Source organism: Sphingobacteriales bacterium, from assembly GCA_016711285.1.
GTDB lineage: Bacteria > Bacteroidota > Bacteroidia > Chitinophagales > UBA2359 > JADJTG01.
In genome coordinates, this window is sequence record JADJTG010000003.1 from 1 (window position 1) to 41,659 (window position 41,659).

36 protein-coding genes and 4 pseudogenes are annotated in these 41,659 nt (G+C 41.1%); 24 read left to right on the forward strand and 16 right to left on the reverse strand.

The features are described 5' to 3' along the window. Positions 1-27 precede the first annotated feature (27 nt). The 9 genes and pseudogenes from IPL35_04250 to IPL35_04290 all read left to right on the forward strand — a co-directional run bounded on the left by IPL35_04250 (position 28) and on the right by IPL35_04290 (position 4,207). Entirely contained in the window at positions 28-294 is a 267-nt protein-coding gene (locus IPL35_04250) for a hypothetical protein (protein ID MBK8442667.1), read from the forward strand. 131 nt (positions 295-425) lie between these two features. After that, a complete protein-coding gene (locus IPL35_04255) occupies positions 426-743 on the forward strand; it encodes a hypothetical protein (protein MBK8442668.1) in 318 nt (105 codons plus the stop codon). A gap of 4 nt (positions 744-747) precedes the next feature. After that, positions 748-975 (forward strand): hypothetical protein, encoded by a 228-nt coding sequence (locus IPL35_04260; protein ID MBK8442669.1) that lies wholly within the window; start codon positions 748-750, stop codon positions 973-975. A 2-nt stretch (positions 976-977) separates the two neighbouring features. Continuing rightward, complete coding sequence (locus IPL35_04265; GenBank protein MBK8442670.1) at positions 978-1,142, forward strand: hypothetical protein; 165 nt, start codon at positions 978-980, stop codon at positions 1,140-1,142. A 106-nt stretch (positions 1,143-1,248) separates the two neighbouring features. Next, on the forward strand, positions 1,249-1,527 hold the full coding sequence (locus IPL35_04270; protein ID MBK8442671.1) for a hypothetical protein: 279 nt from the start codon (positions 1,249-1,251) through the stop codon (positions 1,525-1,527). Between the two features lie 123 nt (positions 1,528-1,650). Then, positions 1,651-2,694 (forward strand): annotated as a pseudogene (locus tag IPL35_04275) (acyl-CoA dehydrogenase family protein). Between the two features lie 88 nt (positions 2,695-2,782). Beyond that, positions 2,783-2,980 carry a 30S ribosomal protein S21 gene (locus IPL35_04280; protein MBK8442672.1) on the forward strand — a complete coding sequence of 66 codons (198 nt, stop codon included), beginning with the start codon at positions 2,783-2,785 and terminating at the stop codon, positions 2,978-2,980. A 262-nt stretch (positions 2,981-3,242) separates the two neighbouring features. Then, the gene (locus tag IPL35_04285; protein MBK8442673.1) at positions 3,243-3,467 is read left to right on the forward strand and encodes a hypothetical protein; all 225 of its coding nucleotides are present in this window, start codon (positions 3,243-3,245) and stop codon (positions 3,465-3,467) included. A 159-nt stretch (positions 3,468-3,626) separates the two neighbouring features. After that, positions 3,627-4,207 (forward strand): annotated as a pseudogene (locus IPL35_04290) (radical SAM protein). Positions 4,208-4,449: 242 nt separating this feature from the next. Here IPL35_04290 and IPL35_04295 read toward each other — a convergent pair. The 5 genes and pseudogenes from IPL35_04295 to IPL35_04315 form a co-directional block, all read right to left on the reverse strand. Continuing rightward, positions 4,450-7,555: pseudogene (locus IPL35_04295) on the reverse strand (type I restriction endonuclease subunit R). Beyond that, positions 7,552-8,184 carry a transposase gene (locus IPL35_04300; GenBank protein ID MBK8442674.1) on the reverse strand — a complete coding sequence of 211 codons (633 nt, stop codon included), beginning with the start codon at positions 8,182-8,184 and terminating at the stop codon, positions 7,552-7,554. Before IPL35_04300 ends, IPL35_04295 begins: the two are co-directional and overlap by 4 nt. A 137-nt stretch (positions 8,185-8,321) precedes the next feature. Further along, positions 8,322-8,912: a restriction endonuclease subunit S gene (locus IPL35_04305; protein ID MBK8442675.1), complete on the reverse strand. Its 591-nt coding sequence runs from the start codon at positions 8,910-8,912 to the stop codon at positions 8,322-8,324. Beyond that, on the reverse strand, positions 8,879-9,520 hold the full coding sequence (locus tag IPL35_04310; GenBank protein ID MBK8442676.1) for a restriction endonuclease subunit S: 642 nt from the start codon (positions 9,518-9,520) through the stop codon (positions 8,879-8,881). Before IPL35_04310 ends, IPL35_04305 begins: the two co-directional genes overlap by 34 nt. Next, positions 9,510-11,089: pseudogene (locus IPL35_04315) on the reverse strand (SAM-dependent DNA methyltransferase). The gene IPL35_04310 and the pseudogene IPL35_04315 overlap by 11 nt, the downstream one beginning before the upstream one ends. A 252-nt stretch (positions 11,090-11,341) precedes the next feature. Between IPL35_04315 and IPL35_04320 the strand changes: the two are divergent. Continuing rightward, entirely contained in the window at positions 11,342-12,688 is a 1,347-nt protein-coding gene (locus IPL35_04320; protein ID MBK8442677.1) for a GIY-YIG nuclease family protein, read from the forward strand. A gap of 145 nt (positions 12,689-12,833) precedes the next feature. Here IPL35_04320 and IPL35_04325 read toward each other — a convergent pair whose 3' ends face one another. From IPL35_04325 to IPL35_04340, 4 genes are all read right to left on the reverse strand, one after another. Continuing rightward, the gene (locus IPL35_04325) at positions 12,834-13,400 is read right to left on the reverse strand and encodes a YdeI/OmpD-associated family protein (GenBank protein ID MBK8442678.1); all 567 of its coding nucleotides are present in this window, start codon (positions 13,398-13,400) and stop codon (positions 12,834-12,836) included. A gap of 66 nt (positions 13,401-13,466) precedes the next feature. Beyond that, complete coding sequence (locus tag IPL35_04330) at positions 13,467-13,943, reverse strand: acetyl-CoA carboxylase biotin carboxyl carrier protein subunit (protein MBK8442679.1); 477 nt, start codon at positions 13,941-13,943, stop codon at positions 13,467-13,469. Between the two features lie 125 nt (positions 13,944-14,068). Continuing rightward, positions 14,069-14,638: an elongation factor P gene (gene efp / locus IPL35_04335; protein MBK8442680.1), complete on the reverse strand. Its 570-nt coding sequence runs from the start codon at positions 14,636-14,638 to the stop codon at positions 14,069-14,071. A 184-nt stretch (positions 14,639-14,822) separates the two neighbouring features. Then, positions 14,823-15,161, reverse strand: a complete 339-nt coding sequence (locus IPL35_04340; protein MBK8442681.1) for a DUF2853 family protein — start codon at positions 15,159-15,161, stop codon at positions 14,823-14,825. 261 nt (positions 15,162-15,422) lie between these two features. Between IPL35_04340 and IPL35_04345 the strand changes: the two genes are divergently transcribed. Continuing rightward, positions 15,423-17,837: a CotH kinase family protein gene (locus IPL35_04345; protein MBK8442682.1), complete on the forward strand. Its 2,415-nt coding sequence runs from the start codon at positions 15,423-15,425 to the stop codon at positions 17,835-17,837. A gap of 12 nt (positions 17,838-17,849) precedes the next feature. Here the strand turns inward: IPL35_04345 and IPL35_04350 are convergent, their stop codons facing one another. Next, the gene (locus tag IPL35_04350; protein ID MBK8442683.1) at positions 17,850-18,374 is read right to left on the reverse strand and encodes a hypothetical protein; all 525 of its coding nucleotides are present in this window, start codon (positions 18,372-18,374) and stop codon (positions 17,850-17,852) included. 809 nt (positions 18,375-19,183) lie between these two features. Between IPL35_04350 and IPL35_04355 the strand changes: the two genes are divergently transcribed. Continuing rightward, positions 19,184-20,347, forward strand: coding sequence for a T9SS type A sorting domain-containing protein (locus tag IPL35_04355; GenBank protein ID MBK8442684.1), 1,164 nt, complete (start codon positions 19,184-19,186; stop codon positions 20,345-20,347). A gap of 220 nt (positions 20,348-20,567) precedes the next feature. After that, the gene (gene dacB / locus IPL35_04360; protein ID MBK8442685.1) at positions 20,568-22,079 is read left to right on the forward strand and encodes a D-alanyl-D-alanine carboxypeptidase/D-alanyl-D-alanine-endopeptidase; all 1,512 of its coding nucleotides are present in this window, start codon (positions 20,568-20,570) and stop codon (positions 22,077-22,079) included. A gap of 182 nt (positions 22,080-22,261) precedes the next feature. Here dacB and IPL35_04365 read toward each other — a convergent pair whose 3' ends face one another. From IPL35_04365 to IPL35_04375, 3 genes are all read right to left on the reverse strand, one after another. Continuing rightward, positions 22,262-22,576 (reverse strand): DUF59 domain-containing protein, encoded by a 315-nt coding sequence (locus IPL35_04365; GenBank protein ID MBK8442686.1) that lies wholly within the window; start codon positions 22,574-22,576, stop codon positions 22,262-22,264. A gap of 235 nt (positions 22,577-22,811) precedes the next feature. Then, positions 22,812-25,631, reverse strand: a complete 2,820-nt coding sequence (locus IPL35_04370; protein ID MBK8442687.1) for a TonB-dependent receptor — start codon at positions 25,629-25,631, stop codon at positions 22,812-22,814. Positions 25,632-25,808: 177 nt separating this feature from the next. Continuing rightward, entirely contained in the window at positions 25,809-27,242 is a 1,434-nt protein-coding gene (locus IPL35_04375; protein MBK8442688.1) for a hypothetical protein, read from the reverse strand. 286 nt (positions 27,243-27,528) lie between these two features. Here IPL35_04375 and IPL35_04380 point away from each other — a divergent pair, with 286 nt between their 5' ends. Beyond that, the gene (locus IPL35_04380) at positions 27,529-29,352 is read left to right on the forward strand and encodes an ABC transporter ATP-binding protein (protein MBK8442689.1); all 1,824 of its coding nucleotides are present in this window, start codon (positions 27,529-27,531) and stop codon (positions 29,350-29,352) included. Positions 29,353-29,535: 183 nt separating this feature from the next. On the opposite strand, the gene IPL35_04385 is transcribed toward IPL35_04380, so the two are convergent. Both IPL35_04385 and IPL35_04390 read right to left on the reverse strand, forming a co-directional pair. Then, entirely contained in the window at positions 29,536-30,066 is a 531-nt protein-coding gene (locus IPL35_04385; protein MBK8442690.1) for a hypothetical protein, read from the reverse strand. Positions 30,067-30,147: 81 nt separating this feature from the next. Beyond that, a complete protein-coding gene (locus tag IPL35_04390; protein MBK8442691.1) occupies positions 30,148-32,331 on the reverse strand; it encodes a S9 family peptidase in 2,184 nt (727 codons plus the stop codon). A 278-nt stretch (positions 32,332-32,609) separates the two neighbouring features. Between IPL35_04390 and IPL35_04395 the strand changes: the two genes are divergently transcribed. The 10 genes from IPL35_04395 (at position 32,610) to IPL35_04440 (ending at position 40,740) form a co-directional block, all read left to right on the forward strand. Then, entirely contained in the window at positions 32,610-33,371 is a 762-nt protein-coding gene (locus IPL35_04395; GenBank protein ID MBK8442692.1) for a hypothetical protein, read from the forward strand. A 27-nt stretch (positions 33,372-33,398) separates the two neighbouring features. Further along, positions 33,399-34,274 (forward strand): lipoyl synthase, encoded by an 876-nt coding sequence (gene lipA / locus IPL35_04400; protein MBK8442693.1) that lies wholly within the window; start codon positions 33,399-33,401, stop codon positions 34,272-34,274. Between the two features lie 224 nt (positions 34,275-34,498). Next, positions 34,499-35,740, forward strand: a complete 1,242-nt coding sequence (locus IPL35_04405) for a hypothetical protein (protein MBK8442694.1) — start codon at positions 34,499-34,501, stop codon at positions 35,738-35,740. A 124-nt stretch (positions 35,741-35,864) separates the two neighbouring features. After that, positions 35,865-36,872: a hypothetical protein gene (locus IPL35_04410; protein MBK8442695.1), complete on the forward strand. Its 1,008-nt coding sequence runs from the start codon at positions 35,865-35,867 to the stop codon at positions 36,870-36,872. Next, the gene (locus IPL35_04415) at positions 36,866-37,468 is read left to right on the forward strand and encodes a T9SS type A sorting domain-containing protein (GenBank protein MBK8442696.1); all 603 of its coding nucleotides are present in this window, start codon (positions 36,866-36,868) and stop codon (positions 37,466-37,468) included. Before IPL35_04410 ends, IPL35_04415 begins: the two co-directional genes overlap by 7 nt. Positions 37,469-37,695: 227 nt before the next feature. Then, positions 37,696-38,727 (forward strand): hypothetical protein, encoded by a 1,032-nt coding sequence (locus tag IPL35_04420; GenBank protein ID MBK8442697.1) that lies wholly within the window; start codon positions 37,696-37,698, stop codon positions 38,725-38,727. A 340-nt stretch (positions 38,728-39,067) separates the two neighbouring features. After that, complete coding sequence (locus IPL35_04425) at positions 39,068-39,367, forward strand: hypothetical protein (GenBank protein ID MBK8442698.1); 300 nt, start codon at positions 39,068-39,070, stop codon at positions 39,365-39,367. Between the two features lie 10 nt (positions 39,368-39,377). Then, on the forward strand, positions 39,378-39,665 hold the full coding sequence (locus IPL35_04430) for a hypothetical protein (GenBank protein MBK8442699.1): 288 nt from the start codon (positions 39,378-39,380) through the stop codon (positions 39,663-39,665). 433 nt (positions 39,666-40,098) lie between these two features. Then, on the forward strand, positions 40,099-40,299 hold the full coding sequence (locus IPL35_04435) for a hypothetical protein (protein ID MBK8442700.1): 201 nt from the start codon (positions 40,099-40,101) through the stop codon (positions 40,297-40,299). A 90-nt stretch (positions 40,300-40,389) separates the two neighbouring features. Next, positions 40,390-40,740: a TatD family hydrolase gene (locus IPL35_04440; GenBank protein ID MBK8442701.1), complete on the forward strand. Its 351-nt coding sequence runs from the start codon at positions 40,390-40,392 to the stop codon at positions 40,738-40,740. Here IPL35_04440 and IPL35_04445 read toward each other — a convergent pair. Further along, entirely contained in the window at positions 40,729-40,905 is a 177-nt protein-coding gene (locus IPL35_04445; GenBank protein MBK8442702.1) for a hypothetical protein, read from the reverse strand. The two genes, IPL35_04440 and IPL35_04445, sit on opposite strands and share 12 nt — an antisense overlap. Positions 40,906-41,659: the final 754 nt, after the last annotated feature.

Below are 41,659 nucleotides of genomic sequence, written 5' to 3' on the forward strand. Positions count from 1 at the left end.
AATGATAGAACAACCTTTAACAGTAGTATGCAGGGTATATATGGCATTGAGCTGTCTTCTGATATTAATACAGATAATTCTTTTCAAAAAAACGAATGTTTGGATTTATTTACACTGATAAAAGAATATGATTTAGTATCAAAAGCAAGCAAAGAGTATAAAGATAATTTCAGGATAAAGAAATTAAATAATGAAAACGTAGAAATATTTAAAATTACAGACAGCAATGAGTATATATTGACAGATAAAATTACAAGGATTCTATTTTTCGGATTCAGCTTACTTATTCATTAATAAACCAGCAAAGTGGTTGTATTATGCAGAAAATTATTTAGTGGAAAATTGCCTGTAATATCAGACTTACTATTTATGATTTTGACCTGAACAAAGCCAAAGAAAAAACCTCTATTATCGGTAAAGCGGAATTGGAAGAAAACGGTGAAAATTTGGCTTTGGTACTGAAAAGGATTTTGGATGATGAGGAAAAAGCAGGAGTTTTTTCTAATCTTATGCGAGATGTATTGCCTTTTATTGACAAAATCAGTATTGACAAATCTTTTGACAAATCGCTCTTATTTAAAGTAAAAGAAACTTTTCACAACGATTCATTTATCCCCGGTTTTTTGCTGTCAGACGGTACAATTTCTGTTACAGCCATTTTAATCGCATTATTTTTTGAAAAAAAACCTGTTATTGCTTTTGAAGAACACTGGAGCAGGAGTACATCCTTCGCTTATTGCTAAAATAATGCAATATTTTTATGAGGCTTCGCAGAAAAAACAAATATTTATCACTACCCACAGCCCCGAAGTTTTAAAACATCTGCAACATATTTCCGACTTGGTTTTAGTATCGCGCAATAAAAAGGGCTTCGCCGAACTCGTCAAACCCGCCGACAAAGAAATGGTGAAAGCCTTTTTGGATAATGATTTGGGAATAGACGAACTTTTTATTCAAAACCTTTTAGATATGTAAATATGATGCCATACAACGGTTTGTATGTATTTGTAGAAGGTGATGATGACGAGCGTTTTTTTAATGCAATCATTCGCCCTTTAATTGTTTCGGCTTTTTCTTTTATAAAAATCATCAAATATGCACAACTCAACAAAAAGATACAGAGGCTTTTATCAAAACTTTAGATAAAAATGGAAATGATTATATCTTTATAGCTGATTTTGATTCTGGGGTGATGCTTCTTTTTGTGTCAGTAAAAGGAAGCAAAAAGAATATGAAAAATACGCCAATTTGTTGGCAAAAGAACGGATTTTTGTAGTAAAAGAAGTAATAGAAAGCTGGTATTTAGCAGGCATTAGTGAAGAACAAAAAGAAAAATTTAAGATAGAAAATTTTACCGATACCCAATGCTTAAACAAACATTATTTTGATGCTTTGAGTAATGCACCTGATTTCAGAATTGAAATTTTAAAAGGTTATTCATTAGAAAAAGCCGTATTTTGCAATGCTTCTTTGTGTTATTTTAATGATAAGTTTTTAAAAAAATATGCCATAATCAACAACACATAAATACACATAATGATACAAACAGACACAACAACAAGTGCGGACTTGATTTTTCTTTGAATGAAAATGTGGCGATGATTCGCGAAAGTGTGCGCAGCTTTGCCGAAAGAAATACGCCCCTACCTGATGGAATGGGACGAAAGCCAATATTTTCCCGTAGAATTGTTCAAAAAAATGGGCGAACTCGGTTTTATGGGCGTAGTAGTGCCGCACGAATACGGCGGCGCAGGCTTCGGATATATTGAATATGTGACGGTGGTGAGCGAAATTGCCAGTGTATGCGGCTCGGTGGGTTTGTCGGTGGCGGCGCACATCCGCTGTGTGCGGACATATCCTCGCTTTCGGCAACGAAGCCCAAAAACAAAAATACCTACCCAAATTAGCCACTGCCCAACATATCGGGGCTTGGGCACTCACCGAACCCAACACCGCAGCGATGCCATCGTATGAAATGCACCGCCCGCAAAGAGGCAACGAGTGGGTACTCAACGGTGACAAATGCTGGATTACGCACGGTGCTACGGGCGATGTGGTAGTGGTGATTGCACGAACCGGCGAACTCCTAGATAGCCACGGCATGACGGCTTTTGTGGTGGAACGCGGCACTCCGGGGCTTAAAGCAGGCAAAAAGAAAACAAACTCGGTATGCGCTGCTCGAAACCGCCGAAGTGATTTTTGAAGATTGCCGTATTCCCGAAGAAAACGTACTCGGTCAGGTGGGCGAAGGTTTTCAACAGGCAATGAAAATTTTGGACGGCGGGCGCATCTCTATCGCCGCACTCGGCTTGGGCATCGGCAAAGGGGCTTATCAAGCAGCCCTCAAATATGCCAAAGAACGCGAACAATTCCAGGAGCTGATTGCGAATTTTCAGGGTATTGCCTTCAAAATTGCGGATATGGCAACAAAGTGGAAGTGGGCGAACTCCCTACCCTGCAAGCCGCCTATGAAAAAATAAAGGACTGAAAATGACCAAAGAGTCGGCAATGGCAAAATACTATACTTCCGAAGCTGTACAGATCGCCACCGATGCCGTTCAGATTTTTTGGCGGTTACGGCTATACCAAAGATTTCCGGTAGAAAAATTTTACCGCGACTCCAAACTCAGCACTATCGGCGAAGGCACGAGCGAAATTCAAAAATTGGTTATCTCACGCGAAATTTTAAAATAATTTTATCATCAGGATTTTGGATTATTAAAAAATAAAACCTATTTTGCCGTCCGAAATTTCATTAAAACATTTAAGATATTTACTATTTATGTTGATTATTGATTGTAGAGAAAGCGATACTATTGATAAGGCTTTACGCAAATACAAAAAGAAATTTGAAAAAGCAGGTATTTTGCGCCAGTTGCGCAAACGCAAGCAATTTACAAAGCCCTCTATTGAAAATCGCCAACAGAAATTAAAGGCTATTTATAAAGAAGAAATGTACGGTCCGAACAGCCAAGAGTAAAAATTATAGGTTGTTGCTTTGCGGTGAGCAAAGAAGTATTTTTTCTTCTGAATTTTTATAAAAAATCGGCTCGCTTGTAGGATAATTCTTACAAGCGGCTTTGTTTTTTGTATAAAGTATCCGGCTTTTTTTTCAAACCGCACAGAATATGCTCTATCGAGCCGCTAAAAACATCGTAAATATTTGTGCTTTGGAAACTAATCTAACTTTGTAGGACAAAATATTATTGGTATTTTTATACATTGTAACCATCTTAATTTTTATGAAATACAATCTCAGTTTCAAAGATATTTTAGTGCGTTATGTGATAATGGTAGTGATTTTAATGGCAGGTGCATTGACACAACAAGTGTGGCTGATGTTTTTAGCTTGCCGTTTTATTACGGCGTTGTTGGAATGTGTCCTATATATACAGCTATGGGTATCAATAACAACCCCGAAGCTGCTCCGAAGACGACGACCATTAATCGCGCTAATGCGGATTTAGATATTTTATTTTAATAAAAACATAAACCCGAAAGCATACTATCATGGTCTTTCGGGTTTTTCTGTGATAATTCTGTCGCCTCCGCCCCGCCGCGGCTGCCCAACAGCCTGTTGCAGCCGTAAAATTGCCGCACCGCGCCGCTACGGATATGCTGCGGTGATGGAGCATTTTTATACTTTGCAGGGCGAGGGGTTTCATCAGGGCAAAGCCGCTTATTTCATTCGTTTGGGTGGTTGTGATGTAGGCTGCGTGTGGTGCGATGTAAAAGCCTCCTGGAATGCCGCAGACCACCCGCGCCTTTCGGTGGAAGATGTAGTAGCCGCTGCCGCCCAACAGCCCGCCCGCATCGCCGTTGTTACGGCGGCGAGCCGCTGATGTACGACCTCGCCCCACTGACTGCCGCCCTCCGGCAAGCGGGCTTCAAAACGCACTTGGAAACCTCCGCCGCCTATCCGGTTTCGGGTACTTGGGACTGGATTTGTGTATCGCCGAAAAAATTTAAAGCCCCCCTGCCCGAAGTGTTGGCACTGGCACACGAGTTGAAGGTGGTGGTATATCACGAAAGCGACTGGAAATGGGCACAAAGTTTTGTTCCTGCCCTTAACACCTCTACTGCGCTGCTGCTGCAACCCGAATGGAGTCGCCGCGAGCGCATCACTCCTTTTTTGGTGGACTTGGTGAAGCAACACCCGCAATGGCGTATTTCACTGCAAACACACAAATATTTAGATATTCCTTAATTGTGTTTTTTTAAGCGGGGTAGTATTGAATTTTTGTTTTTTGTGGGGTAGTAGCGATGAATTTAGTGAGTACTACATATTTAAATTGAACAAGATCATATAAAAGTATTCAACTTCAATTTTGTGTGTCGCCGCTAATAACAACAAGTTGTTACCTTAGTTTTCCTATTTATTGTATCAGCAAACTATTTCTTTTGCCATATTAATTACTTGACAATATGTGTGACTGCTGTGGTGACACATTAGTTCTGATTTTTTTTAAAGTTTTCTGCTTGTTCAAATATTTCAACATACACTTCGTCTCTCTCTACTGGTGGATAGCCAAACTCGTCTAGCAAAAGAATTAGTCCAACTTTTAAAGCTGATTTTATATCTTCTCTTTTGTTCCAATCGGGAAATCTAGCTTGGCCCGTCCACTAAATCTTTCACGGCTTTTGCAAGTTCAATCATTTTGTCATCGGGATATTTGAAGTCGTATTTTATACAAAGTTCTTTCAAAATATCGTAAAATGCTTTTTCTTCAAAGTTGATTCCTAAAACATCACCTGCCGAAAATTCTTTGTGTACATCCCAAATTAATTCTGTCAAAGCGTTTGCCATTTCTTCATAGACTTCACTTCTTAGAATATCTTTTTCTTCTCTTTCGTTATAGCGTTCTACCAAGTATTGCATTTTCTTTGAAAAGTCAATTCCTTTTACTTTATTAACTTTTTTTAGTTCGCTTATTACTTTGGCTAAGAGCTGCTGAAGTAATTTTATTTTAGTGTTAGGTAATTTTATTTTGTCAATTTTTGCTAAATAATCTTTATCAAAAATATCTTGTTCCGATTCTTCCTCATTCCCCAATTTAAAAATTTCCTCAACGCCATCGCTTTCTAATGCGTTTTTAATCATTTCTCTTACTTTGACATTCATTTGTGCCGTATCGGGTGCATTGCCTTTCGTCAGTTTAAATACTATAGAACGAACTGCTAAATAAAAATGCGTATAGTCTTTTTCAATTTGTGTGATTTGTTCACTTCCTGCACAAATGTCGTAGGCTGCTTTAAGACGTTTTACAAAACCCATAAAACGAGTTTCAATATCTTTGGTTCGTTGAACATATTCAGCAGCTAAATTCAAAGTGTTTAATTGCTCCAATGCCGAACCCTTAAAATATTTTGTAGCATCAAAACTGTGAAACAATTTGGCTAATAAATCTAAATGGTTTCTTACAATTATTAACGATTCTGCAATGTCTTCAAAATTGTCTTCATCACCTTTGTTGTATCTCGCCAAGGCAAGATTCATTTGCTTTTTGATGCCGATATAATCGACTACTAAACCTTTGTGCTTACCTTCAAACTTGCGGTTTACACGTGAAATGGTTTGAATTAAATTGTGTTGTTGAATTGGTTTATCAATGTAAATGGTATCTAAAAATGGCACATCAAAACCTGTGAGCCACATATCTACAACGATGGCAATTTTAAAATTGGACTTCTCATTTTTAAATTGTCTATCTAATTCTTTGCGTTGGTCTTTTGTGCCTAATAAATTATAAAGCGTTTCTTCATCATCTTGCCCCTCTGGTCATTATCATTTTTAGGCGTTCCATAGGCTTTAATTCTCGTTTGTCTTTTTTCGGATAATTTTTCTTCATCTTTAGGGTCAGCCACTAGGGCAGCCCTTACCCATTCAGGTTTTATTTCAATAATATTTTTATACAATTCATAAGCAATTTCTCGACTACTGCATACAAACATCGCTTTGCCTTTTACGGTTGCGCCTTCTGCAATTCTTTTTCGTAGTGCGTTACAAAATCTTCTGCTACTGCTTTTAGTCTTTTCCATTTTTCAAAGCCACTTTTGCTGCTCTGCCTTCATACACAATCCTCACAGTGATTTCATCTTTCACTGATTCTGTCATGGTATAAGCATCCACCACTTTACCAAATACATCAAGCGTTGCATCTATTGGCGTTCCTGTAAAACCTACAAAGGTGGCATTGGGCAAACTATCGTGTAGGTATTTTGCAAAGCCAAAAGTTTTGCTAACGCCTTTGTTGGTTATTTTTACTTTTTGGTCTAAATTTACTTGGCTTCGGTGTGCTTCATCGCTTATGAAAATAATATTGGTACGGTCAGAGAGTAGTTTGGTATCTTCTGTAAATTTGTGAATGGTAGTAAGAAAAACGCCTCCACTTTGTCTGCCTTGTATCAGTTCTCGTAAATTGTTTCGGCTTTCTACACTTACAATGGTATTGTCGCCAATAAAATTTTTGGCATTGGTAAATTGTCCCGAAAGTTGGTCATCTAAGTCGGTTCTGTCGGTAATTAATACAATGGTTGGGCTTTCAAAATATTCGCTTTTCATTAATAACCTAGCGAGGTAAAGCATTGTAAAACTTTTGCCACAACCCGTTGCACCAAAGTAAGTGCCTCCTTTTCCATCGCCTTTGGGCTTTTGAGCAAGTTTTATATTGTGATACAATGTTCTGGCTGCATAGTATTGCGGATAACGACAAACTATTTTTTCGTTTTTCTTTGAGCTGTCAGGAATGTAAATGAAGTTGCGAATAATATCTCTCAATCTGTTTTTGTCAAACATCCCTTGAATGAGGGTAAACATACTATCAATACCATCTACATCTTTTGCTAAACCTGCCACTCTACGCCAAGCATAATAAAAGTCGTAAGGGGCAAAAAACGAACCTGCTTTGTTGTTTACGCCATCGCTGATTACACAAAAAGCATTGTATTTAAATAGTTCTGGAATATCTCTTTTGTATCTTTCTGTAAGTTGTCTATATGCTGCAAAACAATCAGCCTCTTCCCGAATAGGACTTTTAAATTCAAATACCACCAATGGCAAACCATTTATGTAAATGATAGCATCAGGAATTCGTTTTTCATTACCTATAATTTCGAGTTGGGTTACAAATTTATAAATGTTATTGTCGTCTCCGTATTCTGCTTCGGGTTCTGCTGCTATTGAAATTATTTCATCTTCACTAGGTTGGCGGTGTTTGTTTAAGCCTACATAATTGATAAGTTGAATGTAAATGTCTTTTTGGTTGCGGTCTTCTCGTTTGAGAATGAAACCGTCTGAAAGCATTTTTAAGAAGGTTTTATTGCTTTCATACAAATCGGAAGCGGAAAGCGATTTGAGTTGAAGAATGATGGATTTTACTTCCTTTGTAGTAATGCCATTACTGGCATATTGATTTAATAAATAGGCTTGCAAATCGGCTTCTATCAACACATCATCAGGTTTACGCACTAGGGTATTGCCCAATTGGTGAGTAAAGCCTTGCTGCTGCAATAGCTCTACAAAGGTTTGTTCTAATTTTGCTTCGGTAAATTTCATAGTTTATAAAATTTATCTTCTGTCCATTTGGTAGGATTGTTAATGATGTAGTCAGAAATTCGTTGGTACGATTGTTCATTGCGGATGATGTGTTCGTGATAATTGCGTTGCCACAATTTTCCGTTAAATGGTGCCCAACCCCAATTTTTTACCCCCCGAATATATTCCACCGTAACAATGGATTTAAACGCCCCAACCATATCACCAACGGTTTTGTTTTTTTGCGTAGGGGCAACCCCTTGTGGTTGCCCCTTTTCCGTTTCGCCGTTGGGGGCGACCGTTTCGCCGTTGGGGGACACCGTTTCGCCGTTGGGGGACACCGTTTCGCCGTTGGGGGCGGCGACCACGAGGGTCGCCCCTACGATTTCCAATATGGCGTGGAAATGGTTGGGCATCACAATATATTCGTGTAATTGGATATTTGTAAAACGTTCGTGTAATTGGTTCCATTCGTTTTCAACCATCATACCCGCATCATTCAATATCATTTCGCCTTTCACCACGCCCCCAAATAAACACGCCCTATCCTGACAACATATTGTTATAAAATACAAACCTGCTTGGCTGTAATCGTATCCTTTTAATCGGATAGAACGGCGATGGTGAATGTTTGGGTTATATTGACTCATACTGTTTTCGTTTTTATCGTTGGGGCAACCGTTGGGGCAACCGTTGGGGCAACCCTTGCGGTAACCGTTGGGGCAACCGTTGGGGCAACCCTTGCGGTTGCCCTCATACACGAATGGGCGACCGCAAGGGTACACCCTTACACTACTGTCGCTAACCTCGAAAGCAATAATTCTTTCAGTTCCGTTAGCTTTTGGTTTTCTAATGACTTTAAACCCTTTTCAAGGAATAATTTCTTCATCAAGTTTTCAAACTGTTCTAATAAATCACTTTTAGGAACTATAATTTCAAAATCTTCAATTTCAGTTTTAGTAATAGCTTCTCTTGTAGAACCCGATTGACTAATTCCCAACAATGCATTTTTACTGCCTGTTGAACATAAATTTAAAAGTAAGTAGAATGAGATATTCAATTTGTTATCAGGTCTAATAATCATTACATGTTGGTTCACTCTTGCGGGCAAAACATTACTAGGCACCATACAGCAACGAGCGACAGAAACGCCAGTGATATTGAAAAGAATATCGTTTTCTTTTACTCTAACATTTTTGAGTTTGTTGGCTTGGTCATCATTAATAAAAGCTAAATCTTCAAATGAGAAATTATAGTCAAAAACGTTGGTACTTCTTATAAGAGATATGCCAGAATTAAAGTAACTTTCTTTACCACCTGTCGGAGTTGAGCCACTTCCAATTTTTAAGCATATATTTTTAGCGTATCGGTCTTCCACCCTTCCGGCAAATTCTCTAAATCAATTCCCTCCACAAACAACTGCTTATAAATAGCCTGTGCTGTTTCTTCGAGTTTTTGAATCAGTTGTTGGTTCAGGGCTATGCGGTTTTGGATAACGTTGTATTCTTTTACGATTTCTTTTTGTTTATCAATATGGGGGATGGGAAGTTGTAAATTTTCAAAATCTTCCCATTCTAAACTTCCTCTTACACCTCCAACTGCGTGAAAACAAGCCTCACGGTCAAATTCAGAACGTGAAAACCACATCATTAAATATTCGGGTAAAAGTTCTTTTTCGTTCTTTACTTCAAAAATGGGATAGGCTTGCGAAATAATCGCTTCGTCCACTTCTTGCAACAAAGCCACAGGCATTTTTTTATCCCGTCTGACCTGCATGGTGCTACAAGCAAATTGATTTTTGCGAATGATTTTATAATTCTCCATATCCGTTCCAATAATATTGGCAACAGAAGGAATAAACTGTTTAGAAATGCTTAAACCCAAAAGCTGTTTTACTTGCAGCCCTTTGTTTCGTTCATCAACAAGCTTTATATGTTCGCCAATTCGTTTATAATTTGATTTGGCTTCGCCGATTTTACAATTCATAACCTAATTCTTTAAATACGGTTAGTAAATCATTTTTGCTTTGTGCTTCGGCTTTCAATAAGTCGGCAAATTCACCTTGAAGTTTCTTCATTTTTTCATCAAAGTCTATATTTTCATCACGGTTTACAAACTCAATGTATTTGCTCGGCACCAACGAAAAATCCTTTTTGGCTACTTCGTCAAATGAAGCGGAATAGCAGAACTCAGGAATATTTTGATATGGCAACCACAAGGGATTGCCTGTACTTTCTGATTGCCATTGGTGATAAGTGCTTGTAATTTTTTAAAATATCTTCTTCTGAAAACTGAATGTATTTTTTCTCAAACGGAATACCTATTTGCCGCAAATCCATAAACAGAATTTCTTTTTCTCGGTTGCGATAATGGCGTTCTTCATCACCAATGTTTCTGTTATGTGCTTTTTTATTTTTATTCAAAATCCAAAGCGTAACACTTATGTTGGTGGTGTAAAACATATCTTGGCAAAACCAAAATCGCTTCTACCAAATTATTTTCAATGAGCTTTCTACGGATTTTATATTCTTCACCACCACCACTCAAAGCACCATTCGCCAATATAAAACCTGCTACACCATTGTCGCTTAGTTTGCTCACCATATTCAAAATCCAAGCATAGTTGGCGTTGCTTTTGGGTGGCACATCATAACCGCGCCAACGTGGGTCGTCTATCAACTCGTTTTCGCCTCTCCAATCTTTTTGGTTAAAAGGCGGGTTTGCCATTATGTAATCAGCTTTCAGGTCTTTGTGTTGGTCGTCTGCAAAAGTGTCGGCAGCTTTTTCGCCAAGGTTTCCGCTAATGCCTCGTATGGCAAGGTTCATTTTTGCCAGTTTGTAGGTGGTGTTGGTATATTCCTGTCCGTAAATAGAAATTTCTTTTTTATTGCCGTGGTGTGCTTCTATGAACTTAATAGATTGCACAAACATACCGCCCGAACCACAAGCAGGGTCGTAGATAATGCCTTTGTATGGTTCTATCATTTCGGCAATCAGGTTTACAATGCTTTTGGGCGTGTAAAATTCTCCTTTGCCTTTCCCTTCTGCCAATGCAAATTTTGAAAGAAAGTATTCATACACTTTGCCTACCACATCTTGTTTGGGGTCTTTGGTGGTATCAATATCGTTGATGGTATCCAGCAAAGAAGCCAATTTGGTAACATCTAATCCCAAACGAGAAAAATAATTGTCGGGCAAAGCACCTTTCAGGGCTTTGTTATTTTTTTCAATGGTGTGCAAAGCGGTGTCAATAAGCAGGGCAATATCACTTTGTTTTGATTTTTTTATAATGTAGCTCCATCGGCTGGTTTCTTCTAAAAAAAACACATTGTTCATATTGTAGAACTCCGGTATTTCAATGTATTTCCCTTTGCCTTCGGCTATGAGTTTGGCTCGGTGGTCTTCAAACTTATCGCTGGCAAATTTTAAGAAAATCAGTCCTAATACCACGTGTTTGTATTCGGCTGGCTCTACGCTGCCTCTCAATTTATTGGCTGCTTCCCAAAGGGTCACTTCTATTGCTTTTTCTTTTTGTTCTTTCTTCTGTTTCGCCATATATTTATTGGTCTGTCAGTTTTGTATTGATGTCATTTTAATCTTGTTGTCTGCCATTGTCCAACCCCGCATATCCGCAAAAATAATATAATTGCCCGCACTCACGGATATTTTATAATTATTTTTCTTAACACCGCAGGGTACAAAATTTTTTTGAAAAAAAACATCACCCCCACATTCTATATATTCATTTTTCAGGGGCAACTCATTTCCTAGTGTATCAAAATATCGTTTTCTTTGTGCTGCTTTTTTATGGAAGCCATCTATATTTATTTGGAAACCGGCGGCAATGGCGCAGACGACAACATCGTGTCGCTGGCACTGTATCAGGCGGCAACGCACTGGGAGTGGGCGAGTTTGGTGCACCCCGAACAAAAACTTTCGTACCGACAGCAAAGTTATTTGGCTCTCAGTAGGGAGCAGTTGCAGCAAGCTCCGCCTTTTTATGCCATCGCCAAAGATTTTCTGAACTTCATCGAAGGCAAAACGCTCATCGCTCACGATGCACAATTTGTATATAAAGTGTTGCGGCGTGCCTTTAAGCAGTTGGGATTTGTCTTTAAGCACGATTTTATATGCACACTCAAGGCTGCCCGCAGCCGCTATCCGCATTTGCCCTCTTATCAGTTGGAAGAACTGTGTACGCATTTCAAAATTCGTATTGAGCATAAAAGCCGCTTGCTGCGCTATACGCACCAGATAGCCGCTTTGCACGAATACATAAAAATACCGCCGCCCCCTGCTGCTCCCGAATTAGCCGTACAGCCCGAAACTTTTCAGACCACACAACTTACCGCGCATTTGCCCGAAGCGGCGGGGGTGTATTATTTGCTCAATAGCCGCAAAAAAATTATTTATGTGGGTAAAAGTTTAAATATCAAAACGCGGGTACAAACGCATCTGAATAATTGCGATACGGCTAAGGCTTTGCGTATGAAAGCCGAAATTGCAGCAGTGCGCTACGAAATAACGGGCAGCGAGTTGGCGGCTTTGCTGCTGGAATCGCACGAAATAAAATGCCTCAAACCGCTCTACAACCGCGCTCAAAGGCGCACCCGTTTTCCGTATTGCGTGGAGCATTTTATAAACGGCGAAAGCTACCATTGCCTGCGCGTTGTCCACAGCAGTCGCGCTGCACAAATGGTAGTGGCTACTTTTCAGTCGGTGGCGGCGGCAAAAGCGACTTTGGAGCAGTGGACGCGCACCTATCAATTGTGCCAAAAACTAAACGGTTTGTTTGATACCAAAGGGGCGTGTTTTTATTATCAGATTAAGGAGTGCGCCGGTGCTTGTGTGGGCGAAGAGCCGACGGCGGATTATAATGTGCGGGTGGAGCAGCTATTGGAAAAGTTGCAGTTTCGCGAGCCGCATTTTTTGCTCTTTGATGTGGGTAGGCAGGTGGGCGAATATGCGGTGATATGGGTAAAAAACGGTGCGTATCAGGGTATCGGTTATTGTAGCCTGCCGCCACAACGCCGCTATATCAAGCGGATTTTGGAGCATATTGTGCATTATCCCACCAACCGCGACACGCAAGGTATTATCCGTTCTTTTGTGGAGCGCAAAAAGTATTTAAAAATGCTGGTGTTGGATATGTAAGTAATTGTGCATTACTGTTTAGTATAAAGCACCTGATTATCAATTATTTTTATTACTTTAAAATATAAAATAATTTCTAACGAAATACTTAACAGAAAAAATATACTTGCACTTTTTTTAATACAAATTAAAAAAAACAAAATTTTCAACGCAAACGCTGTTGTTGCGCACTCTGCTCAATAAGTTTATCAAGGCGCGAGCGGCGTGTGCTTTCCTGTTTGGCACTCATCACCCAATACAAAATTGTTTTTTTATAGCTTGCAGCTTGTTTTTCAAAAAACTCCCAAGCGGCGGTATGCTTCCGAAATTCGGTTTCCAAATGTGGGTCGATGACTGGAATTTCTTTTTTTTCGTAGGCGTAAATTTTTGATTTTTCTTCTTTTCTTTTTTCAAAAGCAGCCCAGCCCGCAGTTTGCATTTTATCGGCGGCGGCAAGGGTTTCTATTTTGGCAATGTTTACGGCACTCCATATACTGTGTGGGCGGCGCGGCGTAAAACGAATACAATAACGCTGTGCATCAATGGATTTTCGTACCCCATCTATCCAGCCCCAGCACAAAGCAGCATCTACCGACTCCGACCAATTGATGCCTTTTTTACCTGCGCTTATTTTATAATACCCTACCAATATTTCTTTTTGGGTGTGATGGTGCGCTTGCAGCCAAAGATAAAAATCATCAAAGGTTTCAAAAAATTGGGGAATGAGCGACATAAGCAGAAGGATTTATTGTAAATACTTTTTTGTATAATAATGTTGCCACCATTCTTGTCAGCCGTTTTATTCCAGCACAATTAGCACCTGATTTTTTTCTACGGCAGCTCCTTTTTGTACGGATATGCTTTTTACTATACCCTCTCCTACTGCTTTGATATTGTTTTCCATTTTCATCGCTTCGAGTACCAATACCGTGTCTCCTTTGGCAATGGTATCGCCTACTTGCACTTTTATCGCCAGCACCAAACCGGGCATCGGAGCTTTTATTTCATTGATAATAAGGGCGCGTTGTTTGCCCATACCCAACTGCTCCAGCAACAAATCCATTTTATCTTTAATTTCTACATCATAGTCTTTGCCTTTGATGCGTACCGTCACCGTTTTGCTATCGGTGTTTATGGCTACAATTTCGGCATTATACGAACGATGGTTTAATAAAATATGATAATGGCGGTCGCTGCTTGCCTGCATATCCCACTGCCGGAGGTCGGCGGGATTGACGGTGAGTTCGGTGTTTTGGTTGATTTTTACCTGATACATAGGTGCTGTTGAGTGAAATACTGCGATGATTGGGCGAAAGGTAATGAAAAGCGACCGTTTAAAAAAACGAAAAAGTCATTTTTTTAAGCGGTCGCTCAAAACAGTTTATCTGATGATTGTTTTTTTTATTTCACGCGCTCTACATAGCGGCGTTCGCGGGTATCTACTTTTATTTTTTCGCCTTCATTCACAAACAAAGGCACTTGAATTACCGCTCCTGTTTCGAGGGTGGCGGGTTTGGAGGCGTTGGTGGCAGTATCGCCGCGCACACCCGGCTCGGAGTAAGTGATGAGCATCACCACAAAAGGCGGCAACTCGCAGCCGAGTACGGTTTCTTTTTCGGCATGAAAAATTACTTCTACTTCTTGCCCTTCTTTCAAAAAGTCGGGGTTGCTGATAAGGTTTTCGGGGATACCGATTTGCTCAAAGGTTTCGTTGTTCATAAAGTTGTAGTTATCGCCATCGTTGTACAAAAACTGATAGGGGCGGCGTTCTACACGTGCCGATTCGAGGCGGGTGCCGGAAGGAAAAGTATTTTCCAATACTCTGCCGGTGCTGAAACTTTTGAGGCGGGTGCGCACAAAAGCTGCACCTTTTCCGGGCTTAACGTGTTGAAATTCAGTAATTTGCCACAAGTCGTTATTAAACTCTATGCACAATCCGTTTTTAAAATCTGCTGTTGAAATTTGAGCCATATTAAAAATAAAATAATTATTGATGTATGAAAAATCGCCACAAAGGTAATATTTTTTTATAAAAAATGCAGCTGCCCGCCCTATATGTCGTTTTTTTGCTACTCGTTTTTCAATACAAAAACAGCCGATTTCTTTTATCCAGAAATCGGCTGTTTAAAAAATGCTTTATTAAGTAAAGAGAGTATTATTTAAACATATCCTCTTTTTTAAATTTTTTCGCCAACAAAGCATATACAATAGCTCTGTGTTTGCTGCGGTTTCCTTTGCCCATAGCATTTACGGCTTCTTCTACGGCTGCATCTAATTCAGGGCTATCAGCCAAACCCAACTTGCCAATGAGGAATTTGTTTTTAACACGGTCTAACTCTGCTTTATCGCTGCCGGATACCATAGAAGCATCGCCCAAATAAATAGAGGGACCTAAGCTTTTGGCAACTCCTCTCAGCAAATCGTCACCGATAGAAAGTTTCAATTCGGCTACGGCATCTTTGTAAATCTGCATTTTTTCATCAAACTTGCTCATAAATGATGTTGTGTTGTTTTGGGTTATAAATTGAGTAAAATAAAGTAAATACGGCTGCTCAACGGCAACTCCTATCTACGCAAAGATAGGGAATTTTTAAATCACTACACAGTATTTGCTTTTTTATTTGATTTTGAAGTTTTTAAAAAGTCACATTTTTACTTATGTTTTTATTAATTTGTGCAATTCGCTGCTTTTGTATAGCTTTGTTTTTTTAGTGTTTTTATTAATCGCACAACATATATATTTTATTTTAAAGTTATGTTTAAAAAACTAAGTACCATTATTTTATTAATGAGTGTACAATTAAGTGCACAAGTATATATCAATGAGTATTCTTGCTCTAATTTAAAGAATTTTAATGATATATACCAAAAAACGGAAGATTGGATAGAATTATACAATGCTTCGGAAAATGAAGCAGATATTTCGGGTTATTCCTTGAGCGACCGCGCCGATAAGCCTCAAAAATGGCAATTTCCGGCGGGTAGTGTCATTGCGGGCAAAGGTTTTTTGCTGATATGGGCTTCGGGCAGAGATACGCTCACAGAAGGCGAGTATCATACCAATTTCAGATTGAGCCAAACCGGAGATGACGCATTGCTCCTGAGTGATGCGCAAGGCAATATCCTCGAACAGCATGCGCTGTTTGTTACACAAACTGAACATTCTTACGGCAGACAACAAGACGGCAGCAATGCTTGGGGCATTTTTACTGCGCCCACGTTCCAAAGCAGCAACAACGACACGCCTTTTTTTATTACCTACGCTCCAAAAGTCGTTTTCAGTGCAGCCGCCGGTCGCTATACCGATTCGGTGACGGTAGCGATGAGTACTTCCGTTGAAAATATCACCATTCGCTACACCACCGACGGCAGCCTGCCCGACAGCAATGCCGCCATTTACAGCGAGCCGCTCCTTATCAGCAGCAATACCGTACTCAAAGCAGCTGCCTTTGTTGATTTTCCTACTATACTGCCCGGATTTGTGGAATATGCCACCTATTTTATCAACGAAAGCCATCATTTGCCGATTATTTCCATTAGCGGCAGCTATATGCTGAATTTGGTAAACGGCGACAACACCTTGCATCCGGTGGGTGCTTTTGAATATTTTGATAAAGATTTTAACCTAATTACCCGCGCCTACGGCGAATTTAATTCGCACGGCAATGATTCTTGGGTTTGCGACCAAAGAGGCGTGGACTTTATCAGCCGTGACGAAATGGGCTACTCCGCCGCTTTGCAACACAAAATTTTTGCCACCAGCGACCGCGATGAATTTCAGCGCATTATCATCAGGGCTTCGGGCGATGATAACTATCCTTGCGGCAACAATGACTACAACAAAGGCAGTGCCCACATGCGCGATGGTTATATTCATAATTTGGCGGAGCGCGGCGATATGCACTTAGACCTGCGCCGCAGCGAAAGAATTATTTTGTATGTAAACGGACAATATTGGGGCGTGTATGAATTGCGTGAAATACCCGACGAGCACGACTATACCGATTATTATTACCAACAAGACAAATACGATTTGCAGTATATCCTCACATGGGGAGATACTTGGGCAGAGTACGGCGGCGATCAGGCTTTGTCGGATTTTTCTGATTTGCGCTATTTTATCCTCAACAAAGATATGAACGACAGCAGCGATTTTAATCATGTGGATTCACTGCTCAATATCAAAAGTTTGATAGATTATGTGCTGGTCAATTCTTTTACGGTATGCTCCGATTGGCTCAATTACAATACAGGCGTATGGCGCGGCTTAAATCCAAAGGGTGACCATAAAAAATGGGGCTATATTTTGTGGGATAATGATGCTACTTTCGGTTTTTATCTCAATTATACCGGCATTCCCGACACCGGAGCTTTGGCTGCCGTGTGCAATACAGAAATACTCACCGCCGATTGGCAAGACCCTGAGCAGCATATTTCCATACTGAACAAATTGCTCGAAAACCCCAGCGTGCGTACTTATTACATTAATCGCCAAAACGACCTGCTCAATACCGTTTTCAGTTGTGATAATATGCTCAATTATTTAAACACCTACACCGCCCTCATCAAACCCGAAATGGAACGCCACGCACAGCGTTGGTACGGCACTTATGAGGGCTGGACTGCCAATGTTGCCAAACTCCAACATTTTATTGAAAATCGCTGCGAAGCATTGCACCAAAGCCTCAACGACTGCTATGATTTGACAGGACCTTTTGCGGTTACTTTTGATCAAAACCCGCGCGATGTGGGAGAAATTCAGGTAAACAGCCTTAAAAGCGAATTTACCGATTTTTTGCCCACAGATACGAGCCGAACGGTGCGCGTAAATTTTTTGCAAGATGATATGATTACGGCTCAATATACCAACATTGCCGGCGTGCCACAAGAAGAGTGGCTCACTGCCGAAGAAGGCGGGGTCGCTATTTATCCCACGCTCACCAACGATAAAGTACAAGTAGATTATTTTTTGGCAACACAGACAGCAGCAGTGACCATACAACTATTGTCGGCAGACGGAAAAGAAGTGGCGGTTTTTCGTGTGCCTTCGCAACAAGGAGCTAACCGTACCACAATTGATTTTCCGAAAAATTTACCGCAGGGTATGTATTTATTGCGCTACACCCATCAACAGAGTAGCAAAACGGCAAATATTTTTTATTTTAAATAAGAAAAATATTCTTTACTCCGCCACACTCGCTGTTTTTTCCCAATTGATGCGTTTGGCTAACCACGAATGGCGAAGCGGCTGTAAAAAATGCGCTTCCGCTTCGGCTTTGGTGTGTACGGTAATGTTGTAAATGAGTGTATCGGGGGTGAGTGTACCGTCTTGCAACAAATGTTGGGCATCGTTGAAATGAAAATCGGCGATGCTGCCGTCGGCTTGGCGATAGGCTACCTGCGTGCGCTGAAATACAGCAATATCAAAGGTTTGCTCTATATCCTGCAAAAAGCGTGTCATACCGTCAATGGAGCAGCCTCCGGCTTTATTGTTTTGCTCATCGGCGGCAATGACGATAAAACGCTCTTGCAACACTGTGGCGGCGGCATTCAGAGGTTTTCCGTGCGATTGCCAGGCGGCAGCAAAATTTTGCACCAGATTTTGAATAGGGGCTATTTCGTGCGCCGATAAATTGCGGTGGATTTGAAAAATCCATACACGCGCCTCTGAAGATAATTGTGGAAAACCAAAAGAAGAAGTATTCATAAGTTGATGCTATTGTTCAATAAAGATGTAAAATTAAAAAGAGGGCACTATGTAAAAACATAAACAATTATAATGTTGGGTGTTTTTATCCTTTTTTCTAAACAAAAGTATTTTAAAAACTATAAACGCCTAAATACTGCCTTTATTTTAAGACTTTTTACGCATTTTTTATAAAACTGATATAGTTAAAAATCTTAATTATTTAAACACTAAATATTTGTATTAGTTTTGTATTGGTTTTAAAATTCATTTTTTGTTGTTTAGGTTTATTTTTTTGACCATCGTAATAGCAGGGAAAGTGAAGTCCTTCGGGAGGAGGTTTCACTAAAGGGCTTAAAACGCCGTTTGCGTGTTCATACCCTATTTTATAAAGTTGTTCATCAAAATGTGCGTTCCGTCTTGATAGGGTTCTGCGGTTTGTTAGCCCGTTGCGCGGGTTGGGTGGGCGGCAAAGATGCCTTCTTGTTGAATAAAAAGAATAACGCCATTGTGTGAAACAATGTTTGTAGGCTGATGCTGTATATTATTTTTTTGCTTTAAAATTTTTAAAAAATCATATTAAATATATATTTTTTTATAATATTAAAAACAGGTAAAATATACATACATCTTCTTCATAAGAACATTAAAATATATGTTTATTCATACAATAAATATGCAGCTATTCATTTGTTTTAGTATAAATATTCACTGTCATATTTTACAAATACTACATAAAAACATAAATTTACAACCTTAGTTGTTTAAACATTAAATATTTATATTAAATTTGTAGGTTTTTTAGTATTTTTAAACAAAAATGTATTGATATGCAACAGAAAAAGTTCTCCCCCTTAGCTATTTTAAAAAAAGCACACGGCGCAGCTGGTATTTTTGTATTGGTATTGTGTTATATAGTTTTTAGTGCTAAAGAAAGCGGCTTGGCATCTGCCAACAGTGATGGCGGTGTAGGTGCGCCCGGCGACGGCTCTACCTGTGTCAGTTGTCACAGCTCCACTGGCAGCTACAACACAGCTATCAGTTTCAACATTTACCAAGCCGGCACTACTACCCCTGTTACTGCTTATACCGCAGGTACTACTTACGACATTACATTTGCGGCAACTGCCGGTGCAGGTACGCCCGGGGCTTACGGTTTTCAGTTGCTCGCCCTCATCAACAGCAGCAACACACAGGCAGGCACTTGGGCAAATTGGAGCAGCAATGTAAAAGAAACTACCACCGGCTCAGGCGGCACTTTGCGTCGCTACATAGAGCACGGTGTGGGCGGTGTTCCGAGTGCCTTGAACAACTACACCGTACAATGGACAGCTCCGGCGGCTGGTAGCGGTGCTGTGAAATTTTATTATGGCGGTGTATGTACAAACAACAACGGTAGCAACTCCGGCGATGATGCACAATTAGGCTCGACCACCATTACCGAAAATGTAAATACTTGCCAAAGTAATGTAACTGTTACGAGCAATATCACCAATACCAACACCACCGTTGAAGCTTCTAATAGTATTACCGCTACCAACACGGTATCTTTTACGAGTACTTTCAATGTGCTCTACGATGCCGCCGCTTGGATTGATTTGCTGCCCGGCTTTTGGGCAAACTCGGCAGCGGCTTCCTCTTTTGTGGCTACTATCGGCGGAGGCTGTAGTCCGGTTGCCAAAAACAGTATAGCCACTTTGAGTGACTTGGGTACTGATTTTTCGTTGGAGCAAGCCGTCATCAGTCCTAATCCCGCTTGCAGCAACATCCACGCTACATTGATGTTTGCTGCCTCCGAAAATGGTACGGTAGAAGTAGCTATATACGATATGCAGGGCAAATATTTGGGTACTTTGCTCAATAATGAAACCATACAAGCCAACCAACTGCACCAATTAAATATAGAAACAAGCAATTTGAGTAAGGGCACTTATTTAATCCGCCTTACTCAAAATGGCACGATGCAAAAAACCTTAAAAATGGTAGTTTTATAATTATTTTACTCCGATATTTTATAATAAAAAAAACTTCGTGCAGTCCAAACCTGCACGAAGTTTTTTTTATTATCTTCTGTGCTGTGCACTTTTTTTATGTGCCGTATTTTTTTTAATTAACATATTCGGCGTACTTTTGTCCAAATCGCCATTTCAACTTTTGATATTTGTTGATATGATTCTATTTTTTTAAAAATTTATTTTTAGCCATTCATCATTAATGCCGCCTCGTTTTTTTGCCGCTTCGTTTTTTTATTCCTTTTTATTCTTAATTTTTGGGCTGAAAAATATTGCCCTCATAGCCAATAATCCCGACACCGCGCGGGTGTGGGCGGCAATGCGGCAATTGCAAAAAGACCCTGTAATGAAGCACGCCGCCTGGAGTTTGACGCTCTACAACATAGACTCTGATGAAAGTGTGCTTGAATACAACAGCGATATGGGGCTGATGCCTGCTTCTACGCTCAAAATTGTCACCACTGCCACCGCATTGGCGACACTCGGCAGCGATTTTCGTTTTGAAACACGCCTGCAATACGAAGGCAATATTGACGACAAAGGCACACTGCACGGCAATCTCTATATCAAAGGCGGCGGCGACCCCACATTGGGCTTCGAACGAAATGGTTTCGGCTCGCGGCTGGAGGAGGTGATGCAACAGTGGGTGCAAGCTGCCAAAGATGCCGGTATCCGACACATAGACGGGGCGATTATCGGCGATGCCGAAATTTTTGAAACCGCTACGGTATCGGCAAAATGGCTCTGGGAGGACATCGGCAACTACTATGGTGCAGGTGCCTGCGGACTGAGCATACACGAAAATCAATACAATCTTTGTATGAAACCCGCTGCCCAAATCGGTGGCTTGGCAAGTATTGTGAATGCTGACCCGCCCGTACCGGGAGCTACTTTTGTGAATGAAGTGCGTACCGACAAAATCGGCGGCAGCGAAGGCGTTTTTATTTATGCTGCCCCCTACTCCGAGCTTATCTATGTGCGTGGCTACATCAACAACCGCGACCCCGACACCTATTGTATGGGAACACTCCCCGACCCGCCGCTTTTTGCCGCCATTACTTTACAAAAACATTTAGAAAAAAACGGTATTAAAGCTACCGAAGCTGCCACCACCCTCCGCGCCCTTCGGCAATTCGCCGATGACGACCACCGCACTACCATTCATAGCCTGCTGTCGCCGCCATTGAGAGATATTGTGTATTGGGCAAATAAACGTAGCCACAACTTGTATTGCGAGCACCTCCTCAAAATGATAGGGCATCAAGTGTATGGACACGGAACGGCTGATGTGGGATTACGCGCCATTAAAAATTATTGGCAACGCAAAAAAGTGGACTGGAGGGGTTTTGAAATGCAGGACGGCTGCGGCTTGTCGCCGATGAACAGCGTGAGTACCCGTCATTTGTCGCAAATTTTGAAAACCATTTATTTTGAACCCTACTATAACGATTTCAACCGCAGCCTCTCGTGGGCAGGTACAGTGGGCGACCACGGTCCACTCGGCGGGCATTTGGTGGGTACGCACTCACAGCGCAACCTGCGTGCCAAAAGCGGTACTTTTAAAAATGTGCGCAGCTATTCGGGTTATGTGGAAAATTTGTGCGGCGATACCATTGCTTTTTCTTTTATCATCAACAACGGCGATTGCGACACTAATTGTATGCGAAACCGCATGCTCACGGTGATGAAAACCTTTGCCGAAATGAAGGAGTAAGCAGTCGTTTCTTTTTAGTTCCAAATTTTCTTCTTCTTTCTATCCTTTTGCACCATACTCCTCTTATAAGTGGATAAAATATTTAATTGGTTTTTTAATAAAAACAAAATGTTTTATCCAACCTCAAGGCTCTTTTGGAACTTGAATGATTTACTATTGTGTCCTTATTTAAAATGGAATTTTTACCACATATCCAACTCCATACGCGCCACCTCCGACATAAAATCTTTGCTCCAGGGCGGATTAAAAACCAATTCCACCTGTACATCACCTACATTTTCTATTTGCTCTACGGCTACCTGTACTTCGGCAGGCAAAGAGTCGGCAACCGGACAATTAGGAGATGTAACCGTCATTTTGATATAAACATTATTCAAAGGCGGATATACCTGCACCTCGTAAATCAAACCCAAATCGTAAATATTTACCGGAATTTCGGGATCAAATACGGTTTTGAGTTGCTCTATTACCTGTTGTTCAAATGCTTGCTTGTCCATATATTTTCAAAACAATATACACAAAATTAAGTTGCAGCAGCCGAATAAATTGTTTTTTTTGTAATTTTAAATAAAAAATCCACCTCTTATGATAAGGGGCGGATTTTTTATTTCTGTTAAGTCTTTATTTGAATTTAACTTATGAAATAATTTTGGACACAATCAGGTTTCAATTATTTATGGCAACTAATTACTAAAAAATTACTCATACTTTGTATTTTATATTATGTGATGACTAATAAAACTGATAATTGAGTCCCAAAGCAAAGGCACTGCCGATACGAAACTTGCTATATATCTGCTCCTGCGCCTGATAGGAATGGTACACCATCACGCGCTCGGAATTGAGAATATTGGAAGCCGTAAAACTGATTTTAGTGCGGCGTTGGCTGCCGATTTTTTTTACCACTTTTATATTTACCAAATCAAAGGATTTTTCATATACATCAGGGATAATACCAATACCTGCAATGACTAAACGGTCGCCTTGTACGTTGTAGTTTACATTGAATTCCCAAACATTTTTCATATCAACAAAACCCACCGAAGCATTGATGATATACGGCGACTGCCCCAACATGGCGCGTTCTTTTTTGATGACCTCCCCCGGACGTGCTTTGCTTTGGCGCGATAAAAACTCTGCTTCACTCATGGTCGTTTGTGCATCTACCAATGTTATATTAAAAGCGGTAGTTATTTTTTTGTCGGCACTTGTATTGAGGGCAAAACTGCGGTTTATTTCAAATTCCGCTCCCAAAATACGGGCAGCATCTACATTTTTAGCCTGAATATTATCGGGGCTGTTTTCGTTGTAAGCCACAATTTCTATGGGGTCTTGAATGGATTTGTAAAAACCGCTCAACGATACAAAATCAGCACCTTTAAAAAAATATTCACTGCGCAAATCAAGGTTATGAATCAGGCTTCTTTTCAGGTCAATATTACCTAAAAATGTTCTGCCGGAAATAAAATCCTGAACCTGAACCAGCGATTTTTCTTTAAAAGTAGGGCGTGCCACCGTGCGCGAGTAGGCAAAGCGAATGTTCCAATTTTCCTTTATATTGCTCAATATATTCACCGAAGGCAATACATCTAAGGTGTTCAAGATGTTTTCATCTTTTTTTATGATGGTTCCCAAATTATTTTGCCCGCTAAAAACAATATCTGTTTTTTCGGCACGCACCCCATAAGTAATTTTGAACAGGCGGTGTAAAGGCAATTCATTCATCATATAAGCACCTCCTATATTTTGAGCAGCCTCGTAGCGGTTGGCGGGTTCTTGTTGTCCTTCTGCATACACACCTTTACCTGAATTTACTGTCCAAATATTTTCGGGAGCAAACAACTCATCAGGGTTTCCCGAAAAATTGAAAGAAGCAGCATTTTGTACCGGAAATACATAATTAACAATAGAAAAATTGCGCATTTTGAAGATGTTAAATAAGCCGCCTTTCAGTTTAGTCATTTCGCCGTTGCGCCATTTAAAGCGTTTTTCTACGTCAATTTTTGCACTGACATTATTTTCGTCGAGATAGCGAAAACTGCGCGTAGGTACTGCACCGATGCTGCGGTCAATGATATAATTGCCTTCGTTGGTGATTTCAAAAGGGGTGCTGCGCAGGTCGGGTTCGGCAATACCGGAACGGATATAAGAAACTTTCCAGTCTGCCGTCAGGGTTTCGTTCAGGCTGTGCTTGCCTAAAACATTAAAACTGCTGATGGCGCGCTGGCTGTATTCCAAATTTTGGCGCAATATAGTTGCAGGGTTATCTTCAAACTCCTTTACGAGCAGGTCGGCACTTTTGGCAATACCGTTCTGAAAGTGCAGCACATTAAAACTATATTTATGTGCTTTATATTTTAAAGAAGTACCGAGCAAGGCACTCCACAATACGTTTTCTTCTGCCATAGCTCCCGCCGAACTGCGGTTGATGGTTAATTCGGTGCTGGTCAAATCGTTGCGATTTTTGGTGTATTCGTTAAACTCTGCCGTTTCATAAAACTTGTTTTCCTTGCCGTAATTGATTGCAAAAACATATCCCCAAGTGGCACGCTCGCGGTTCATTTGATTTCCGACAGAGAAAGAGGCATTAAAATCGGGTGTAAGGGTTTTGTTGTGTACACTCATGTTCGGCGAAAAGCCACTCGTAAGTGCCGTAAGCAAGGGTTTGTTGGCGGCAGGGTTGGGCGGAATAATACTGTGAGAAAAAGGGCTTTTCCGCGTGCCATCATCAAAGCCGAGAAAGTCGTAATTGCCGCCTTTATAGCCGATGGCATTGCCGTGCAGGTGCATCAAAGGGCTGTATGAGATACTTAAAGCGGCGTTGGCTGATTTTTGGTCAGGAAAATCTTTAGTAACAATATCTACCATACCTCCTGTAAAATCGCCGGGCAGGTCGGGCGAAAAAGTTTTATGAACAATGATATTATCTATCAAAGCGGCGGGGAACATATCCATTTGCACCGAATTTTTGTCGGGGTCTAACGCCGGAATGTCCATATTATTGAGTAAAGTGCGGGTGTAGCGGTCGCCCAAACCGCGAATAAACACATTTTTACCGCCTTCTACTGATACTCCCGTGATGCGTTTTACGGCAGCACCGGCATCGCCATCGCCGTAAATGGTAAAACTTTCGGCACTGATACCGTCAATCATACCACTCGCATTCTTTTTTATTTTAGAAATAACTGCCATATTGCTGCGCGATTGTTTGGCTACTACCACTACCTCTTCCAAATTTTGGGTGGTTTCTTTTAATTGTACATCTATTAATTGTATGGCAGTTGATTTTACTTGTACTGCCTTCAAAGTATCGCTTTGATAGCTCAACAGCGAAAATATAAGTGTATATGTTCCTTCAGGTAATGACAACATATAATTACCGTCTAAATCGCCCGTAGTGCCGCCGCCGGTTTCTTTTATATATATCGTAGCAAAAGGCAATATTTCTCCGCTACTTTCATCACGCACTATACCACGCACTGTTCCGTTGTTTGGCGCACGAATGCCCGAAAGCATCAATATTGCATATAATAAACAAATGATTTTTTTCATAAATAAAGAATTAAATTAACCCACATAAACATTTAATAATTAATATTTTATATAAAAATTATTTTTCTTTTTTTTAAAATATGATATAAATCTATTTTTTACTGACAAAAGCAATACACCGCTGGATTGGGTGTATTGCTTTCAATAAATACGATTTATGGTAATTTTTTTCTTTCCTTATTGCAAACGATTGGCTGCTGCTGCCCAAGTCCAGGTATTAAATACACTTTTATCCGCTCCTACCGTAGGTGTGCCACTCACGGTATTTGATTTGGAGGTGATATAATCGTCTAATTGTGTTTGTAAAGCGGCAGTAACTGCACTTCCACAGCCCGAAGTTTCGGTATATGCAGTAACTAAATCTGCCAAATTGATGCCCACGGCATTGAACTGGCAATTTTGAACGGTTAATTGATTGTCGGTAAATAAATTGGAATAAGCATCTGCTTTGCTGCTGCAATCGGCGGTATTGAAAGAGGCACGAATGTACAAAGCCTCATCAAAGCTGCCCGTAAACAGGCAATTGAGTAATGTGCCTTGTGTACCCGATTTCAATACGCCGCGTTTGTCTTTGGCGTTGTCGCCATCTGCGCCAACAAAGGTGCTGTTGCTAATGGTAAATTTGCCGTTTTTGTGGGTGCTGCCTTCGGGTCCATCGAGTTCCAAAGCTGTGTCGGAGTCGCTGCCTTGATATACCAAAACATTCGTGATAGTACCTGAGTAGTTTTGGTCTATATCAAGGGCATCATCGCCCTGCCCTAATACCAATATATGCTGCAACGATACCGTACCTCCAAAACATTCTATACCATCATCTAAATTACCTATAACTTCAATATGGTCAATCGTAGTGCCGCTACCCACACCGCCGAGTGTTAAGCCGTTGATTTCGTTGCCTTCGCCGATAAGTGCGCCACCATGCCGAATAGATACATATTGTAAAACGCCGCTATTGTCGCCGGTATCGCTGCCGCCATAAGTGCCGTAGCTTTCATCGGCAGGAATACCCTCTATTTGCGATTCGGTGTCGCCGGCAGCAGCCGAAACGGGAGCTTTGCCCAAAATAATTACACCGCCCCACAATCCTTTTTTGTCTTCGGTGGAGTTGCTGCCTTTGTTTTGTCCGGGAACGATTTCGTCTAAAACCGAAGTAAAGATAATCGGTTGGCTCGCTGTACCTTGTGCCATTATTTTTCCGCCGCGTGCCACTATCAGCGCGGAAGCCAAAGAGCCGCTACCTTCTTTTCCTTTAATAATAGTACCTGCTTGTATGGTGAGTGTAATGCCATCGGGTACTACTACTTTTCCTTCTAAAGTATAAACTTTGCCACTTTGCCATGTTTCGCTGGCACTCAGCAAGCCACTTTTATTAATGGTTTCATAAGATGTTACACAACTGCCATTTACACAAGTTTCGCCTGCATCGCAAGTAATACCGGTGCAGGGGTCATCTTGTACGCATTTGTCATTGACACAAGTATAACCACTGGGGCAGCCGCCGTCGCAATCATCTTTACCGCAACTTTGCAGCAGCAAGACAATAGAAAAACCGCATAACAACAAAAATAATTGTTTGCTAAAATTTAGAGAAAATTTGGAAAAAATTTGCATAAAAAATCAATTTTTGATGCTACAAAGTTCTATGTTGTATGTAAAGCAGTTATTCCGTAAAAATTAAGTTTGTATTAGTTTTTTTTAAGAAAATCCGCTTATTTTGACGAGATATTAACATATCATCATATAATGTTAATTCTTTATTAGCGAATAAATTTTAATACACGAATAGAGCCTCTTTACGATAAATTCCATATTTTTTTATACAGAGCTGTTGCAGGTATTTTTATTTTTGTTGTCCGAAATAAAGTATCTTTGAAGCCTTAAATTCTTTTTTCATTCAATGAATTATTTAAAGCGCATTTTTGCGTATTTGCGCCCTTATCAATCCCTTGTTTTTTTAGGAATAATATGCAATGTACTCACGGCTGTATTTTCTTTGTTGTCGGTGTTGATGACACAGCCTTTTTTAAATATTTTATTCAATACTGCCACACCTGCCGCTGCCGCTCCTGCTGCCGTTTCTTTGGATAAAAATTCGCTGTCTCAATTATTCAATAATTATTTTGGAAATTTTATTGCTCAAAGCAGTAAAACAGAAGCTTTGGGACTTATTTGTATTGCCATCATTATCGCTTTTTTTCTCAAAAACCTCACGCGCTATCTGGCTCTTTATTTTTTGGCTCCGGTGCGCAATGGCGTGGTGCGCGATATACGCCGCCATATTTACGAAAAAATTATGCGGCTGCCTTTGGGCTATTTTACCGATACCCGCAAAGGCGATTTGCTCACACGCATCACGTCTGATGCGCAAGAAATTGAGTGGAGTGCCTTGAGTACTTTAGAAGTGATTTTTCGTGAGCCTTTGATGATTATTCTGTCGTTGGCGGCAATGCTCTTCATCAGCCCCACACTCACACTGTCGGTGTTGGGCGCATTGGTGGTAGCGGCGTTTTTAATCGGCAATATCGGGCGCAATTTGCGCAAAGTGTCGGCATTGGCACAGGAACGACTCAGCGAAGTGCTTTCTATTGTAGAAGAAAGTATCGGCGGCTTGCGCATCATCAAAGCATTTAATGCCGAAGCCACGCAGAGTAGAAAATTCAACCATATCAACGACCAGCACGCCGCTACGATGACGCGCCTGTTTCGCCGCCGCGATTTGTCGTCTCCTTTGTCGGAGTTTTTGGGGGTTTGCGTTTTTGTAGCGATTTTGTATTTCGGCGGCAAGCAGGTATTGGCGGGCAACAGTATGGACGCAGCTACTTTTCTCACCTTTTTGGGTATTTTCTTTCAGGTCATTTCGCCCGCCAAAGCCTTCACCGGAGCTTATTACAACATTCAGAAGGGTTTGGCTTCGATGAACCGCATTGATGCCATACTCCAAGAACCGGAACGGATTAGCGAAGCCGCCGATGCACAGTCGCTTCAAACTTTTAAGCAGCAGGTGGAATTTAAAAATGTGAGTTTTTCTTATGGCGATAAGGCGGTATTGCACAATATTTCTTTTACGCTGCCCAAAGGGAAAGTAGTGGCATTGGTGGGGCAGTCGGGAGCCGGAAAATCTACTATTGCCGACCTATTGCCGCGTTTTTATGAAGTGCCGGAAGGAGAAATTTTAATAGATGGTATTGATATTAAAAAACTAAAAATCAAAGATTTACGCGCTTTGATGGGCGTAGTGAGTCAGGAAGCGATTTTGTTCAATGACAGTATTGCGAATAATATCGTTTTTGGAAAAGAAGCCGAAAATGTAGCACACGAAGCCGTAGCAGAAGCAGCAAAAATAGCCAATGCCGCCGAATTTATTGAGCTGCTGGAACAAAATTATGACGCAAATATCGGGGAGCGGGGCAGCAAACTCAGTGGCGGACAACGCCAACGGCTCACTATTGCGCGGGCGGTGCTTAAAAATCCTCCGATTTTGATTTTAGACGAGGCTACTTCGGCTTTGGATACCGAATCGGAAAAGTTGGTGCAGGCGGCACTGCATCAGTTGATGCAAGAACGTACTGTACTCGTTATTGCGCACCGACTTTCTACCATTCAGGCGGCAGATGAAATTTTGGTGATGAAACAAGGCAGCATCATTGAGCGCGGCAAACACGAAGAACTGTTGGCACGCGGCGGCGAATACAGCCGTTTGGTGGCGATGCAGGGGTTTTAAATAGATTTTTTTTCAAAATATTTAAAAAAAAGAAACTGTTTAAAGTTTGTATAAAATCAGAACAGATTTCACACCCCCAAAAAAAATCTTATTTTAAGATAAGGATTCGTTTGAAAGAACTTCTTTTATCTGAAATACAAAACTTTAAACAGCTTCATAGTATTCAAACTATAACTCTGATTTTTATTGCCTTTTTACCTGCTTATCTAATTCCGTCAAAAACTCAAACGATAATTGATTTACTTTTTTAGAATGTTTGAGTTTTACTTCGTTATCCACATAATGTAAAGAACTGATATAAGTTCTTACCGCCCGAATGGTAGTAGTGGATAATCTTTTCACATCTTTGTAATTAATATAATATTCATGGCAATAATAGCCGTTAAACTTATTGAAATGATAACCCTGTATGCCTTTGGATTTTATTTTTACTGTTGTATTATCTTCCAAAAGCAACAAAAGAATATCATCATTTGATAATACACCGCAGGAATTACCGCCTCCATAAACCTGAAAAAATATGGTCGTATCTATACTTCTGTAAGAAATTTTCATCCAGTCATTCAATTTCCACAAAAGTTTAGCATCATTTGTCAATATTCTATATTGATTGGTAAACCGATCTTTTTCCGATACTTTTATTTGGCTGTATGCAACAATCCAAGGTATCAGTGCCGCAACAATGGTACTTAAAAATTTTACTGTTTTCATCATCAATCTTAAAGGCAAGTACTTACTATATAAATCTTTTCTATTCTATTGTTTTGTATTTTAAATCTATTGAGTATTTAAAACCTATAACTTCTCTTTGATAAATTTCGTCATCAATTCGTATAAATGATAGCGCGTGTTGCCGCCATAAATACCGTGATTTTTGTCGGGATATATCATTAAGTCAAATTGTTTTCCTGCTTTTTGCAGCGCACTCACCATTTCTACCGTATTTTGAAAATGCACATTATCATCTGCCGTTCCGTGAATGAGTAAATAATTGCCTTTGAGTCTGTCCACAAAATTAATGGGTGAGTTTTCGTCGTAGCCTGTGTTTTCCTGCGGAGTGCGCATATAGCGTTCGGTGTAGATGCTGTCGTAGTATTTCCAGTTAGTTACCGGAGCTACGGCAATAGCGGTTTTAAACACATCGTTACCTTTCAAAATACACAAACTCGACATATATCCTCCATAGCTCCAGCCCCATATTCCAATGCGCGAAGCATCTACATAATTTTGTTTGCCGAGCCATTGTGCGGCTTCTATCTGGTCTTCGGTTTCAAGTTTGCCGAGTTGCAAATAAGTGGCTTTTTGAAATTCGCTGCCGCGTGCGCCCGTACCGCGATTGTCCACCGATACCACAATATAGCCCTGCTGTGCCAACATCTGATGCCACATCTGATTAAAACCCTCCCAAGCATCTTCTACCGTTTGCACACCGGGACCGCCATATACGTGCATCAGCACCGGATATTTTTTAGAAGGGTCAAATTGTGGAGGTTTTATCATCCAGCCGTTGAGCGTTTGTCCGTAGGAGGTCGTAAACTGAAAAAACTCCTGTTTGCCCAAACGATAGTCGGCGAGGCGTTTTTTGAGGTCGGCGTTATCCACCAAAGTACGAATGGCTTTGCCTTCGGAGTTGTGGAGCGACACAAAAGGAGGTGCGTGGAGGTCGCTGTGGGTGTTGATAAAATATTTCATACCGGAACTGAAAGCCGCTTCGTTCATACCTGCGGTGGCGGTTAATAGCATCGGTTTGCCGCCTTTGAGTGTAAGGCGATAGATTTCGCGCTGCATAGGTTGTTGCATTGCCGCCTGAAAATAGAGGTTTTTATCGCTGTCGATACCATAAAATTTGGTTATATCCCAATTACCTTTGGTGAGCTGGCGCGAAGTGCCGCCGTTGAAATCGTAATAATACAAATGGCGAAATCCATCGCGGTCGCTGCTCCATATAAATCCTTCATTATCAGGCAAAAAAGTAAGGTCATCGCTTATATCAATATAAGTATTGCTTTTTTCCTGCAAAAGCGTTTTAATACTGCCGTCAGAGGTTTTTACCAACAATAAATCCAATTCATCTTGGTGGCGGTTCATTTTGATAACAGTTAGGTATTCGCTGCTTTGAGTCCATTTTATACGCGGAATATATTCGTAATCGCCCAATTGCAGGTTGCTGGTTTTTCCGCTTTTCAAATCATAAATATGGATACTCACTTTGGCATTGTCTTCGCCGGCTTTGGGATATTTAAAGCGATAATCGCTGGGATACAGCGAATCGTATTTGGGCATGTTAAATTCGCGCACTTGGCTCTCGTCAAAGCGGTAATAAGCGATTTTACTGCCGTCAGGACTCCAAAAGAAAGCCACATCAAAGCTAAATTCTTCTTCATACACCCAGTCGGTAGCACCATTAATCACTTCATTCACTTTGCCGTCAGTGGTGATGGCAAAGGTTTTTATCATATCCAAATCTGTAATAAATAGGTTGTTGTTGCGCACAAAAGCAACGCGATTGCCCTGTGGAGCAAGGGTAGCAAAACGCTGTTTTCCTCCTTTTTCATTTCCCACCAACGATTGCAGTTTTCTGTTGCGTATATCATATACATAGTTGTTTTCTTGCGTAGAGTGACGATAAATCGGCTCTACATCAGTGGCAATGAGGAGTTTATTTTCATCGGCAGAAAATTTATAATCTTCTATTTTCAGGGCTTTTCCATCTACCTTTAAGTCGGCAGCTTTTACCAAAGTGGTAGTTTTTTCGCCGCTTGCATAAGCATACTGATTAATCTCTACACCTTGTTCGCCTTCATCTAACAACGTATAGTGCAGCCCGTCTTTCATAGAGTTAAGCCCCTGCACCGACTCAGGATAGAAAAGATAATTTTTCCAAATATCTTCTATCGTTATATCTTTGTTTTGGGCTGTCAGCGTAAAACCAGCCAGTAAACAGCCTGACCATAATAAAAAAACAAAATTGCGTATCATCATTTTTATAAATAAAAAAATTAAATAGATAAAAAATTAAGACCGCCAAAGTTCGTTAAAAGTTTTGTGTTGAGCAAATGCAGTAGCTTATGCGAGTTATTGTTTTTATAGTATAGTTAAAATTTTTGACACTTCGTAACAACAATAACAGAATAATGACTTATTATTAAACAATTTAGTAATAATTTTATTTTGTAAAAAAAACGATTATAATATAATTTTTGTATGTACCTTGCAGTTATAGCACTATTTTATTACAGCCTTATTCCCAAAAATTCATGAAATTTTATCCATTATACTTATGGCTGCTACTGACAGGCACAATAAATGTGCTTGCTCAAAACACTGACAAATACACCGATGCCGAAATTGTGTATTATAAAGAAAAGTACGGTGGGCTTAAAATTCATACGCGTGGGTGGGGGATTAATTATAATACAGCCAAAATTCAAAATATTTATAAAAAGAAAATCTGGCAATTTGAATTACAAGAACTGAAACACCCGAAAGAAAATCGCCGCGCTTCGGTGATGAGTACGGCGGGGGCGAGTTTGCAGCAGCGATACATCTACGGCAAACAGAACAATTTTTATAACATCAATGTATTGTACGGCAAAGAGCGCGTACTCAGCCAGCGCGGGCGCAAAAATCCGGTTACTATCAGCTACCGCTATTTGGGAGGAGTTTCGCTCGGACTCCTCAAACCCTACTACCTGCGCTTATATTATCAAAACGAAACAGAAAACTTTCGCGATGAACCCTACAACGAACAAAATGCACTCCGTTTTTTAGACCCCAACTCTATTTATAGTGCTTCGGGGTTTTATTATGGGTTTAATGCGCTTAAATTACGACCGGGTATTATTGGAAAAGCAGCGATGGTATTCGAATGGTCGCGCAATGAATCCAGCATTAAAGGTGTTGAAATAGGTGCTATGCTCAACATCTATCCGCAAAATATACCGATAATGGTAGTACAAGAAAATAATAAAATATTCTCAAATTTGTACCTGCAATTCCTGTTTGGAAGCAGAAAATAATATTTTTTTCATCTAAATACGTTGTTCATGATAGAACTTCCGGTTGTTTCGTCTCCTACTCCACCGCGCCCCCGAAAACCCGAATGGCTGCGTGTGAAATTACCTATTGGCGAAGAATATAAAAAAGTACGCCAATTAGTGGATACCCACCGCCTGCACACGATATGCGAAAGCGGCAACTGCCCAAATATGGGCGAATGTTGGGGTGCCGGAACTGCTACTTTTATGATTTTGGGCAATGTATGCACGCGCAGTTGCTCCTTTTGCGCCGTAGCCACCGGACGGCCTCCCGTACTCGACGAACAAGAGCCGCAACGTGTAGCCCAAGCCGTACAGCTGATGGGCGTAAAACATTGTGTTATCACTTCCGTCAACAGAGACGAACTCCCCGACGGCGGCGCAAAAATATGGGCTGCTACCATTCGCGAAATCAAACGCAGCAGCCCGCACACCACCCTCGAAACCCTCATTCCCGATTTCAAAGCCAAATGGCAAGCCCTCTACACCGTACTTGACGAACGCCCCGAAGTAGTGAGCCACAACATGGAAACCGTAGCGCGGCTCTATCGCTTGGTGCGCCCGCAAGCACGCTATGAGCGAAGTTTGGAGCAAATACGCCGCACCAAAGATTATGGCTGTCGCACTAAGTCGGGCATTATGCTGGGTATCGGCGAAACCTACGAAGAAGTATTGCAGGCAATGGACGACCTGCTGGAACACGGCTGCGATGTTCTCACATTAGGGCAATACCTGCAACCAACAGCACAGCATTTGCCTATCAAAGAGTTTATTCACCCCGACTTATTTGCACAATACAAAACAGTTGGTTTGGAAAAAGGATTCAATTTTGTGGAAAGCGGACCTTTAGTACGTTCTTCCTATCATGCCGAGCGTCACTTGTAATTTCTACATCAAGCAAACAAATTTATTTGTCTGATTATCAGTATTTTAATCAATAACAAACAACAATAACAGGGGCGTTTTTCTATCATAAAAACGCCCCTGTTACTGTCATAGTATTGTTATATTTTACTTGAAAGTTCTCATACTATATTTTTTTGCTTATTTTTGTAAAAGTTTCAATGCAAAAACAATAATTATACAATAACACGAAAAATTTTTTAAACATGAAAAAGTTTTTATCACTCTTGTTAATAGGTTCTGTTTCGTTGGGAGCAGCCTTGTTGTATCAGGGTAGCACCGAAGCAACAGCACCCGCCGCAACACAAAAGAAATTTTCGCGCGGCATTAAAGGATATTATGAGTATTGGCATTCTTTGCAAGCCAATCAAACAACCGGCAAAGTGGATATGAAAGATGTGTTGCAGGCACGCCAGCAAGCCAATGCTATTTATGCGCAAAAAAGCGGCTCTTTATTACAATGGGACTTTATGGGACCGGATAATGTAGGCGGTCGTACTCGCGCTTTGATTGTGGATAAAGATAATGCCAACAAACTCGTAGCCGGCGGTGTGTCGGGTGGTTTGTGGCGTTCGGATAATGCAGGTGCTAACTGGACACAAATTACCTACGACCCCAATATGCAAATTATTGCTTGCATTGCTCAAGATGCCAGCGGTGATTATTATGCAGGTACGGGCGAAGGTTTTTATAATGGGTTTTATCCAGGTGACGGTACGATGGGATTTCTTGGAAACGGGATTTTAAAATCAACTGACGGTGCAAACAGTTTTTCGCAGGTGATTTCTACTTATCCTTCTGATGAGAACAATTCAAGTGAAGCTTGGGGTGATGTACGTGCCATAGCCGCCCACCCTACTATTGACAATAAAATTTATGCAGTATTGAGTACAGGTTTACGTATGAGCAGTGATGGCGGCTCTACTTGGACAAATGTGCAAAATGGTGCAGGATATGATGTAGTTGCCGGCAGCGATGGTGTGATACACGCCATTATTGGCAATGCCTACTATCGTTCCGACAGCAACGGCGATAATTTCCAATCTGTTGCCAATTTTTCAGGTGCTCGCAAGCGTTTGGCAGTGTGCGAAAGCCAACCCAATATGGTATATATGGTATCTGTTTCGGGCGGCGGCGGTTGCCTGAATGAAGTACAACGCTCCACTGACGGAGGCTCTACTTGGACTAAAATTGGCGAAGGAACTGAGAGTTTTGAACCGATGGCGAATGGCGCACAATGTCAGGGCGATTATGATTTGGCTTTTGCCGCTCACCCTACCGATGGCAACCGTATTTTCTTGGCGGGTGTTACGCTGTGGAGCTACTCTACGTCTGACGGCTGGAGACAAATTGATAATTTGGATGAAGACCCCTCTAACCCCGCTATATACATGCCGACAAGCATCATATTACCTTCCCGAAAGGAAACGGCAAAATTATGTATGTAGCCAGCGATGGAGGTATCAGCAAAACTACCCACGCCGACGAAATTTATCCCGATTTTTATAATGTAAATAAAGGGTATAATATCACACAATTTTACTCCGTAGCTGCGGACACGATGGTAAAGTAATGGGAGGCACGCAAGACAACGGTACTAACCTCACTACTTTTGGAGTAAATTCCATCAAATCTACTACCGAAGTGAATGGCGGTGATGGAGGTTATGCTGAAGTATCCAACATTAAACCCAATATCTTATTTGCAGGAAATCCCGAAGGAGCTTTGTATCGCAGCAGCAATGGCGGCGATGGTTTTGCTAAGTTTTTTGATGAAAACATAGACTGTAAACCGCTCAATGCTGATGGCGGTTGCTCTGGAGACGGCGTAATGGATAATGGCGGAGGTTTCGTAACACCTTTTGTATTGTGGGAAGACGAAATGCTGTATTACACCATTGCCAATTATCAGCCTAATGCCGATAACCCGCTTCCTCACAGTATTACTTATAACAATCAAACTTTCACCATTACTTCCAACAAAGAACTCGCCGACCAGCAATTGGTAGATTTTAAAGCTGCTGCCGCCGCCGAATCATCAACCGACAAACCCAACGAAGAAGATGCAAAATACTTCAAGCGTATTTATGAAGCTACGCAATTGTATGTTTATTACGATTTATCCGTAGGACAAGTAATTCCCGATTATCGTTTTGCTCGCTCCAAATTCTTTACCGGCGACAATGCAGGCAATGTTTGGCTTTTGGAAGATGCTATCAATGCTTCTTATTCCACTTGGCGAAATGTAGGAAAAGTTGCCTCAGGTGCTATCTACGAATTAGCCGTTAATAATAGCGGAACAACCGTGTGGGCTGGCAGTACAATTGGTAATGTGGTGCGTATCAGTAATTTGAATGCCGCACCTGCCGTAAAACAAATTTCGTCAAGTGCTTTATTCAATGGTTCGCGTGTAATTACAGGTTTGGCAATAGACCCCCAAAATGATGCGCGTGTGGCAGTTACTGCGGGTAATTATGGCAATAATAAATATGTAATTCTTTCTACCAATGCCACCTCTACCAATCCTACTTTTGCCAGTGTTCAATCTAATTTACCGTTTATGCGGTATATGATGTGGTGATAGATCACGGAACTTCAGGGCAAAATGCACTCATCGTGGCTTCGGAATTGGGAGTGTGGTACTACGACCCTGCTGCTCAAAACTGGTCGCCGCAAACCGAAGAACTCGGTATCGGTCCGGTGGTGCGGATACGTCAGGAAAGTATGGCTCGTTGCAATGCGGGCTACCTCGCCGACTTACAGTTGAAATGTAAAGTTATCTACATCGGTACGCACGGACGCGGTATGTATCGCAGTACATCTTTGGCAAATCCTTTCTGCACGCAAGCGGCAGGATCTTGCGTATTTGATTTACCTTCTTTCAACCCAACAACCGGTATTGAAGAAGATACTCAATCTGTAGCTGCTATTCAATTATTCCCCAATCCGGTACGCGATATGGCTACACTGAAATTTACTTTGCAGGAAAACAACCGCGTGCGTGTCAATATTTACGACATCAACGGAAAATTGGTGCAACAAGTGAGCAATGCGATGACAGCAGCAGGTACACATCAGGTAGAAATTCCTGCTTCTCATTTGTCGGCGGGTAATTATTTTGTGCAACTCCAAACAGATAATTCTGCATCTACTCTTAAAATGACCGTAGTACGTTAATTTTTTTTGAGTCTTATTGTTATCTTATAAAAGAACGCACTTACCAATGATGTAAGTGCGTTCTTTTTTTTATCGGATAAAAAATAATTATTAAAATCATCATAAGGAACTGATTATTTGACAAATAATCCGGCAAAAGGCTTTTTTACGCATATTTAAGGAATAAAATATGTTCATTATTAAAAAATAAGTTTACTTTGTACTTCCTGAATTTAATTATAAAAAATATGAACCGAATTTTATTTGCAATTTTGGCAATGGGTATTACATCTTTTGCCACCCAAGCGCAGCAGAGTACGGCTATGCGTGTATATGAAATAGTGCAGGCAAAATGTACTAATGCAGGCTGTCACAATACAACAGATAAGGCGGGCAATTTGGATTTGCAGGGCGACTCGCCGACCGCAGTGTACAACAATGTTTATAATAAAGACCCTGATAATTACACCGCAAAAAGTAATCACAACAAACTTGTTTATCCGGGCGACCCCTATCGCAGCTATTTGTTTCGCAAAGTAGCTGCCGGCACTGAATCCACCATTCAACTACAAGCAAATGAAGGCTCGGCAATGCCGATGGGCTATCCGAGTGCAGCACTCACAGCTGTTGAGCGCGAAATTATTCGCCAGTGGATATTGTTCGGTGCACCCGCCGAAGGCACTGTCGTTGATGAAACTTTATTAGAGAATTTCTATAGTGGTGGCGGCTATTGGGCAAATGACCCTCAAAACCCACCACCTGCTCCAGACCCTTCCGAAGGTTTTCAGGTGCGCCTCGGTCCTATCTTTTTACCACCCAGCACCAGTACACAGGTATCCGAAACAGAGTATTTTTCTAAATATCAATTAGATATACCGGCTACTGAAGTCAATCGTATTGATTATAATATCGGCAGTTCGCACCATTACATTATCTACAAATTTGACCAGCCCTCCGATGCTGACGATGTACCCTACGGATTTCGTAAAGGCAGTGGCGGCTTGGGAGGTTTTGTACTTACTTCACAATCGTCAGGCAGCACCAAACTTCCCGAAGGAACGGCTTTTCCCTGGTACGATAATATGTGGCTCGATTTAAACACACACGTTGTAAATTATTCTCAAAGTCTCTCAATGGCTACCGATGTATATATGAATATTTATACACAAACTACCGGCACATCGGCGCAGGAAATGTACTCTCAATTATTACCCAATCCTTTGTTGTTTATTCCCTCCAGCGGACAGGAGCATGTGGTCGAAACACCTTTTTTCATATAATATAAATCAACAGTTGTATTTGTGGGCAATCAGCAGCCATACCCACAAACGCGGCAAAGGATTTGAAATTTGGCTGCGCAATGCCGACGGCAGCAAAGGAGATAAAATATTTGATGCAAAAAATACAACGGTGTTCCCGAATGTGAAGATATAGAGTACGATTATCAACACCCGCCTGTTCGTATTTTCAGCCCGTTTTTACCGATGACCATCAAAAATGGTATTATCCATAAAGCTACTTACTTAAATGATTCGGGTAGCACCATCCCGGGAGATACTACCGAAGATGAAATGATGATTACCTCTGTTTTATTTACTTTGGGTACTTCCGGGTATTACTATGCCGCAAGCCAGTGTCTGTTTGTCGGACGAAGAACAAGTCGGCTTTGAAGACCAAAATCCGATAACAACTGCTTTGCAGGCACAAGTATCGCCCAATCCGTTAAAAGAACGCTCTTTACTGAATTTTCACCCTTGGCTCTTTTCGGGAGCTATTGCCAAAATTATCGGCACAGCCGAAGAAGGAGCAATAGCACAGGTCTTTGATGCTCAACAACAGCCGCTCGCCATCGGACATTTTTATCCGAAGGCAGCATTGCGGTGCGTCTGTTTCATTTCGGCAGCGATGTTCCCCGCTTAGATACCGATTTTTGGGCGCAAAAAATCCGGCAGGCTTTGAGTTGCGCCGCACTTTGGCTTGGCAGATAGCAGCCACACCACCGCCTACCGCCTCATTCATGCGAAGGCGACAATTTGCCGGCTTGATTGTGGACATCTACGGCGATACTGCTGTACTACAGATTCAGACTTCGGGTATGGAACGCATCAAAACGAAATTGCAGCGGCTTTGGTGCTGGTGTTGGATACTCGCTTGCAGCGTATCTACGACAAAGAAAATGGTATTTATCTTTGGCAGCGCGACCCCAGACACACGATGAAGGTATTGTTACGGAAAACAACCTGCGTTTTTATGCCCACTGGGAAAGAAGGACAAAAGCATGGGTTTTTTTTTAGACCAACGCGATAACCGCCGTTTGTTACAATCGTATTGCGCCCGGAAAAACGGTGTTGAATGCTTTTTCGTATTCGGGTGGATTTCGGTGTATGCGCTGGCAGCGGGGCAGCGCGGGTGGATTCGGTAGATGTATCGCAAGAAAGCAATAACATGGGCAAATCAGAATGTAGCACTCAATGGCGGCAGTGAACGACATCGCGGTATTGTAGCTGATTGTTTTGAGTATTTGCGCCAAATTCATGATGAATATGAAGTAATTGTTTTAGACCCGCCCGCTTTTGCCAAGCACAAAAGCGCGGAAAGCAAAGCCGCACAGGGTTATAAACAAATCAATTTGCAGGCATTTCGCCATATTCGTGCGGAGGTTTTTATTCACTTTCTCCTGCTCGCAAGTGATTACCCGCGATTTATTTCGCAAAATTGTGTTTGCCGCCGCCGCCGACTCCAAGCGCAAGGTGCGTATTGTGCAACAATTAGGGCAAAGCAACGACCACCCTATCAACATCTATCACCCCGAAGGCGATTATCTGAAAGGATTGGTATTGCAGGTAGAATAATAATAATGGTGCAGCAATACACAACTTATCATCATCTTTATTTAGATGCCCACACACCGACTACCCAGAAACTGACGGTGATGCTTTTCGTTGGTGCGCCTTGTCATTTGCAGCAAACACGGTGCTTTCTGTGCGGATTTGCAAGGAGCTTTTGTGTGGGTCTGCACCTGGTATATAAAAAATGAGTTATTGGAGCAGCAACTTCATCAACTTTCTCACCTGCTCGCCCACCATCGTGTGTGGGCAGTGGGCGAATGTGGGCTTGACCGTTTATGTGCTACATATGGAATTTGCAGCTACAAGCATTTGAGGCACAGATTCGGCTTTCGGAGCAGCACCCGCAAGCCTTTGGTAATACATTGTGTAAGGGCTTTTGATACGCTTTTACAATTTAAAAAAACACTGCGCCCCCGCCAAAAAATGGCTCATTCACGGATTTAATAAAAAGAAATCATTGCACAGCAACTCCTGCAAGCGGGATTTTTTTTTGTCGTTGGAGTGCTGCTGCTTTATTGCCATCAATGCCTGCTCATCACACGGCTGCCACCCTGCCTCTGGAATACATTTTTTTTTAGAAAGTGATGACAATACCGAACTTAGCATCAAAATCTGTATCAAACAGTATCGCAAATACGCAACATTTCACCCGGAAATATTAAGAGCCGCTATTTGGGATAATTTTGAAACATTATTAAAAACTAATACTGAAACAATTTATTTGCTGCGTATTCATTATATAAAATTAAGCTAAGGCTCGCACGCCTAAAAAGTACCCTTTTTTGTCGATTTTAGTATTAATTCCATTCTGTGCGAAATTTTTTCACAAAAAAATAGAAAAACTAAGTACCTACCAAAAGATGGAGGTGCAGCTAACCATCAGTTAAATTACACCTATCAAAAAGCAAGGTAATACCTACCAAAAGGTAGGTGCAGCTACCAAAGCTAGAAGATCTTCCTACCTAAAAGCAAGGTAGTACCTACCAAAAGGTGGGGTGCAGCTACCAAAAGGTAAGTCTTCCTACCTAAAGCAAGGTTGGTACCACCAAAAAGGTAGGTGCGGCTACCAAAAAACTAAGTCTTCCTACCTAAAAGGTAGGTGCGGCTACTAAAAAGCTAAGTGAGGCTACCTAAACGCAATAGCTAATACTAAATCGCCTTAAAATATGCTTATATAAGTCTCATAAATAAGGCAAATAACTTATTATGTTGGCGTTGCTGATGCTTAAATATCGTTTCTGAACACGGGTTTGACGGATTGAACGGTTTTTACGGATAAAAATCTGTGCTTATCTGCTCCATCTGTTTCATCTGTATTCCCTCATTTATAAAATAAAAAGCTAGGCGAACCTTAGCATATATG

What these genes read in the sequence shown, in the direction of transcription:
- IPL35_04405 (MBK8442694.1), top strand. Translation starts at nt 34,499, where the DNA reads ATGAAAAAGTTTTTATCACTCTTGTTAATAGGTTCTGTTTCGTTGGGA.
- IPL35_04375 (MBK8442688.1), bottom strand. Translation starts at nt 27,242, where the DNA reads ATGCAAATTTTTTCCAAATTTTCTCTAAATTTTAGCAAACAATTATTT.
- IPL35_04310 (MBK8442676.1), bottom strand. Translation starts at nt 9,520, where the DNA reads ATGAATTGTAAAATCGGCGAAGCCAAATCAAATTATAAACGAATTGGC.
- IPL35_04300 (MBK8442674.1), bottom strand. Translation starts at nt 8,184, where the DNA reads ATGAGTCAATATAACCCAAACATTCACCATCGCCGTTCTATCCGATTA.
- IPL35_04320 (MBK8442677.1), top strand. Translation starts at nt 11,342, where the DNA reads ATGGAAGCCATCTATATTTATTTGGAAACCGGCGGCAATGGCGCAGAC.
- IPL35_04365 (MBK8442686.1), bottom strand. Translation starts at nt 22,576, where the DNA reads ATGGACAAGCAAGCATTTGAACAACAGGTAATAGAGCAACTCAAAACC.
- IPL35_04250 (MBK8442667.1), top strand. Translation starts at nt 28, where the DNA reads ATGCAGGGTATATATGGCATTGAGCTGTCTTCTGATATTAATACAGAT.
- IPL35_04340 (MBK8442681.1), bottom strand. Translation starts at nt 15,161, where the DNA reads ATGAGCAAGTTTGATGAAAAAATGCAGATTTACAAAGATGCCGTAGCC.
- IPL35_04410 (MBK8442695.1), top strand. Translation starts at nt 35,865, where the DNA reads ATGGGAGGCACGCAAGACAACGGTACTAACCTCACTACTTTTGGAGTA.
- efp (MBK8442680.1), bottom strand. Translation starts at nt 14,638, where the DNA reads ATGGCTCAAATTTCAACAGCAGATTTTAAAAACGGATTGTGCATAGAG.
- IPL35_04385 (MBK8442690.1), bottom strand. Translation starts at nt 30,066, where the DNA reads ATGATGAAAACAGTAAAATTTTTAAGTACCATTGTTGCGGCACTGATA.
- IPL35_04350 (MBK8442683.1), bottom strand. Translation starts at nt 18,374, where the DNA reads ATGAATACTTCTTCTTTTGGTTTTCCACAATTATCTTCAGAGGCGCGT.
- dacB (MBK8442685.1), top strand. Translation starts at nt 20,568, where the DNA reads ATGCCGCCTCGTTTTTTTGCCGCTTCGTTTTTTTATTCCTTTTTATTC.
- IPL35_04325 (MBK8442678.1), bottom strand. Translation starts at nt 13,400, where the DNA reads ATGTCGCTCATTCCCCAATTTTTTGAAACCTTTGATGATTTTTATCTT.
- IPL35_04425 (MBK8442698.1), top strand. Translation starts at nt 39,068, where the DNA reads ATGCCGCAAGCCAGTGTCTGTTTGTCGGACGAAGAACAAGTCGGCTTT.
- IPL35_04265 (MBK8442670.1), top strand. Translation starts at nt 978, where the DNA reads ATGATGCCATACAACGGTTTGTATGTATTTGTAGAAGGTGATGATGAC.
- IPL35_04420 (MBK8442697.1), top strand. Translation starts at nt 37,696, where the DNA reads ATGAACCGAATTTTATTTGCAATTTTGGCAATGGGTATTACATCTTTT.
- IPL35_04380 (MBK8442689.1), top strand. Translation starts at nt 27,529, where the DNA reads ATGAATTATTTAAAGCGCATTTTTGCGTATTTGCGCCCTTATCAATCC.
- IPL35_04330 (MBK8442679.1), bottom strand. Translation starts at nt 13,943, where the DNA reads ATGTATCAGGTAAAAATCAACCAAAACACCGAACTCACCGTCAATCCC.
- lipA (MBK8442693.1), top strand. Translation starts at nt 33,399, where the DNA reads ATGATAGAACTTCCGGTTGTTTCGTCTCCTACTCCACCGCGCCCCCGA.
- IPL35_04395 (MBK8442692.1), top strand. Translation starts at nt 32,610, where the DNA reads ATGAAATTTTATCCATTATACTTATGGCTGCTACTGACAGGCACAATA.
- IPL35_04390 (MBK8442691.1), bottom strand. Translation starts at nt 32,331, where the DNA reads ATGATACGCAATTTTGTTTTTTTATTATGGTCAGGCTGTTTACTGGCT.
- IPL35_04345 (MBK8442682.1), top strand. Translation starts at nt 15,423, where the DNA reads ATGTTTAAAAAACTAAGTACCATTATTTTATTAATGAGTGTACAATTA.
- IPL35_04280 (MBK8442672.1), top strand. Translation starts at nt 2,783, where the DNA reads ATGTTGATTATTGATTGTAGAGAAAGCGATACTATTGATAAGGCTTTA.
- IPL35_04260 (MBK8442669.1), top strand. Translation starts at nt 748, where the DNA reads ATGCAATATTTTTATGAGGCTTCGCAGAAAAAACAAATATTTATCACT.
- IPL35_04285 (MBK8442673.1), top strand. Translation starts at nt 3,243, where the DNA reads ATGAAATACAATCTCAGTTTCAAAGATATTTTAGTGCGTTATGTGATA.
- IPL35_04370 (MBK8442687.1), bottom strand. Translation starts at nt 25,631, where the DNA reads ATGAAAAAAATCATTTGTTTATTATATGCAATATTGATGCTTTCGGGC.
- IPL35_04355 (MBK8442684.1), top strand. Translation starts at nt 19,184, where the DNA reads ATGCAACAGAAAAAGTTCTCCCCCTTAGCTATTTTAAAAAAAGCACAC.